We start from the raw sequence: 56,047 nt of genomic DNA, 5'->3' as shown, positions 1-56,047 counted from the left end.
ATCTCGGAGAGGTCGTGAAGCCATTGGAATTGGATTCGAAGGACCCGACGAAACCATTTTCGATTGCGAGGAGTGCAAGGACGATTTTATACACGGAGCCTGGAGGATAAAGCCCTTGCGTCGCCCGATTGAGAAACGGAGTCGTTGTATCCCTGCCTGCGAATAATGCTGGTTCGAGTCGATTTGGGTCAAAGGATGGTGTACTCACGAGCGCCCGAATGGCACCGTGCGTGGGCTCGATGGCAATCACCGCGCCGCGCTCGTGTTGAAGCAGGCGAAACGCCTCGCGTTGCAGGCCGGCATCGAGCGTCAGGGTTAAATCACGACCGCTCGGCCGCTTGTCACCTGTCAGCAGTTCCCGACCTCGTTGACCCCATTCGAAGAGATCGGCCGGAGCACCACCATTCAATGGTGCCGTCGCGACCGCTTCCATGCCGGTCGATCCATACCAGGGATGGTTATAGCCGACGACATGGGCAAAGGCTTCGCCCATCGGGTAGATCCGAAACACGTGCCCAAGCCGTTCATCACTATAGGCGAGGACCGCGCCATGATGGTCGAGGATGCGGCCACGTTGAATGCGGTGTGCCGGATTGTAGAGTCGCCGATCGTGCAGTTGCATGAAGGCGATGAATTTCGGCCGTGATGCGCCGAAGAGTTGCCAACTTGCTTGGTGGATCAAGATGCCACCAAACACGATCATGAGTAGCCAGACGGCAACTTGAGGCGACCGTTTGGATCGGGTCGATTGACGAAACGGGATCGCGCTGGAGAGCGTGAACAGCGACTTGACGATGAAGACCGTCACGAGCAGGAAACCCGCCTGCAGCGAGACGGTCAGGAGCGGCCATAGGTTTGCTCCGAGGGGTCCAACAAACGATCCGATCGAAGTCACCCCAATGGCGTCCGATCAGACGATTTGGCTCAAGGCGAGTCCAAGCAGGAACAGGACCGTCAGGACAAGTTGGTAAAGGGCGGTTTGTGCCAAGAGTGCATTGAGCGCCACGCCTTGCGTACCGCGAAACAACCGCCTCCCGAGCACCACCGCGGCGGGGATCGGAATGAGGAGAAGCCAAGGGAGTGAGAGCGCTGGCAAACTCATCAGGATCGGGATTGGGGCCACCAACATGAAGAGGTACAGCCAACGCGCGTTGGGTCGGCCGAGGTAGTGACACAGCGTTCGACGACCCGCGGCGCGGTCTGTTTCCAGGTCCCGATAATTGTTCAGGAGCAGGACCGCCGCCGCCGGTAAGCCCAAAGCAATCCCGGCCATGATGGGAGACCATCGGAAGGACAGCGTTTGCAGATAATAGCTTCCCCAAACGGCGATGACCCCGAAGAATACCAGTACATAGGCCTCGCCTAGGGGGCCATAGGCAATCGGCCGGCGCCCCCCAGTATAGGCGTAGCCGGCGAAGAGGGAGGCTAAACCAACCGCGAGGATGGGCCAGCCACCTCGCAAGACCAATGCAATGCCCATCGCAAAGGTGATCCCAAACATGAGATGCGCAGCACCTTTGACCTGCGCGGGACTGAACCAGCCCTGCGCCGTGGCTCGCTGGGGTCCGAGTCGCTCGGCTGTGTCGGTCCCGCGCTCGAAATCGACCGCATCATTGTAGAGATTCGTCCCGATTTGAAGGGAGAGGGCAGCGAGGAGTGTCAAGATCGCTGTCACGATCGCCACCCCCTGTGTCTCGATCATCGCCATACCGATTCCGGCGATGACGGGACTCGCGGCTAGAAACAAGGTTTTAGGTCGTGCCGCGGCAATCCAGCGGGCCGCGTTGGACGCTCGCTCAGTCATGCTAGGGTCGCCGTGGGAAACGGGCGAAATCAGGTGGGCGTTTCTCGAGGAATGCATCCCGACCTTCCTGCCCTTCCGCGGTCGTGTAGAAGAGCGCGGTGGCGTTGCCTGCTAATTCTTGAATGCCCGCCAAGCCATCCGTGTCCGCATTAAAGGCCGCTTTTAAAATGCGCAATGCGGTTGGGGAAAGCTGATTCATTTGTCGACACCAATCAAGGGTCACCGCCTCAAGCTGTCCCAGGGGGACGACACAATTGACCAGTCCCATGGCCAGTGCCTCCTGCGCATCGTACTGACGACACAGAAACCAGATCTCCTTTGCTTTTTTCAAACCAATGGTCCGGGCCATCAATCCGGCACCAAAACCACCATCAAAGCTGCCCACACGAGGGCCGGTCTGCCCAAACCGTGCGTTCTCTGCCGCGATCGTGAGATCACAGATCAGGTGTAAGACATGACCACCGCCGATGGCATAGCCGGCCACCATGGCGACGACCGGTTTCGGGAGGGTGCGAATCTGTCGTTGCAGTTCCAGAACATTGAGGTGCTCAACGCCAGCCTGATCCCGGTAGCCCTCCTCCCCCCGAATCCGTTGGTCCCCGCCCGAGCAGAACGCGAGATCCCCTGCCCCGGTGAGGATGATGACACCGATGTTCGGATCCATGTGCGCCCGGTGGAAGGCGTCGATCAGCTCTTGAACGGTCTGGGGGCGAAAGGCGTTGCGAACCTCGGGGCGGTTGATGGTGATCTTCGCGATCCGTTCGCTGTGTTGGTAAAGGATGTCTCCATACTGGGCAGCGGCGGGAGTCTCCCAATGAATCGCTGCCTGAGATGTGCTCTCTTCAGCCACCGTGATGAACCTCACTGAACATGGAAAGGCGTTGATTCTGACATGCCGTGCCAGAAGGCGCGGTGCAATTTTAGGCTGCGTTCGGCATCGATTCGCACTTCGATGAGGCCCGAGGCTCCGCCCGCTGGCCCGAGCGCCAAGCATTCATCAAGGGCTTGCGAGAAGCCAGGGGCATCCTCCACGACGCGATGCGGGAGTGCGAAGGCTTGCGCTAAGGGAGCAAGCGTCACACGGGAAGGCGTCCGCCACAAGCGTTCAAAATCCGGCAGCCCATGCTGCGGGAGATAATCGAAGATGCGCCCTCCGCCATTGTTCAGGACGATACAAGGGCGTTTGACTGCGTCAAGCAGTGTGAGTCCACCGACATCATGCATGAAGGAGAGGTCGCCGAGCAGGCCGATGACACCTCCACCAGTCTCGCTCCCGCCGGCGTTCAACCCCGCGAAGGTCGACAGCTGTCCATCGATCCCGCTGGCACCGCGATGACCAAAGCATGCCAAAGGCGTGTCGCGTTGGCCAGACCAGCAGTCGAGTTGGCGGATTGGGAGCGAGTTCGCACAGAACAGCCCTTCGCCGGGTGGGATCCGCGCGAGCAGGTGCGTGATCAACTGACCCTCGAACCACCGCGAGGTCGCCAGAAAGTCCCTCGCCAGGGCGTCGACGGTCTGTTCAGCCTGCGCCCAGTCAGCTAACCAACCCTGTCCCGCGGAGTCATTCGTGTGGTCCTCTGCAGTGAGCCGAGTCAGGATGTTCAGCAGGGTCTCGGGGTGTGCGCCGAGGCGGATCCGCACATCATGATCTGGATCGAACCAGTGTTCACTTGGATCGACGAGCAGGCTGGGGACACCACGCAGCCAGTTCTGGAGTGTTTTGGAAACCGGTGTGCGTCCGATTTTCAGAACCCAACGCGGACGCAGTCGTTGCGCCGTCGCAGGATTGCGTAAGAGGCTGTCATAACGGGCCACGCGATTGCATGCTCGGGGGGTGAAACGCAGACCGCAGAGTGGGTCGGTCAGGACCGGTGCTCCGAGCAACCGGGCACAGTCCCAAATGGCCTGCATCGCGCTCTGCCCGATCCGCATCGGACCGCAGCAGATCACTCCAGGTCCAGTGAGAAGCGACCGGATGGCAGCGATCTGATCCGGTTCGAGCACAACGTTGTCGAAGAACCAAGGGGCCTGAATGCGGATTGTCTCGCCCGGTGCCTGGGGCGCGTTCTCCACTGGCCCGCCCGGCGGTCTGGGCCGATCGGCTATCGGCTGGTCCGGATGAGGCTCCCACGGCTCGGGAGGACAGGGACCTTTCGGGACGAGCGGTTCGCGAAATGGCAGATTCAGATGGACGGGGCCGGGCCGGGGACCACGACTGACCCATGCCGCCCGGACCCCCAAGGCGCGGATCGCGCGGCGCGCCTCCGTCCCGACGCGGGCGGGGCCGGGATCATGGAACTCGATCACGAACCGGCCAAAGAGACGCTGTTGATCCACCGTCTGATTCGCTCCCCAGGCCCGCAGTTCCGGCGGGCGATCGGCCGTGAGCAGGAGGAGCGGAACAGCCGATTCGAAGGCCTCCATCACCGCCGGAAACCAATGAGCAGGTGCGCTTCCGGATGTGCAGAGAAGCGCAACGGGACGCTGTGTTGCCGCGGCCAGTCCAAGTGCATAGAAGGCCGCGCTGCGCTCATCGAGAATGGGTCTGAGGCGGAGTTCGGGGCAGTTCAGGGCGCCAAGAACAAGGGGGGTCGAACGCGATCCAGGTGACAGCACCAGGTCCCGCACACCGCCGTGAATCAGTCCCTCGAAAAGGGACTGTGACCATTGCCGGTTCAAACAGCCTTGGTCGCCGTGGAGGTGCGCCGTCATGCGAATTGCAGCGCGCTGGACATGGCGGCCAGCTTGTGGGCGGTTTCCTGCCATTCCAGCTCGGCATCGGAACCGGCGACGATTCCGGCCCCGGCGAAAAGATCCGCGGTGCGATCATGGATGCTGGCACAACGCAGCAGAACCCAAAGTTCGCCAGTGAGATCCGGCTCAAGGATGCCGGCCGCGCCCGTATACCAGCCGCGTTGGAAGGGTTCGACTTGCCGCAGCCATGCCCGGGCACGCGCACAGGGTTGACCGTTGGTCGCCGGGGTCGGATGCAGCAGTTCGGCGAGTTGGAAGACGTCCATGCCTGGGATCAGCTCAGCGCGAATCATGGTCCAGAGGTGCTGGGCGTTGTTCAGTTGCATCACCTGGGGCGTTTCCGGCCGCTCGATCCGTCGACTACATTGACGGAGTGCGTCCACCACGGCATCGACCACAACATTGTGCTCTCGCAGATTCTTTGGGCTCGTCTGCAATTCGGTTGTGAGTTGCGCATCACGCGCGGCACTCGGTGCGCGACAGGCGGTTCCAGCGATCGCATCGACCTCAACGATCCCGCGCTGTTGCGTCAACAGCCGTTCTGGCGTCGCCGCGACAAAGCTTGCGAGATGGCGCCTGATCGTCACCACCTGGCAGGATGGGAAGAGGTAGGCCAAGGCGGCTTGCAAGCGGGTTAGATCGAAGCGGCGGTGACCGTGCAATCTGAGACGTCGACAGATCACGACCTTCTCAAGGCGTGCCTGATCGATCTGTTGCAAGGCTGTCGCAACGAGTGTCTTCCAATGCCGAAAGTCCGGGATGGTCGCGCCATGATCGAGGTGGGCGGGCGTGAGTGGGGCTAGCGCTGGCTGGTTCAGATGCGGGATCGTGCGCTTAAGCTGTTCCTTCCAGCGACTGAATGCCCGTTCCCGGCTCACGGGCAGCGCCGTGGTCAGAATCACCGCTGACTGGCCCGTGCGTGATGAGAGCGCCAGTTCAGGAATCCAGAGAAGGGCATTCGGCAAGGAGTGGCCATCGACCATCGAAGCCTCTGGTCGCTCATCGGGCGAAGCGGCAAACCCAAGCATCGCGAACCCCTTGAATCCGGTCTCATCTGGATCCTGGTGTTGCCATGCCCGTGAGATACCCTTGGCTATGACTTGCAATTGCCGCAGTCGTAGGTCGCCCTGCGCAACCCATTCACCAGCGACCCCGTAGCCAGCCCGCACCTCGCCGCGATGATTGTGCGCGAACTGAAACTGTGGTCCCGGTAGGTCCGGCGCACGACTGAGTCCGTGTGGTAACTCAAGCACCAGCGAGGCGAAGCCATCCGTTCGGGAGAGTTCGAGGCTGTCGATCGTTTCGCCGAGGCGAGCGATGATTTGCTCGAGAGTCTTGAGCGGTGCAAGCATGGATCAATGTGAAAACGGATCGGTCTGGTCACGGAGATGCGTGCGCGTCAGCACGACGCGCCCGCATCTCCTTGTTCACGGCCTAGGCATCACGCAGCCTTGGACATCGTCCAAAACCGGTCGATGGCGGCGGCCGTCTGCGCGGGCTGCTCCCATTGCAGCAATCCCCGCGTTGGAGTGATCCGCTCGGCACGCCAGTTCGGATGATGACCTAGAAAATCAGGCAGTTCATGGAAATCAATGTTCGGGTCTCGGTCATAGAGCACAAGCACGGGCTGCGTGAGTTGTGCATAGAGGACTTCTCGCGCATTTTGGGTGAACAGTTGACCCGACAGAAAGTAGAGGGGGGCATATTTCGCGCCGGGTTGATGCGACGTGGCGTAGGCGTAGTCGATCATCTCGGGCGGAATCGAGCCATGGAACGCCTGATTGTAGAAAAAACGGATGCTGGGACGCGATGTCAAGAGCCGAAACAAACCATCATTGACGACTGGGACGCTCAACACCTTGTGCGCCCGTTCGGCCGCTTGGCCGCTCGGCAGGCGGCGCGCACTGAATCCCGTTGGCGAGATCAGGACCAGCGAACTGACCTCGCCTGGCCGCAGGGTCGCTGCTTGGGCGGCAAATTCACATCCGAGCGAAAAGGCAACAACATCGCAAGGTTTGCCCACGACGTGATCGATGAATTCGACAATGGCGTTGGCGTAGAGGGTTGGTGAGTAACGGCGATTGTCTCGCTCGGAATGGCCGAAGCCAGGGAGGTCGAGGGCATAGACGGGTCGTTGGCCTCGATAGTGGTCGAACAGTGGCTTCATCTCGAAGGCGCTTGGCGCGGCGTTGACACTGTGGATCAAGACCAGCGGGTGGCCATCCGCGGAGACATCGGCGTAATAGTGGATTCGCCCCGCCTGCTCACTGACGAGATCGTGCCGCGCGGCATCCAATGCCGCGGGTAGTGGAACCCGACCTGGCTTCGTCGCGCCTTGCGGCTGAGAGAGAGCCGAATCCTGATGTGTTGCCATGCTTGTCATACCTCGTTGCTATGCTGACTCGCAGCCAGAACCCGGGAGACGTCGATCACGCTCGGCGCGGCGACAAATCTCACGGGTCAGACCTTTGAAGACGAACCGATGGATGGGTTCCAGACCGTACCAGTAGAGCAGGCCCCAAACGCCCGCGGGATGCCAATAGGCGGTGGCCGTCAGGCGGGTACCACCGTTCTCCAATTCACTGAGGTCGAACTCCATGACGCCAGCTCCGGGCGCGCGCAACCCGAACGCGAGGGTGAGACGCTTCTCGTGCTCGGCACCCAGAACCGTCCAGTGATCGATGCGATCCCCGGTGCGAACGGTCTGACCGTCGCGCCGCGTGCGGGTCCGTCCCGGACCGCCGATCGCCCAATCCATCCATTCACGGATCGACCAGAGGCTATTCAAATAATAATAACGATTGTCACCGCCGATTGCGGCCACCACTCGCCACACCGCCGAAGGGTCGGCACGCGTCTCGCTCGCGCCTGATGCACGTTTGGCGTAGTAGGCGTAATCGATGCGTTGGTTGCGCATGGTAAAGGCTCCTTCGGTCCACCGCGTTGAGGCCGCGCTTTGCCGTTCCAACGCAAATGCGGCATCGACCGATTCCCTGAACCCGAGCAACCGCTGTGGAACCAGGCGACGCAACTCCGCATCATCGGCGAAGAAGTCGTGGCGTAATCCTTCGATCAGGGCACGTGCCACATTGGTCGGGACGGCCGTGATAAACCTCAACCAATAAGCCGAAAGTCCTGGCGTCAGCACGGGCACCGGAATGATCCAGGGCTGCCGCTTGCCGGCGGCGTCCGCCAGGATCCGCATCATCTGCGTGTAGGTCAGGGTCTCGGGTCCGGCCGCATCGAGACAACGCCCAGCGCTGTCATCGACCCACGGGATCTGCGCGAGATAGACCAGCAAATTCTCCAGGGCGATCGGTGGTGATTGTGCACGGACCCAGCGTGGGGTGATCATGAGCGGTAAATGATAAACAAGGTCGCGCATGACCTCGAACGCCGCCGAACCTGGGCCCACAATGATGCCGGCCCGAAGCTCCGTGACCGGGACACTCCCCTGTCGCAAGACCTCGCCCGTATCCCGTCGCGAGACGATATGCTCACTGACCGCATCCTCAGGCACGAGCCCACCGAGATAGACGATGCGGCGCACGCCGGCGTTGGATGCCGCGGTGGCGAAGTGACGCGCGGCCTCCAGGTCGAGCCGACCGAAATCACGTCCCGCCGCCATCGAATGCACCAGATAGTATGCGACCTCGATATCCTGTAGGGCGGCGGTCAGGGTGTGTGGAGCCAGCGCGTCTGCGGCGACGATCTCGACACCTGGCCAATCGCGAGCCGCCAGGACCGCCGGGTTGCGCGCGCTCGCCCGCACCAACCGCCCTTCCTTCAGCAAGTGCGGGACAAGATGCCCACCAACGTATCCGCTCGCTCCGAACACGAGACACCGGCCATGTCGGCTTGTCATGCGAGTGCCCTCATCGGTGTCAGCGGATCTTTGCGCACCGACGGTGTTCTCGGCTGTGGTTGCGGCCATGCGGATCCCTCACCATGATTCGTTCTGACGCGTCTCGGGTTTGTTCTGAGCACCCCAAGCCCTACAGTCATCCATCAGGTCGACAGCGTTGCTGTGCTGATTCACCGTGGTCTGCAACCTCGTCCACCCTGATTCGCCATCGTGAAGTCCGGATGACCGCCGGGTGATCCGATTGTCAACTCAATCTGACATTGGCCTGTCAAGTGAAGTTTACAGCGATCCTTGCTTTTTGTCTGGTGCTCACAGGATGTCTTCATCTGAGTGCAACGCGCGACCTGCACCAGACCACCGGCACTCACTCGGATAATGAAGATCGCGTCTCGCGGCACGCGAGCCCGTTCGTTTCAGAGCGCGGCGGGCATTGGACACTCGAGTCCGGAGTTGTCGATTCACCAACCGGGTGTGCCTTGCATTACCGCATCCATCGGCCACGGCATCCTCGCAGCTCTGATATGGTGCTACTTGCTCACGGTTTCTTGCGCAATCAAGCGCGCATGGCTGATTTAGCAACGGCGCTCGCGGCGGAGGGCATGACAACGGTGACGCTCGATTTCTGCAATACACGACTCTGGGATGGCCGGCATCTGCGCAATGGCCTGGATCTGATCCGCGTTGCCGATGCGCTGAACGCCGAGCGCGTGGTCTATGTGGGTTTCTCTGCTGGCGGTCTGGCCGCGGTCATCGCGGGGCGCAATGATCAACGCACCCTCGGCGTGGTGACGCTGGATCTGGTCGACACGCAGCAAATCGGCGAAAGTGCCGCGGCGGCGTTCGCGCCGCCACTGATCGGACTGGTCGGCGATCCATCGCCCTGTAATGCGCAAAACAACGGATTAGCTGTCTTCGCGGCTGCCCCAGATGCCACAGTCACCTGGGTCGATGGGGCGGAGCATTGCGATTTCGAATCGCCGACCGATTGGCTCTGTCGACTGCTGTGTCAGCGCAATGATTCGATTGAGCACGCCCCGCGCCCCGACATCATCGCCGCCGCGGTCCACTCCGTGATGGGGCTTGTGGGCCTCGAGTCCGAGATCATTGATGCGGCGGCCAACCCCTCAGGCCGAGCCCAGGATGCGTGCCCCGCCATCGACGACCAGTGTCTGCCCAACCATGCCGGATGAGGCATCACAGACGAGAAATTGCGCGGCGCATGCAATCTCATCCAGCGTGACCAGACGACCGATCGGCGAACGCTCCGCGGCAGCAGTGAGTCGGTGTTCGGCATCGGGTAAGGCCTTCCAAGCATCGGTCCTCACTGTTCCCGGCGCCAAGACATTGACGCGGATGCCCTGGTCGGACAATTCCACGGCCAATTGCCGACAGAGTGCCTCAAGGGCGGCCTTGGATGCGCCGATCAGCCCGTATTGAGGGGTTGCGCGCTCCGCACCCTCCGAGGACAGGGCAATGATGGAGGAGCCGGGTTGCATGCTGGGTGCGAACCGTTTCACCAGGGCCAGGAAGGCTTTGACGTTCAACGCGAAGGTGAAGTCGAAGTGCTTGGAACTCGTTTGCTCGAGCGGGCGGTGAATGCCGGTCGCGGCGGCGAAGACGAGTGCCGAGAGATCCTGGAAGCGCTCATTGACCCCGGTCGTGAGTTCATCGAGGGCCTTTTCCGAGGTCACATCAGCGCGCAGTGCCTGAATGTTCAAACCACCTGAGGCCGCCTCCGCGAGCAGTGCGTCCGCCGCCGCGCGCTCGCGCACGTAATTGACCAGGACCTCGGCCCCGGCCTGGGCCAATCGGAGTGCGATCGCCCGACCGATCCCACGTGTTCCGCCGATCACGAGGACGCGTTTTCCGCTCACCGAAAACGGATCGAGCAACACCGAGGGATGTTCAACCAGTTGCTCAGGATTCATGATGTCCACCTTGCTGCAGCAGATAGTCCTCGAGAACCGCGTCGCGATACTCCGGCGCCAGTTGCTCCGGCGGCATGAAGACGAACAACAACTCGGCGGATCCGACCTTGCGCCCCGCCACCTCTGCCTGACATTTCGCGATCGCGAAATCGTCCTGGTTGCGCTCGATGGTCGCGCTTAACCGAATGACCTCATCCGGCTTGACCCAGTGTCGAAAGCGCGCGGAGCGGACCTCGCCGAGCATGGCCTGGCCCCGTGAGAGACGTTGTGCATTGAGGGCTTTGGCGGCCGTCTGCCCCATCATCTCGATCAAGAGAACACCCGGAACCACCGGGAATCCGGGGAAATGATCCAGGAACAATTCCTCCGTGGCCGGAAGGCTCTTCTCCGCGACCGCCATATGGCCAGGTTCCAGCTCGAGAATTCGGTCGACCAGCAAAAAGCGCATGCGTATGGACCCTGTTTAAGTGCAATCGAAGTCGGTGTTCGCATCGGTCAGACACCAGGCCGCCCCATCGAGGAGTGCGGGCCACGGGATCGGATCCGCGCAGCGGACCCCCACAGTCGCGAACTCATTGCTGGGCAGCGTGACGAAGCCCAACCGCCAGAGTGAGTGTTCGATGCGGGCGTGCAGCGGGCTCAGATTGACCAGGTCGGCGCGCACGGCCAGACCATGACGCACGATCTCCTGAACGAGCAGTCGAAATCCATCGAACCCCCAACGGTCATCCACCAGCCAGTCGACCAATCGAACCACCTTGACATCCCCACCGCTGCCATCGATCTGGTACGCCATGTAGCCAACCATGTTCTCGCCCTCAAAGGCGCCGAGGACGGAATAGCGTGCGCGCGGGTTCTCGAACAGCCGCCAGTTGAGATAGTCTCGGGTGCGCTGGAAGGTGATCTCCTGCGCGGCCCAGCGGCGGTCGAACAGATGCTCGACGGCTGTGTCGAAGTGGGTCAGCTCTCGCAGCGACCAGGATGCGGGGCGCTTGCGGAATGTCGCCGTGCGCCAGAGATTCAACAAGGCGTCAGTCGGGACCGCCAAGGCCGCTGCCACGGCCGGCGAGCGCAGGCGCTTCGCGAGGTAACGCCGCATGCTCAGCGGAGTGACATATTGCTTGCGGTTGGGCAAGCGGTGGAAGAGGCGCGTAATTAAGCCGAGTGAGTTGGGATTTGCTCCAATCTCGAAGACCACCGGATGACTGGCGAAAATGGCGAGATTCAGCCACACCCCCAACCCTGTGCCATCGAGTTGGGGATCGACCATGATGTCCATCAGCGAGAGCGCGTCCAACGTCTCCTGGCCCTTCGCCAGCCGCACGCTCTCGGTACCGATCATGCCGAGGACTTGGTCACCCCGCGCGACCACCATCAGGTTGCCGTGGCCGTCCCCGCGTCCCTCGAAATCGTAACGCCACTGGAGATAACCCGCATCGTCTCGTGGCTGATGGCTCCCGATGACTTGATGCCGCAGCGCCGTGATGCTCGCCAGGTGGTGCAGACGCGCGGGCTGGAAGCTTGCTCGCAGCACCTCCGGAGTCATATCGAGGGCACGCGCGACCAAGGTCGTGACTTTTGCAAACGATGGAGCGCTGGTCTTCAATGATGACGTGATCCGCTAGAGATGCCGCGCCAGAGGACCGGTCGCGCTCCGAACTCGCGTTCAGTCGGTGAGACAGTCATGGCGCCGGAGGAGTTGGAGGACATCGTCGATACGCGTCATTTCGCGTGATTCCTCAGCGGTCAGGATGATCCCGAAGCGATCATCGAGTTCGGCCATGAGTGACAGGGCACCGAGGGAGTCCCAGCCATCAACCTCATCGCGCAGCACCTCCGGGGTGAGCTTCTCGAGTGGTTCTTCAAGGATCTCGGACAGCATTTTGAGGGCGTCTGAAGTCGTTATCTTGGCCATCTGAAAGACTCTGATGCGGGTCGTGCGGAACGGATCACTGAAGGATGTAACCGCCATCGACGACGAGGTCGGCTCCGGTTATCCAGGTGTTTGCGGGATCCAGCATAAACAGTGCCGCACGAGCCACGTCGCCCGCTTCCCCGGTTCCGAGTGGATGGCGCGCAGCGATCTGATCCCATTGCTCCTGGCTCATGCGTGAGCCCGATGCGTCCGTCATTTCGGTACGGACCATCCCGGGGGAAAGACAGTTGACGCGCACGTGACGTCCTGCGAGCTCGAGCGCCATGGCGCGGGCAGCGGCACCAATTGCCCCTTTGCTCGCACAGTAGCCGATTTGCCCGGGTGCTCCAACATGCGCATAGACCGAGCTGATCCACAGGATACTCCCACCTGTCTCAGGCAGCACATCGCGGCGAGTGATCGCCCGCGCGAGTTCGAGGCCCGCCATGAAGTTGAGTTCGATCATTGCTCGCACGCGATCGGGTTTGCTGGCCGACAAGGGCAGTGTCTGCACCACGCCGGCACAGTGGCAAAGGCCATAGATCCGACCGAGGCGGCTGGCCAATTCGGTGATCGTAGGCACGATTCGATCGAGATCGCTGAGATCCAGGATCTGCAGATGGGTGCGCTCGGCCGCGCCCGTGAGCCGCGCGGTCTCCTCCAATTGCGCTTGACGCCGACCGACAAGGATGACCTCTGCCCCATGTTGCACCAGCGCGATCGCGATCTCTCTGCCGATACCAGACGAGGCACCAGAGACGAGCAGGCGCTGGCCATCGAAATGATGGTGCGAATGATTCATGAGCGCTTCAGGGTCCCAGTGTAGTCGAGGTGAATCAGCGGCGCGGCGCCGGGAAGATCGACGATCGCCGCCCCCCAAGACAAGCCCACACCATATCCAAGTGCCATGACACGGCAGTCGCGACGATCGGTATCCGGAATGCCCTGTGTGAAGGCGAGGGCGACCGAGGCTCCGCCACTGTTGCCAAATTGTTCCAACACGAACGGAACCCGCTCCGCTGGCAGGGCACACTTTTTCGCGAGATGTTTCATGATGAAACGATTGGATTGATGGAACAGATACCAGTCGATCTCCGAGCTGGACAGTCCGGCGAACGCCAGCGTGTCCTCGATCATTCGCGGTACGCGCTTGATCGTGAAATTGAAGACCGCGGCCCCGTCCATGAAGAGATAGGTATCGCGCGCATTCGCGGGTGCGCGATCCCGAAATCCGCCGCCCGGGAGGATCAAGGCATCATAGCCGGAACCGTCCGTCTGCAGACAGAAGGAGGCCGGCCGACATCCGGAATCGACGCGTTCGAGCGCGGTGGCCGAGCCGGCGTCGCCAAACAGCAAGGTGGTTGCGTGATCATCGGGGCTCGTGAAGCGACTGGGTGTCTCTCCATGGAGCATGAGGATCCGCTCTTGCCCACCGGCCTTGAGCATGGTCGCGGCGAGATACAGCCCGTATGGGTATCCGGAGCATCCGAGACCGACATCAAAGGTCGCGCACTGATCGGACAGTCCGAGCCACTTATGAACCATGCAGCTCGACGAGGGTAGGAAATAATCCGGGGACTGGGTGACCAGGATCAATCCCGTCACCGACTCGGGTGTCCAGCCCAATTGTGCCAACAGGGCGGTTGCCGCCTCGAAGCAGAGATCCGCGGACGTGACGTTGGGTTCGACGACGCGGCGAGAACGAACGCCGGCCATCGCCATGACCTTACGGACCTCCTCCGCGCCATAGTCTTTACCACAATCCGTGTTATCGATGGCGTGGGGTGGGACGCAACTGCTCACCCCAGCGATGCGAAATCCGTCGACGTGCGTGAAGCTCATGGAGGAAGCGACTCAATTCAGCATGGTGACTTGGTTCTCGGAGCCACCGGTGGCTCGTGCTGGGTGCGATCGATGTGAAATTTGGTGTCACGAGCGCGCTGCGGGAGGTTTTCGACCTTGGGGCTGTGACGTCGCCCTCTGCGCAACCCCGACCGAGCTCGAACAAGACCCAGCATGACTTCGGCGACATCTGTATCGGCGACACCTATAGGGACCTGGTCGGTCAACCGCCCGCCGCTCAGAGGATCGGTGCGATCGAAAGCACATCCGCCCGAGTCAGCACGCCGGCAAGGTCAGCGCGCCGGTGTCAACCCGGCGCATAGCGCATGAAACTAACATCGACCGCAGCCGCAAGCAAGGATCTTCACGCGTGTCGCGCCGACCTTCCTCGCTTCGGCACCGCGCTCGACTGGCGCACAGCGTCATCCACCTTCCGCGCGCGCGCCTGCGGCGGGGGGCTGTGTCCGGCTCAAGGGGCGAGAGAAAGCCTGAGTGTAGAGCGGCGCATAGGGCTGCAAGGCTTCGTACACGTGATCAGGCACAACCCGTTCCTCGAACGATGGGAATTTACTCCGGATGTAGTTGAGGTTGCGGAACAGTTTCATCTCGATCACGGCGCGGGCAAACTCCAATCCCTTCGGGCCGCGTGTCCGTTGCAGCCAGGCAACGAGTTTGCGAATCGGCCAGGGTGGGCGTGACTGCCCTGGCGGAAGGCTTAGACGCTCCAAATAGCGTGGCATACCGCGCGTGCGATCACCGGACTCAGTGAGTTCGCCGATCTCTAAATCAGGTCGCAAGAGCTCGAACAGTTCCTCGCCCGCCTGGGTGCGCACCATGACCCATTGCCAACCCAACTCAGCGCCCATGTAACCAATCGTGAGATCACTCAAGCTTGTGGGGTAGTCGAAGCAGGACAGGCAGGATGAAGGGAAGATCCCGTGCAGTCGATCCATCGGAAAATCGATGAAATTCAGGTGCTCGACGTGGCCGTCTTCATGCCGCATCCAGAGCCTGAAGTCCTGCATGAACTCGTGGTGAACGATGGTTTGCGGCGAACGTGACACCTGGGTGAGGAAGTACTCGAGATCCGGGTAAGAGACATTGTCGCTACAGGGGATGCCAATGACGTCGAGTCGTTCCAGGCCGAGCTGCGCCTCCGCGGCACGTAACTGATGGACTTGGCAACCTGTTCCGATGACCGCGAGACGTTTGATGCCTTGCTCGCGCACCGCATCGATCAGGTTCAAGCTGGGCGAGAGGCAGGGTTTGTTGCCCGCGGTCGCGAGCACCTCGCGCGGGGTTCGGGCCAGGATGGGCTGGGCCTTGAAGCGGGTGCCCGGGGCGGCGCCCGTGGTGATCACCGCCTCGACGCGCTGATGCTCGAGCAGGCGGGCACCTAGGGCCGTGACCATCCCGGTCCATTGCGCCTGCGGATTCGGACGAGCCATGCGCGCCGCATACATCGCGCGATGGATCCCGAATAACAATTCCTCGCGGCCAACCCGTGTCCGACCGTGGAGCCGCTGCTCGATCACAGGCGTCTGGTTGCGCACGAAGGTACAGGTCTGCGACATTAGGTGCTTGAGGCTGCTGTCGCAGAAGCCGCAGTCACTACAGAGTCGCGGACGCCCCTTGAGCCGCTCATCGCTGCTCAGCAGTGAGATCTGGTCGAGCCCTTTCGATGGCCCCTCTTCCAGTGGCGCGTGCTCGCTACTCGTCATGTACTTGCCCCGGGCCGCGCGCGCTGGGTTCGTCGTGTGATGAACCGGGCGCCGCTCGTTGTTGAAGGAACGAACATGCTTCGAATTCTCCTCAGGGTGTTGGTCGTCCTGGTTGGGCTCATCCTAGTGATGATCCTCGCCGGACCTTTTTTGATCTCGGGTCATCCGAGCGCGGGGCTCGCCTCACCTCGCGCGGCGGCGACATCGGAGAGTCGCTTCATCGAGATCCCGTTCGCGGGGACCGATGGGCTCGCCATTCATTATGTCGAGCGCGCCGCGACCACGGGACCGAGCGCGACCGCGTTCGTGCTGCTCCATGGATTCACCTTCAACGCCTGGACGTGGCAGCCGGTGCTCGAGTCATTCGCCGCGCGCGGTCAGGTGGTTGCCTATGATCAAGTGCCCTATGGCTTGAGTGACAAACCCCTGCGCACCGCTTGGGCAGGCCCGAACCCCTATTCCAAAGAGGCCGCCATCACGCAACTCATCGCGGTGCTGGACACCTTGGGCATCGAGCGGGCGATCCTGGTTGGCAACTCATCCGGCGGGACGCTCGCACTCGAGGCAGCCCTGGCGTATCCCGAGCGGGTCGCCGGCCTCATCCTGGTCGCGCCGTGGGTCTATGCGACGCGCCCGACCCTTCCCGAGTGGGTGGCCAGTCTGCCGCAATTGCGTCGCTTGAGTCTATTGATCGCGCGCAAGTTGGGTGAAGGTGCTCCGCTACTCGATCTCTCCTATGCCGATCCAGAGCGGATTAGTGCCGAGCGCCTGGAGCAATTCGAAAACCATCGCCGTGTGGCCGGTTGGGATCTGGCATGGGGTGAGCTGCTCACCGTGTCATTGTCCACGCCCGTCACCGTGAGCGCGCAGCTGGCCGAGGTCCGGGTGCCGGTGCTCATGATCAGTGGTGATCAGGACCAGTTGGTTCCGATCGAGGACAGCCGCCGGGTCGCGGCGGAATTACCGCAGGCCCGCTTCGTTGAGTTGGCCGACTGCGGGCATGCCCCCCAGGAGGAGTGTCCGGAGGCCTTTCGCGCCGCCGTGAACGCCTGGCTCGATGCCTATGCGCTGTGATCCCGGACCGGTGCGATCTGTTGGCGAGACACTGATCGCACCGGTCGGAATGGATCACGCCCCGCCGCAAACTCGGAATCAATTGACCCGCGTGGCTTGACCTGGGTCGAGCCGTGGCGCTAGGGTCGCCTCCCGTACTCGGTTCCCACAACCATAGCCACCAGGTTCGCCACCTATGCCCATCCCGTTCCCGTTTTCCGCTGTCGTCGCCCAGGAGGAGATGAAGCGCTCCCTGTTGATCGCGGCCATCGATCCATCGATCGGTGGCGTCCTCGTTTTCGGCGACCGGGGAACCGGCAAGTCGACAGCGATTCGCGGCCTGGCGGCCCTGCTGCCGAAGATGCGCGCGGTCGACTGCGTCTATAACTGTGATCCAGAGGCCGGAGACGAGGCGCTCTGTGAAGTGTGCCGCGGGAAACGTCAGCGGGGTCCGTTGAAGAGCCGCATGGTGCCGGTGCCGGTGGTCGATCTGCCACTGGGCGCGACCGAGGATCGGGTCATTGGCGCACTGGATCTCGAGCGGGCCTTGACCAAAGGGGAGAAGGCCTTCGAGCCCGGACTGCTGGCGCGTGCCCATCGTGGTTTCCTCTATATCGACGAGGTCAACCTCCTCGAGGACCACCTGGTCGACTCACTCCTAGACGTGGCCGCTTCCGGGGAGAACCTGGTCGAGCGCGAAGGCTTGAGTGTGCGCCATCCCGCCCGTTTCGTGCTGGTTGGCTCCGGTAACCCGGAAGAAGGCGAGTTGCGCCCACAATTACAAGATCGCTTCGGGCTTTCGGTCGAGGTGAAGACGCCGCAGGATCTGCCGACGCGCATGAAGGTCGTGCGCCTGCGTGATGAGTTCGAGCGGGATCCGCCCGCCTTCGTGCAACGATGGAAACGTCAGGACGGCAAGGTGCGGTCGCAGATCCAGAAGGCACGGGCCTTTCTGCCCACGGTGGAGGTTCCGGATGCGACCCTCGAACAGGCCGGTCGCCTCTGTATCAAACTGGGGACCGACGGGTTGCGCGGCGAACTGACCCTGATCCGTGCCGCGCGCGCCCTCGCGGCCTTGCAGGGGGATGAGACGGTACAGGATGCCCATCTCGTCGAGGTCGCGGCCTCGGCGCTGCGACATCGTCTGCGCCGTGATCCACTCGATGAGTCCGGCTCGACCAGTCGGGTCCAGCGTGCCGTTGGGGAGCTGTTTGGCCAATGAGTCATCCGGCCGCCCAGCGCAGTGATTCCTCCGGCCTCGCCGCGGCAGCGGGACCGGCCGAGCACGCCGCGGACGGGGCCCCCGCACCAGGCGCATCCGGCGTCTCGCGCTGGGAGGATGCGGTCCTGGCGGCCGCGCTCATGTCCGTGGATCCCACAGGAACCGGTGGCATCGCCCTGCGGGCGCTCGCCGGCCCCGTGCGTGATCAATGGTTGCAGATCATGCATGATCTGCAACCGCCGGGGACCCCGCTGCGGCGGATTCCCCTGCATATTTCGGATGGGCGTCTGCTCGGCGGACTGGATCTCGCAGCCACCCTGAGCGCGGGGCGTCCGATCGCCGAGCGGGGGCTCCTAGCCGAGTCGCATGGCGGCATCGTGGAACTGGCAATGGCTGAACGCATCGCGGCGGGGACGGCGGCCCGGCTCACGATGGCGTTCGATGCCGGTGAGGTGGTTCTCGAACGGGACGGCCTTGCGATGCGGTCTCCGTCGCGTTTCGCCATCGTTGCCCTAGACGAGGGCGTCGGTGAGGATGAGGGGCTCTTGAATGCCCTGCTCGACCGGCTCGCCTTCCATGTGGATCTAACCGCCATCCGTGTGCACGATGCGGTCGGCTGTGACGTCGGGGTCGAGGAGATCCTGGCCGCGCGCGCGCGGCTGCCCGACATTCAGCTGAACGATGATCAGATCGAGGCCCTCTGTGGCACGGCACTGGCCCTGGGGATTCCCTCGTTGCGAGCCGCGATCTTCGCCGCGCGTGCGGCCTGCGCGGCCGCGGCCTTGGAGGATCGCACCGAGGTGACGGATGAGGATCTCGCGGTGGCGGGCCGCCTGGTGCTGGCACCGCGCGCGACCATGTTGCCGCCGCAGGAGCCGCCACCGGATGAGCCGCCCCCCCCGGAACCCGAGGAACCTGAGGACCAGGAACCCGACCAGGGCGAGGATCAACAGGAGCCGAAGGAACTTGAGGATCGGGTCTTGGAGGCCACCAAGGCCGCGATCCCGGCCGACCTCTTGGCGCAATTACAGCTCGGACGACTACAACGCTCACGTGCGCGCGCAACCGGGAAAGCCGGAGCGGTCCAGAATGCCCCCCTGCGAGGACGTCCCGCGGGGGTGTTGCGTGGCGAACCACGTGCCGGGTTGCGGCTGAACGTCGTCGAGACGCTCCGCGCCGCGGCGCCGTGGCAGCGCCTGCGCCGGGAAGAGATCGCGCGTCTCGGTGGCACCTCGACCCGCATTGAGATCCGTCAGGATGATTTTCGGATCACCCGCTTCAAACATCGCTCCGAGACTACCACGGTCTTCGTGGTCGATGCCTCCGGCTCCTCGGCCTTGCATCGTCTCGCCGAGGCGAAGGGCGCCGTCGAGTTGCTCCTGGCCGATTGCTATGTGCGTCGTGATCGCGTGGCCTTGGTTGCCTTCCGCGGCCAGTTCGCCGAGGTGCTGTTGCCCCCGACTCGATCACTGGTACGCGCCAAACGCTCGCTGGCCAGCCTGCCTGGCGGCGGCGGCACCCCCCTGGCCTCCGGGATCGATCTGGGCATGATGCTCGCTGACTCGGTCAAGCGGCGCGGCGGGACACCAATCCTGATTCTCATGACGGACGGACGCGCCAACGTTGCGCGTGACGGCACCGGAGGCCGCGCCCGCGCGAACGAGGATGCCCTCTCCGCCGCGCGCTTGGTGCGCGCAAGCGAGATCTCTGCGCTCGTGATCGATACTTCACCGCGTCCGCAACAACAGGGACGTGATCTTGCCACTGAGATGGGTGCGCGCTATCTCCCGCTTCCGCACGCCGATGCAACCTCCCTGTCCCATGCCGTGCGCGCCGTCGGCTGACGGCGCAATGCGCGGGCGCGTTGCTGGGATCGCGCCCGCCCGCCGGCACAGTCGCGCGTCTGGAGTGGTCTGATGACGGATCAGCCGTGTTGGGAGATCGAGGGCCGGGATTGGCCGAATCGCGCGGCGAGCGATTTCATTGACGCCGCTGGGCTGCGCTGGCATGTCCAACGCATGGGGTCGGGACCGCAACTCCTGCTGCTTCATGGCACCGGGGCCGCGACGCATTCCTGGCGCGCCTTTGCACCAGCCCTTGCGGAACAGTTCGACATCATCGCACCGGACCTTCCGGGTCACGGCTTCACCAGTGCCTTGCCTCCGAACCACATGTCCCTGCCCGGGATGGCGGCGGCGGTGGCCGCGCTGCTGCGGGCGCTGGGCGCCGCGCCCGTGATGGTCATCGGGCATTCGGCTGGCGCGGCGATCCTGATCCGCATGGCGCTCGATGGCGCCATTCAACCGCGGGCACTCGTGAGCCTGAACGGCGCACTCATGCCCTGGCGCGGACTCCCGGCCCATCTGTTCTCGCCAGCCGCAAAGTTGATGGCGGCCAACGCCTTGGTCGCCCGTCTCTTCGCCGGGCGTGCGCGGGATCGCCGCGTTGTTGAACGGTTAGTTCGCGGCACGGGCTCAACCCTGGAGCCTGCTGGAGTCGATCTCTACCAACGTCTGGTATGCCGCCCAGCGCATGTGCGGGCGAGTCTCGCGATGATGGCGAACTGGGATCTGGCCGCGCTGGCGCGCGACCTGCCGCGGCTCGCTCCACCACTCTTCCTGCTCGTCGGTGAGCACGACCTGACGGTCGCGCCTTCGGAGGCGCGGCGCGTGCGCGAACGCCTGCCGTCGGCAACCGTTGTCAGCCTGCCCGGACTCGGGCATCTCGCTCACGAGGAGCGTCCGCAGGAGGTCGCCCAGGTGGTGATCAACATCGCCGAGCGGTTTCGCATCGGCGGTGACGCCCTGGGATCCAGACCCGATCGGTGAGTGTCCGCCGACACCCCGATGCCGACCCAGAGCAGCACGCGGCCTCACGCCGGGACATCAAGCCGATGTTTTGATGTCGCGGGGGCTGACAAATCGCGAATCCTGCTATACTGTCAACTGGCATTGACAAACTATCGGGTAACGCAAACTTGACACTCGTGGCATCGCAGGTCACCGAGCCGCATTCCGGTCGCACCAAACCGCATGCAGTCGTCATTGGCAGCGGCTTCGGCGGACTGGCTGCCGCCATTCGCTTGGGGGCTCGGGGCTATCAGGTCACCGTGCTCGAGCGTCTCGACGCGCCTGGCGGGCGTGCCTACGTCCACAAGATCGATGGATTCACCTTTGATGCCGGGCCGACCATCATCACCGCGCCCTTCCTGCTCGACGAGCTGTGGGGGCTGTGCGGACGTCGCTTCTCCGAGGAGATCGACATCCGCTTGATGGATCCCTTCTACCGGATCCGTTTCGACGACGGCAAGGTGTTCAACTACAACGGCGACGCGGATGCCGTGAAGGCGCAGATCGCGACTTTCTCGCCGCGCGACGTCGCCGGCTACGATCGTTTCATGGAACACAGCGAGGCGATCTTCAAGATCGGTTTCGAGCAGTTGGGGCACGTGCCCTTCAACTCCTGGACCGACATGCTCAAGATCGTGCCGGACATGATCACGCTCGGCAGCCATCGCAGCGTTTATGCGATGGTCTCGAAGTACATCAAAGACCCCTACATCCGCCAGGTCCTGTCCTTCCATCCGCTGCTGATCGGCGGCAATCCCTTCTCCGTCACCTCCATCTACACGCTCATCTCTTTCCTGGAGCGTAAATGGGGCGTGCACTCGGCCATCGGCGGCACGGGGGCGCTGGTCAACGGGATGGTCAGCCTCATCGAAGGCCAAGGCGGGACGATTCGCTACCGTGAAGAGGTCGAGCAGATCCTGGTGAAGGATGGCACGGCGACCGGTGTGCGCCTGAAGTCCGGCGAGACGATCGACGCCCCGGTCGTGGTGTCCAACGCCGACGCCGCCTGGACCTATCGCTATCTCGTTCCCGCCGAGCATCGCCGTCATTGGACGGATCAAAAGATCGATCGCGCCCAATACTCCAATGGGCTCTTCGTGTGGTATTTCGGCACCAAGCGTCAATATCCGGACGTCGCCCACCATACGATCTTGCTCGGCCCACGCTACAAAGGCCTGCTGGACGACATCTTCAAGAACAAGCGTCTCGCCGATGATTTCAGTCTCTATCTCCATCGCCCAACGGCGACGGATCCGGGTTTGGCACCGGAGGGTTGCGATACCTTCTACGTCCTAGCCCCGGTTCCGCACCTACAGGGTGACATTGACTGGGAGCAGGAAGCCGAGCCGTTTCGGGCACGGATTGCCCGTTATTTAAGCGAAACCGTCCTGCCGGGGTTGGAAGACGAGGTCGTCGCCTCGCTCATCACGACGCCGCGGGATTTCCAGGACAGGCTCCTGTCCTACAACGGGGCCGGGTTCAGTCTCGAACCCATCCTCTTGCAGAGTGCGTGGTTTCGACCGCACAACGCGAGTGAAGAGGTGAATGGCCTTTACTTGGTCGGTGCGGGGACGCATCCAGGCGCTGGTGTGCCTGGTGTCCTATCGTCGGCCCGTGTCCTCGATACGGTGGTACCCGATGCCTCAACCTATGCTTAACTCCACGCTAGCGCGCGAGGCTGATCTCGCCGCGTGCCGCAAACTGCTACGAACCGGTTCGCGCTCATTCTACGCAGCCTCCTTTCTGTTGCCCCAGCGCATTCGCGATCCCGCTGTCGCCCTCTATGCCTTCTGTCGTGTTGCCGACGACGCCATCGATTGCGCCGCGGACGTTCCAGGCGCACAGGAGGCGGCTCTTGCGGAATTGCGTGAGCGCTTGGATCGCGTCTATGACGGGCAGCCGATCGAGGTCTATACCGACCGCGCCCTCGCCGACGTCGTCGAACGCTTCGGGGTGCCGAAGGCGTTGCTGTCAGCCTTACTCGAGGGATTTGAGTGGGACGCGAAGGGGCGTCGATTCGAGGATCTCTCTGGCGTCTACGACTACTCGGCCCGTGTCGCGGGGACTGTCGGGGCCATGATGGCGGTCTTGATGGGCGCGCGCTCGTCTCAGCTGGTGGCGCGGGCCTGTGATCTCGGCGTCGCCATGCAGTTGACCAACATCGCGCGTGATGTGGGTGAGGATGCCCGCAATGGACGACTCTATCTACCGATGGACTGGATGCGGGAAGCCGGCATCGACCCCGAGGCTTGGCTCGCAAATCCGGTCTTCGACGAGGCGCTCGCGAGTGTCATCGAACGGTTGCTCCGCACCGCGGATACCCTCTACAACCGCTCCGACGCCGGCATCGCAGGGCTCCCCATGGGGTGTCGCGCTGGCATCAATGCCGCACGCTATCTCTATGCCGAGATCGGACGCCAGGTTGAGCGCCAGGGGCTGAACTCGGTTGCCCAACGCGCTGTCGTGCCTGGGCGCCGTAAGGTGCAACTGCTGGTGCCGATTCTCAGCACCGCGGTCCTGTCACCACGATTCGAGGCGGCGCCGCCGTTGGAGGAAACACGCTTCCTGGTCGAAGCAGTAGCCTACTCGAACCATCGCACACAAGAAGAGCGTCGCGCGAGCGGTCAGAAGATCGGTGAGCGTGTCGTTTGGGTCTTGGAGTTGTTCGAGCAGCTGGAAGAACGCGAGCGCGCGTTGAGCAACGGCTGACCCTGCCCGGAGCAGTGAGACGCTGTGTCGCGTAAGCAGGACGCGGCACAGCGCGATTGCCGAGGTGGCAACCACAGGGCTCCAGGAGCGCCAGCAGCTCTGCATGCGGAAGCCTCTCGGCATCGCCGCTGGTGCTGTGAAATGCTGAATCGCACTGACAACACCAGGACCGCGGTTGCTCTGATCCGCGAATCAGGGATGTGCGCCGCTGGCAGTGGGCATCCCCATCATGCCCATCTCGCGCGCGCTGTAGGCGTCCGGGACGCGAAAGATCTCAGCCGGGATCGACTCCCAACGGATCACCTGAACCTCGGTTTCGGTCGTCATCTGTGTTCCCATCATGTCGAGCTGAGTTTCGGTGAGAATTGGGTAGCCTTTGATTTTGCTCATCTCTTCACGCTGCGCAATGCCAGCGGGCGAGCTGGCAAGAACGCCACCCGGGCCGGACAGACTCATCATGTCGGTGTAGCGGGTGACATCGATGTCCACATCCGCGGCGGCCCAGATATTCTGCTCGATCCCCATCATGCCGCTCTTGTTCACGCGATAGAGACGAGTCTCCCACTCCCCGATGCGCCGCTGCTGATCGGTCTCCTCGACCGTGACGGTCATATCGCCGATCATGGCACGCATTTGTTCACCCGCGGGTCCTGAAAGACTTTCCATCACCGCGTTGACGTCGATTTCCAAATACTCTTTCTCGGCATGGTTAATGAAGGTGATGATGCCGGCGTTGGGGTCCATGATCATGTCGGTGGCGTCAGGCCCCGAGTTGATGACCGCCATTTTATCCCCCGCGAGGTAGGTCTTGGTCAGATCCTCGCTGGTTCCCTCATCCTGGATCCCGGAGGTCCGGTTGAGGGTCTCGATGTAATAGCCCTCAAGCTCGGCGAAGGCCACCGTGATCGGCAAGAGAGTGGCGAGAACGACGGCTGCCGCGGTGCGGTCGATGCGGATGCGTCGCGCTGTGGTCTTCAAGTCTGCAGGATTCGTCATGCCTGATCCTCTTCATTTCATTGGCTGGGGTGTGCTGATGGGCAAACAGGCGTGTCGCTCCCCCGGCGTTGAGTGACCGCTTGAGTCCACGGGAAGAAATCGTGCGGCGAACGCCTCCGCGCCGATCGCCCGCTCGTAGAGATAGCCTTGCGCCTCTTCACAGCCTTCGTCGATCAGCAGCTTGGCTTGCTCAAGCGTCTCGACCCCCTCGGCCATCACGGCGAGTCCGAGACTATGGGCCAGACCAATGATCGCCCTGACCACGGCGGCATCGTCCCCGCTGTGGGTCGAGCGCTCGACAAAGGACTGGTCGATCTTGAGGCGCCGAATCGGCAGTCGTTTGATACAGATGAGTGACGAGCATCCCGTGCCGAAATCGTCGACCGCGAGTCCGATCCCCAGGTCACAGAGCTGTTGCAGATTCGCCAGCGTGGTCGGCGCGTGCTTCATGATCGAGGTCTCGCTCAATTCAAACTCGAGTCGGTTCGAAGCGAGCCCGGTCTGTGCGAGGATCCGGGTGATCTGCTCAAAGGCGTCCTGATCCTTCAGTTGGCGGAGCGAGAGGTTGACCGCGAGCCGAGGCAGGCGGAGACCAAGGCGATCCCAGTCCAATAGCTGCCGACTGGCATGCTCAAGAACCCAGCAGTCGAGCTGATCGATCAGGCCAATCTCCTCGGCAATGGGGAGGAACTGCGCCGGCGCCAGTCGTCCGAGTCGCGGATGTTGCCAGCGACACAGCACCTCCACCCCACAGAGTTGCCCAGTGTGCAGGTTGACCTGTGGCTGATAGACGAGGAGCAGTTCATGATTGGTGAGTGCCTTGCGCAGCTCGTGCTCGAGGCGAAGCCGCTCGATGGCCCTCTCGGACATGGCTCGCTCAAAAAAACTGAATCCGTTGCGGCCATTTTCCTTGGCCCGATACATGGCGATGTCCGCATGACGCAGCAGGGTTTCGGCATCGATGCCATCACTCGGATAGAGACTGATCCCAATGCTGAGATTCAGGAAGAGCTCGCGCCCTTCGATGACGAAGGCAGGGCGAAACAGGTCGAGCAGACGTTGCGCGAGCTTCGTGACATGGCGTGCGCCATCGACGTCCTCGAACACGATGACGAACTCGTCGCCGCCGAGACGTGCGAGGGTATCGGTCGCGCGGACCGCCTCGGCGAGGCGCTCGGCCACCTGTTTGAGGATCTGATCACCGATCAGGTGTCCTAAGGTGTCGTTGACGAGCTTGAACCGGTCGAGATCGAGAAAGAGCAAGGCGACCTGGGACAGATGCCGGGCTGCCCTGAGGATGGCCAGCTGAAGCCGCTCCTGGAACAGATTGCGATTCGGTAACCCCGTCAAGGTATCGTGCTGAGCGAGAAAATGCAGTTGTTCGCGAGAGCGCCGCAGCTCGGTGATGTCACGATTCACGCCCCGGCGACCTAAATAGTCTCCCGTGTCGCTGAACACCGCTGAACAGGTGTGCTCGATCCAAAATTCCTGTCCGTCCTGATGGTGAACACGGAATTCGATGTGCTCTGGTTCGAGCGATTGCCCGGGGATCCACGAAACATGGGCTGCCAGATGGCTTGTCCACAGTGGGCGATCGTCCGGATGGATCAGCCGTTCGAATAAATCCGGATCGGCGATGAAGGCGGCGGGCGGATAGCCGGACAAGCGCTCGCATGCCGGTGAGATAAATCGATAGTGGCCATCCGGCCCCATCCAATATTCCCAATCCGCACTGAATTCGGCAACGATCCGATAGCGTTCGCGACTCTCTTGCAGGGCCTTGCGTTGCTGGACGGCCGCGGTTCGATCGACGATGGCGCAGAGCACACTGAGATGGTGTTCCGCCTCGAGCTTCATGCCCGTGAGATGCAGATCGCCGATGAAAGGCTCCTCATGCAGGGTTCGAAATCGCAACTCACGCAGTTGGATCGAGGCGTCGACACGAATCTTGGACAGGGCGCTGATGACGACACCTCGGTGTTCCTCAGCGATCATGCGAATGAAGAAGTGACGGTGATAGCCGGTGTCGCGCAGTCCAAACAGATGGCGCGCCTCGCTGTTGGCTTCCTTCACGATGCCCTGGGTGTCGAGGATCAACTCGGGCATCGGCAGGCTGTCGAAGAAGGTCATGAACCGAGCCAGCGCGTACTGGGCGCGTTCGTAGCTGTGCTGGAGTTCCTCGTTCTGGATCTCGAGTTCGGCCTGGTAGATGCGCAAGCTCTCGACCAATGCGGCCTGACTCAGATCGTCGCTGCCCAGCAAGCGCTCAGCGAGATCGAAATGCCCCTGTTGCAGTGCCAGGAGCGCACGCGCACGCACCTCCTGGTCCGGGACAGCAGCGGTCTCCGGATCCGACGCGAGGCGGCTGCCATGTGGGCAGTCACTCGCCACGGCACCCGGATCAGGTGTCATTGCCGGCATCGGACCATTGGCTGATATTGATGTGGCTCACGATGGCGCCACCGCCAGGGTGGCGAATCGGAGCCACATGCATGGCGAACCAGCGCTTTTCGGTTGCGGAATGACAGGGGTACTCCATGGAGAAGGTCTCCTGGCGCCCGTCAAGGATGGAGCGAATCCCGTCAAGCGCGGTCGTTGCGCCTGGGCTGTCGCAGCCGGGGCCAAGGTTGCAGACGGTGAGATAATTGGTGCCCACTCCGGTGGAGCGGAGTTCGGGATCGCCGTTGGCGATGGCAAACTCACGCCAGGCTCGGTTGACCAAGCTGATCACCCCATTGGAGTCGAGGACGGCGACATGTTCGGGCAGGGAGTCCAGTACCGCTTGCATTCGTTCGATATCGTAGAGCGTGGTGATGTCGATGAAGGTGGCCACCGCGCCTCGCGGATCACCGGGACGCACGGCATAGGGTAGGACACGCACCAGATAGACCCGCCCATTGGCCGCTTGGATCTCGCGCTGCAGCATCTCGCCGCTGTCAACGGTGTGGTGCAACTCCTCGATGAAGTTCGGATACTGGAGCAAATTGGCAAAATCATCGATCGGCCGACCCAGATCGCTGTTGCGGATCTTGAACAGGCTGGTTGCCTCCGGGGTGAAGCGTGTCAAGCGCAGATCGGAATCGACGAAGACGGTTGCGATCGCGGCCGCCTTCGCCATGCTGTCCAGATCGGCATTGAGCCGATTCAGGATCTCGATCTTCTCCTGATTCTCGGCATTGACGGTATAGAGTTCTTCGTTGACGGATTGCAGCTCCTCGTTCGAGCTCTGCAGCTCCTCGTTCGATGCCATCATCTCTTCGTTGGTGGCCTGGAGTTCCTCGTTCGCCGTTTCAAGCTCCTCGATCGTGGCCTGGAGGCTCTCGCGCGTGGCATTGAGCTCGCGCTCCAGGGTCTCGACGCGCTGCGCCGTTTCGCGATCGAGGTTGATCGTCTCGATCCCAAGTGGATCGTCGCCTCTCGTGCCGGACAGGGGTTGTTCGGGCTCGGGCTCGAACGACAACATCAGGTGCGTTTCACCCTGGATGACGGTCAGCGGGCGCACGACGAGGCGCAACCGAGTGGAGTCGCCATTCGGTCGTTCGAGTGTCAGGACGTCGGAGCGCAGCGGTGGGCCGCCGCGAACCCCCTTGTGCAGGAGTGCTTGTGCAACGGCTGAAAGGGGCGCTGCAAGAAGCTTCGAGACCTCCAGCGTGGCATTCCCCTCGCCGATGCGCAGGTAATCTCCGACTTCACCGAAGACATGCAGTAACTCGAAGCGGCTACTCAACAGCAGGCTGGCCGGGGCATAGCTGCGCAGGAGGATGGACTGACCCGCGTCGATCACGGCCGCATCGCTGGCCAGCTGATGGTTGCGCCGTCCGAGACGACGGCTGGCCCCTGCCGTGGACTGCGGTGCCAAGGGGGTTCCGCTCAAATCCAACGGCAAGGAGACATGGCGCAGGATGCGGTAGATCTTGTGCTTCGAGCTGACGGCGGTGAAGTCCGACTGGAGATCCGCGAGTGTCTCGCTCGGGCCGAGAAAGAGGAAGCCGCCGGGGGCGAGTGCATACTGAATTCGCCGCAGTGCGCGTTCTTGGGCTTGCGTTCTGAAGTAAATCAACAAATTGCGGCATGAGACCAGATCCATCCGCGTAAACGGAGGGTCTTCAAGGAGATTGTGACGAGCGAAGACGATGCTTTGTCGGATCTCATTCTTGATGACGAAATGGTTGCCGCGTTTGTAGAAGAATCGTTCGAGACGCTCGGGGGAGAGCTCCGCGGTGATGGCCTCGGAGAAGACCCCGGCACCACCCACCTCAACGTTCTGCTGTTCGACATCGGTGGCGAAGAGTTTGAAGTTCGGCCACCGTTTGGCCTGATCGAAGGCCTCGGCGAAGAGAATAGCGAGGGAATAGGCCTCCTCACCGGTGGAGACGCCCGCGACCCAGACGCGGATGGGCTGACTCTCGGAGCGCTCGGAGACGATGGTCTTCACGACGGTCTGGGAGAGGATCTCGAACGCCTCGGGATCACGAAAGAAGCTGGTGACCGGAATCAAGAGCTCGCGCCGTAACACCGCGAGTTCACTGCGATCGTTGTCGATCAGGCGGACATAATTAGCGAGATCCGGGGTGTGACGCACTTGCATGCGACGCTCGATCCGCCGCATCACCGTGGCCGGCTTGTATTCGCGGAAGTTGATGCCGCCCTGATGCTGAAGCAGGTGCATCGCTTCCTCGAAGGCATCATCCCGATCCATGCCGGAGGTGCGCCCGTCGGGAGGGGTGCGATGACGGGGAACCTGATGGATGTGCTCGACGATCCGGGGTCCGAGTTCGTCCGGTGGGAGGATGGCGTCGACGAGTCCGGTGGCAATGGCGCTGCGCGGCATGCCGTCGAACTTGGCCGATTCCGGCTCCTGAACGAGCAGCAGGCCTCCGGCATCGTTGATCGCAACCGCGCCACGGGTGCCGTCGGAACCGGTCCCGGAGAGGATCACACCGATCGCATGCTTGCCGAATTCCTTCGCTAGCGAGACGAAGAAGAGGTCGATCGGGAGCGTGAGGCCGCGCGGGTTCTTCGGCGTCAGGCGCAGGGCGTCACCGGCGACGCTCATCATGCTGGCCGGTGGGATCAGATGAACGCGGTTGGGCACGATCCGCATGTCGTGCTCCACGGTCACGACCGGCATCTCGGTGTGGCGGCTCAGCAGATTCGCCATCATGCTCTTATGATCCGGCGAGAGATGCTGGATCACGACATAGGCCGCGCCAAGGTCGGTCGGCAATGACTGGAAGAACCGCTCGAGGGCATCGAGGCCGCCCGCGGAGGCGCCAATTGCGACCACGTAGCCGCTGAATTGGCCTGGGTGAGTCTGTTCGCCGAGTGGTTGCTCGGTTTCGGTCACCTGAGACATGATGCGAGTCCTGAAAACAGCGGTGCAACCAACCCATTTGACCGAAGATAGTCGCGTCTTGACAATGATGGAGAACAGGTCGGCGAGCGGTTGCGCGGGGGTTGTCCGAACCAACCAACATCGGAATTCGGTTCCAGTCCGCATTCCATTATAGCCCGATCGCGCTTCATTTTCTTTGACATTCCTTCACGGCGGCGCCGTGCTTCGCCCATCAGCGCCCTGGTGAGAACCGCGTAAAAAGGGCACGGTTAGCCCTCGAGCGAGCGTGTGTCGCATCGAACCTTCTTCGCGGTGGTCATTGAGAAGCGCGTGCTGCGCAGTCGCGGGGTCGATCGGATGCAAGTCCAGGCATTCGCCCCTCATCCCCGCCCATTTCGGTGGCGATGGGGGGCAAGTCGACTGACCGAAGATGGGGCCCGACCATCCAAGACGGGTCACGCCGCGCACGTCGCCGCTCACTCGAGCGACTGGCGCGAATCCGCTCGCGCGCGGCTGTTCGGTCGAACCGGTGGAGAACCTCAGCGCTCAGATGAACGCGTCTCGCGATCCGCGATGCGTAACATCTCTTTCAACCGCTCCAGCTCCTCGCGGGCTTGCACCTGATCGGTGACGTCGTACTGCACCCCGAGGAAGTAGATGAGTTTGCCTTGCCGGTCATAGAGTGGCCGGATCGACAAGCGGTTGTAGAAGAGGGTGCCGTCCTTGCGATAGTTGCGCAGCGTCACCGTGGTGTCGCGATGCTCGCGGATCGCTTCACGGATCTTGGTCAGGCCCACTTGATCACGGTCCTCGCCATGGAGAAAGCGACAGTTGTGACCGATGATGTCTTCGCGTTCGTAACCGGTAATCAACTCGAACGCCGCGTTCGCGTAGACAATCGGATTATCTTCCTGGTCTGGATCCGAGAGCGTGATGCCGTTGATCGAGGTGTCGAGGATCTGCGACAACACGAAGGGGATCAGATCCGCATCTTTGTCGGCGACGAAATCCATGGTGTGCTCTTTGCGGTTGTGTCGTTCTGGAGAGGGTAGAACCTTTCGTCAAGGGCGGCAAGCATGGTTCGGGCTCGTGCGCTGTATCCCCTGTTCAATGACTGAGTGCGAGCCAGGCGATCCCGAGACCGAGCAGCACGAGGATGGTCAAGATCGCGTCCCACTGTGTCAGACGGGCCTCGATGAAGGCCAACCGGGTCCGCCAGCTGCGTTGGGCCACCAGGCGGTGGACGCCGTGCCAGGCCGCGTCGCGCCAAGCCGGGAGTGTGGCGCGCGCAAGGTGGTCGAGACGATGCCCGAGGAGGCGCAAACCGGTTGCGGCAGTACCTTCGGTGCGAGACCAGGAGCGCGCCTGGGGCCGCGTGGGCCGGCGTGCGCGCCTCCCGCCGCTGGCCCAACCGCCAATGAAGGCCGTGGCCAAGCTGATGAGGGCGACGAGGGTGAGCGGATCGAGGACTGTGTGAGACCAGTGTGACGCGGGGACGAGCCGCCAGGCCAGACCGACAGCGTTTGGTGCGATCCCCAGCGCCGCCGCCCCGGCAACGGCCGCCGCGCCGGCGGCCAGGCCGATCCCGGCGAGGGTCTGCTGTCGCGAGTGACCGGACCTGCGGGTGAGTGAGCGCTCTTGGTCTTGCGCGGCACGCGGTTGCATCACTGAGCGCCCGGCGAGGAGCGCGACCCCCAGCGATGGCCACCACAATGCCCAGCCCAGTTTGATCTCGACGTCCAGTCCCAGACGTAGGAATGGCAATGCCGCAAGGGCCACCAGAAGCGCCATCAGTGCGGTCAGCGTCATGCGCCAGCCCTTGCACTGGCGTTGCTCCGCGCGGCTGCGCAGCAGCAACAGCGCCGCGAAGGCAAGTGTGATGTGCAGCAGGAACAGGGGAAGGTCCGCGGTGAGACGTGGTGCTGATTGCGGGTCGTGGATCGCGAGACCGATCGCGCACAACCACAGGGCGGATAGCGCCATGATGAGGCTGCTCGCGGCGTCGCCCGGGTCCGTTCGCAGCATGGCACGCAAGACGGCATAGGAGAGGGTGGCCAGGGCGAGCCCGATCAGCACCAGTCCTTGGTTGGGCCAATGCATGGAACCGAGAGGCAAGAGCGCGAGCCAGCCGAAAAGCCCCGCGGCAGCGACGTAGGTGATGAGGATGAGTTGGACGGCGTCGGACGCGGATCTGAACGCTGGGACGAGCCAGAGATGTGCGCCGAGGACACCGGCCTTGACCCCGAATCCAACCAGCAAGAGACCGAAGAGGACGTTGGCGCTCGCGCTCGCCCTGATCGCGTCCTGCAGTGCCGCGAGCGCCGTGCTACCCACTGCGTGCGCCAAGATCAACAGCAGCTCGAACACGAGCAGATCGCTCAGCACGAGCAGAATCACGAGTCGCCGGCCCGCTGCCCGTGCGCAGCGATCGGTGCCCTGTTGGAGCAATCCGTAGAGTGCATAGCCGGCCAGGGTGCCAGCGGCAAAGAGGACGATCCCATCGTTGGCCAAGGCCAAACCGAAGGTGCCACCCATTGCCAGCAGCGCGAGTACGGCCACGCGCCGGTGATGGTCATGGTGGCTGAGCGGCTGGTGACGCCGCTGCAGCAGGACCGTCGAGACCAACCACAGCGATGCCGTCAGGATCAGCAACGGTCGGGAGGTGGGGTCCAATCGCAACCCGGCACCCAGTAACACCGTGGGCAGGTCCAGGGAGGTTGGTGGCAGGGTCACGGCGACGATCAAGGCCGGCACGGCCGCCGTGGGTAGCCAGCGTTGGATGCGCGATCCGGACCCGGCAACCGCGATTAGCAACGCGAGCAGCAGGGGCCAGAGCAGCGGAAGGAGGAGCACGTCATGCCACAACTGCGGGTTCAAAGTGGGCGGAACTCCCGTTCCGCGATGAACCGCGCCCACTCCAGCGGACTGAAAGGCAGGGACGCCAAGAGTCCAGCGAGCAAGGCCGCCACGGCCGTGATGATGGGGGGCCAGAGTAACGCGCGCGACGTTTCGCCACGCCCCAGTGATCGTTCGGCGGGCCATTGGGCCGGTGGCTCACGGAACCAGGCAGCATGGAGGATCGGGAGAAAATAAGCGGCGTTGAGGAGACTGCTGGTTGCCAGCACAAGCAGCACCCAGTGCTGGCCAGCATCCAACGCCCCGAGCCCGAGATACCATTTGGTGATGAAGCCGGCCACTGGGGGAGCGCCGATCATGCCAAAGGCGCCAACGGTAAAGGCCACCATGGTCCAGGGCATGCGCTGCCCCGCCCCGTTCATCTCGCTGACCTTGTGGACCCCGAGGGTCTCGGCGAGGTTACCGGCGCAGAAAAAGAGGGTGATCTTCATCAGACCCTGGTGGATCAGATGCACCAAGCCGCCAACGGTTGCGATGGGACTGGCGATGGCGACGCCGAGGACGATGTAGGACACCTGACTGACGGTCGAGAAGGCGAGACGGCGTTTGAGATCATCCTGGAAGAGCGCGCGCAGCGAGCCGTAGAGGATGGTGATCGAGGCCAAGACCGCCAACGGTAGTGTGACCCCGAGACCAGCCGAGAACTCGACCCCGAAGACTTCATAGACGACCCGCACGATGCCAAAGGCGCCGGCCTTCACGACCGCCACGGCATGCAGCAAGGCGCTCACCGGGGCGGGTGCGACCATGGCCATCGGGAGCCACACGTGTAAGGGGACGAGCGCAGCCTTCACGCCAAGACCGGTGATCAGAAAGATAAAGATGAGAATCAACGCCGGATGCGTTGTTGGGTCCAATTCCGAGACGAAACCGAGCGGCGTGAACTCCAGGGTTCCGGTGAGGGTGTAGAGCCAGACGATGCCAAACAGCATGAGTGCCCCGCCGCCAATCGTGTAGGCCAGATAGACCTGGCCGGCGCGGCGGGCGACCTCGGTCCCGCGATGCACGACCAGCGGGTAGGTGGCGAGCGTTAAGAGTTCGTAGAAGAGGAGGAAGGTCAGCAGGTCGGCGGCCATGGCAACACCGACCGTGGCCGTGACGCAGAGACTGAAGAAACCGAAGAAACGGCTGCGGTGCGGTGAGCCTTCGAGATAGCCGATGGCATAGATGGTCGTGACCAGCCAGAGCAGGCTCGACAGAACCAGGAACAGCAACGCAAGCGGTCCAGCGCGCAGTGCTAAGTCGAGCCCGGGCAGAAAGGAGATGCGGACCTCATACTCGATCCCTTGCGAGACACCCCAGAACATCACGCCGACCAGGGCCAGCTTGGTCAGGGCGCCGCCGAGATTCAGCGTGGTGCGCAGGCGCACCCGAGACTCATCCAGACCGAAGATCATCAGGCCGGGCAGCAGCGAACTGCAGAGGACCAAGAGCGGAATCCAGGCCTCGAGACTCATGGTCCCATGCCTCCAACGTGGGCAGCGAATGGATCACCGATCTCGAGCAGCATCAGGGGTTGCGCCACCAAAAACCCAAGCAGGACGGCCGCCACCGCCAGCGCGAAGGCGACCCACTCCATCGTGGCCGGGACGCGCTGCGCCTGATGGGGATGCTCGGCTTGGGTAAAGGCGAAGCCGACCACCTTGAAGACATAGGTCGCGGCCAGCACGCCTCCCAACATGATCACGATGCCCCACCCCCAGCGTCCCGTGGATAAGGCCGCCTCCAGCAACAGCCATTTCCCGATGAAGCCACCACTCGGTGGCAGCCCAATAATGCTCACGCCCGCGAGCGCAAACGCGGCCATGCTCAGGGGGAGGCGTTGCACCACGCGGTCGAGATCGGCGATGCGATCGTGTCCCCCGAAACGCAGCAGATTGCCGGCGGCTAGGAACATGGCTGCCTTGGCCAGGGCATGGGAGAGCGCCAAGTAGAGCGCCCCGCTCCAAGCCAATCCTCCGGTCCCGGCCGCCAATGGAAAGGCGAGAAAGAGATAGCCGATCTGGGCCACGGTCGAGTAGGCGATCAGCAGCTTCAGTCGGGTCTGAACCAGGGCTTGGATGGAGCCCCAGAGCACCGCGCCGGCACCGAGCAGGCCCAGGAAGGTTGCGACGCCGTCGGACTGGACCTGGACGAGTTCCAACCAGATGCGGACCAGCAAGTAGTATGACCCTTTGATGACCAGGGCCGAGAGTGCGGCACTGACTGGAGCCGCGGCGCTGGCATGGGCGGGTGGCAGCCAGAAATGCAAGGGAAAGAGCGCGGTCTTGAGGATGAGGCCGGCGCTCATGAGGGCGAGCGCCGCCCAAGTTGCGGGTGCCGCATCAATCCGCGCGGCGAGGAGTGCGAGATCAACCGTCGCATAGGCATGATAGAGAAGGGCGATCCCCAAGAGATAGGCGAGCGATCCGAGCAGACTCACGAGGAGGTAGCGCATGGCGCCAACCAGCGCCTTCGCCCCGCCCGCGAGGGCCGTGAGCGCGACCGCTGAGAGTCCCAGGATCTCCAAGGTGACATAGAGGTTGAAGAGGTCACGAGAGAGGAAGAGCGCGTTCAGTGCGGTGAGCAACAGCAACCACAATGGCCAGAAGGCCTGTTCGCGAATCGGGTCCGCGCGAAAATAGCTGTGCGCGTAGAGGCTGATGCCCAATCCAACCACGGCGGTCATCAACAACATGGCGAGACTGAGCCCGTCGGCGTAGAGGTCGACCCCGAGCGGGGCCCCCCAACCGCCGACCGCCAATCCCTGCGCCCCGGCGCCCAGGAGCCAGGGGATCAGCAGCAGCACGGTAGCGAGAAGTGCGAGCAGGGTCACAAGCCCAATCGCGGCCGCCCAGCGGCGCATCACGAAGGCGAACAAGGCCCCAAGCAGCGGCACCAGAACGGGCAGAGCCAAAACGCTGGCCATCAAGCCAGCCGCATCAGCATGAGCCCAGGCGAAGAGCTCGCGGACCAGTGCGCTCGGTTCCATCTATTCAGTCGTGGTGAGGATCGGGAAGACGCGCACGCCCGGTCGCCGCGACCACCCGCAGCATCAGGCTGAGCGCCAGCGCGGTCGCGGCGACCGCCACGACGATACCGGTGATCACCATCGCTTGGGGCACCGGATCAGGTCCCCCCATGGGGGTCCGCTGTCCCAGCCCGGCCAGCACCAGGAAGACCCCGCTGCCCATCACGTTGAACCCCAGGATCTTGCGCAGCAAGTGGGCTCGCATGATCAAGGCATAGAGACCGAGCACAAAGAGCCCAAGTCCTGTGAGGGCATAGATGATCGCTGGGGTCATGGCGTTTGTTCCGGGTGTCCGCCGAGGAATAGGGCGGCCAGGGTCACCCCGATTGCCACACTGGCGACGGTCTCGATGAGCAGGATCAAGGCCCCGGACCAGGGCGGCGGATAGTCCAGCCAGACCCGGTCGAAGCCGAGCCCGACCAGCCCGGCAGCGATGAAAACGAGGACCCCCGAGACCAGCAGCAGTCGCAGTGGCCAACCCGCGAGACGGCGCGGGAGTCGCCACCCAGTCAAGGTCAGCACCACCCCCGCGGCACCGAGCACGGCGCCGGCCTGGAAGGCTCCGCCCGGCGCCGTGCTCCCAACCCAGAGCAGGTATCCCGCGATCATCAACATCAAGGGCGCGTAGAGACGGGTCAGCCGGTCCAGCATGACCCCGGGGCGGTGATCCGTTCGTGGCGACCCTTCGGCCAAGGACCAGACCCCGGCCAGTGCGAGCAGGAGCACGACCATCTCGAGCAGGGTGTCATAGCCGCGGAAATCGAGCAGTACGGCGGTGACCGGGTGGGTGACACCGGTGTCCACGAGCGCCGCGTCGACCTGATCGGCCAGCCCGGGCGCCTCGGTGGGCAGCGCTAGGATGACCAGCGCGAGTCCCACGAAGACCACGGCGAGGAGGCTTGCGACGACCAGCCGTGTCAACCCCTGAACGCTCCTCTCCTGACGGGCATCCAGGTCTTCTTCACCGGCCGTGCGCAGGTCTCGTTTAGTCTTGTCCATGAGGTGTCCGACTGGGCTTCTCAGCGTGTATCCGACCCTGGCGTGCTGTCGACAGCGGCTCGCGCGGGTCCGCCGCGTTCGCGCCACCTTGGTCGGCGGTTCGCGACGATGGGTCCAGCTGCCGCAAGCGGGCGATGGCATTCAGCAATAAGGCTCCCGTCAAGCCCGCGCCGATCGCCGCCTCGGCCAAGGCAATATCCGGGGCCTCGAGCCGCACCCAGACCAGTGCGAGGGTGAGACCGAAGCCGACGAACAAGACGGCAGACTCCAGCAATCCCGCGCTCGCCAAGGCGCGCCCGGCGAGCCACAGCAGCAGGAGGGCCAAGAGGGCGTCGATGGCCCACTGCATGGGTGCGATCAGATCCATGGGGAGATTCCACGCCGCAATGCCGCGCGTGCCACCAGATGACAGGCGAAGGTGGAGGCAACCAGGACCAGGAGCCAGATCAGGACCAGCTTGCCCACCCCAGCCCAGGTCTCGGCCTGGATTGCCAGCCCGGCGATGACCAGGCCCAAGCCGAGGTTGTCCGCCTTGGTCAGGGCATGGAGGCGCGTATAGACATCAGGGAAACGCAACAACCCAACGGTCCCGGCAAGGAAGAACAGCCCCCCAAGCAACAAAAGTGCGATCGTGATGGCATCAGGGATCCCCATAGGGCTCGTCCTCCGGATCTTGGGTCCAACTGCGGCGCACGAAGGCAACCATGGTCACGGCCGCGAGGAGGGCGAAGACGAGGGCGACATCACGAACCGCGCCTTGACCCGATGCCTCGGCAAGCAACAGCAACACCGCAACGGCGGTGGTCCCGAACAATTGCGCCGCTAACATCCGATCGGCGGGTGTCGGGCCGCGCAGGATGCGCCATAGACCTGCCGCAAGGGTGAGGATCAGGAGCACCGCGAGGCCAAGATACAACAGGTTCATGATGTCATCCGATGCGTCTGCGATGGAGGATGCAAGGCCAGGCGGAACAGGGCGGCGACGCGCGACTCCAATGCCGCGAGATCGGCGGTGTTCGCGGCATGCCGATCCAGTACGTGGACGATCAGGTTGTTGCGTACGATCTCGGCACTGAGGGTTCCGGGTAACAAACTCACGACGGCGGTCATGAAGATCCGCGATCGCCCCGGCGGGAGTCGCAAGCGATAGTCCATGATTCCGGGTGCGATTGGTAGCCGCGGCACGCAGGCGCGCCAGGCCACATCGAGACCGCCCCGCCAGGATCGCCAGAGGAAGAAGGGAACGAACCGTGCGAAGCCCAGTAGCGACCAGGGCACCGGCCGCGAGAGTGACAGACTCAAGCCAGTCGCCAAGAGGACGAAGACGCCCCCCAGGGGCCAACTCTCGGGTTGTCCATCAGTCAAACTCCACCAGAGCAGGATGAAGAGCGTGAGGCGCAACAGGACCGTCCGCACCATCGGCAGTGGACCCGGCAGCCGCATCAGTCGACTCCCGGCGCGTTGAGCGCATCGTCAGGCCAAAAGCGCGTGCCAAACAAGGTGGCCTCGACCCGCAGTCCCGCGGAGGTGATGCGATAGATGGAAACCCCTCGACTCAAGGGTTTGGTGGCGTCCGCCTGCTCGCTCCCAAGTGCTCCACGCGTCTCGGCGGATACCTCGAAACCTTGCGTGATGAACCGATCGAACGCCGCGTCGTCCTCCAGCAGCACCACCACATCGGCCGAGAAGCCACCAAGACCATAGCTCCAACCGATCCCGCCGGTTGCCGCCTTCATGTAGATGGGGTGGGTTGCGTCTCGCTGCATGGCCAGGCCATACCCATAACCAGCGGTGGCGCCGAGCGCAATCTGGCGCACATGAAATACGGCCCAGCCAGCGCTCTGATCGAACGAACGTCGTGCCTCGGGATGCGTTGCGAAGAGCTGATCGAGTGCCGTGTATGCCAGGTCTTCGACGACGGCACGTTGCTCCGCGACGGTGCCCTCGCGGATGAAAAAAGCCGCGGTGTCCTCGCCCACGCGCAGCGTTTTGTCGATCCCCCGGGCCGCCAGATCAGCGCCGGTCGCCAGGGCATCGAGCGAGACGGAGCGACCGCGTTCGTAGGCGCTGTGCACTCCCTCCTTCACGCCCCGCCACCAGGTTTCAGCCGCAGCCTGTAACGGGCTGAGGGCCAGACCAACCGCGCAACCGAGCGCGATGGCATGCCCGCAGTAGGGCCGGAATCCATGACTCGCACGACGTCTGAACTGCATCCAATACCTCTATTTTGGACAAGCATGATCCTGATCGAGTCAGAACACGCCTCCACGGTCGATCCGCCATGAAGCGAACGAATCCGAGCGGGTCCCGCTCGAAACCACCATTACCCGGAACCACTCACCCGCCACCGCCGACCTTCGGATCCGCCCGGGGCTGATGTACCTATTATGAGCCCAGCTCCTGACCGGCGAGGGGTCGGAGTTCGTCGCGGCCTGTTCGGCCAATCGCCGCTCGCAGCGCTGATAGCGCGTCGGGTTCTTGCGTTGCATGATGCGGGCACCCTGTGCTGATGTGTTGGGCAACGTCCGCTGGGAATCATGAGATCGCCCCCTTGGTATCAGCGGTCAGTCGATGTCCAGCGTCTTGTCCGGATGCCACCAGATCAAAAGGGAATGAGTTAATCGTGCCGCGCCGGGGCCAGGCAGGGGTCACCGCGCAAGGGTTGCCGACCCAGGGGTGCGCGTCAAGCCACGGCAGAACAGGTTGGCGAGGTTCCAATTGTGTTCTGAGTCTACACATGAAAGGATGAACTCATTAGGCTCGTTGCGCATGTTGTGGAATAGGTGGGCCATGATCACGCTGTTTCTATTGTTGCTATTGCCTGTATCCTTCTTGATTCTATGGCGTTTTTTCAAAGGGCCAGATGCGGTGAACCGGGTCTTGGCCGTGGATGCGCTCACCATTCTCGGGATCGCACTCTTGACGCTGGTCGCGCTGCGCGATGGCCGTGTGATCTACCTCGACGTCGCCCTGGTCTTCGCCTTGGTCGGGTTCGCCGGCGTGATCCTGTTCGGTCGTTTTTTGGACAAGGGGGTCTGAGTGAATCTTCTCGGTTATGCCTTCATCGGCGCTGGTTTGTTCTTTTTCTGGATCAGTGCATTGGGTTTGATCAGAATGCCTGATTTCCTCACCCGCATGCACGCGGGGACGAAGGCAACCACGCTCGGATCCTTGTTGATCCTGGTTGGTGCGGGGTTCATTCAGCCGGAATGGGCGTTGAAATTGGCGCTGTTGGCCGTGTTTCTGCTGCTCACCAATCCGTTGAGTTCATCCGTGTTGGCCCGTGCGGCCATGCAGTCGGGAACCGATACCGTCCCGATGAAGTACAACGCCTACGCCGATCAGATCGGCACCCCCGCCGCGCAGGCCACCACGCGGGTCGGCGCGCACGGAGGTGTCGAACCAGGGTCCGCGTCCGTTGGCGTCGAGGTCTCGCGATGACTGCCTTGATCGCCCTCACCCTGTTCGTCTGGATGATCGGTGGCGCACTCTTCGCGGTCCGTCAAACCGACCTGCTACAGGCCATCATTGGCCTGTCGTTGTTGAGTCTGGGCGCCGTTGGACAATTTTTTTTACTCCAGGCGCCGGATGTCGCTCTCACCGAGGCCGCGATCGGTGTTGCCGCGGGCACCTTCGTGTTGCTCATGGCGCTGCGGCAGATGGGCCGTGATGAATCAGCGGACCCATCCCACGATCAGCGCGATCAGCGCGATCAGCGGGGAGAGTCGCACCCGTGAGCCGAGCGGCCCCCCATCCCGTGCGCATCAGTGCGCGCCTCATGTTGGTCGTGTGTGGTTGGTTGTTCCTGCTCCAGGTCGCGGTCATCCTCTTGACCCTCGGGCAGACAGCCACCGAGACGGTCGGTGATGGTCTGCTTGCGCGCACCATGGAGACCGGCGCGGCGAACGCCGTGACCGCCGTCGTGGTGAGCTTTCGCGGCTTCGACACCCTCGGTGAGGTCACCGTGCTGTTTCTGGCTGCGACGGGCATTGGTCTCTTGTTCTCAGCGCGACCCGAACGGACTGGCACCAACACGGGGCCTGGCTCGCTCGATGAAGGGCTCGCTGAGGGGAACCCCCCTGTCCCTACCATGGCGGCCCCACCGCCCGAGCGTGTGCTGTCACAGCCGAATGAGATTCTGGCCAACGGCATCCGTCTGATCTATCCGGTGCTCTTATTGTTCGGCGTGTATGTGGTCGTGCATGGCCACTTGTCACCGGGTGGTGGATTTCAGGGAGGTGTGATCATCGCCACCGCGTTCATGCTGCGCATGCTTGCTGATCCCTCATTCGTGTTGCCGCCGATCGTGATCGCCGTGCTGGAATCCTTCTCCGGAAGCGGCTTCGTGTTGTTCGGGCTGATTGGGCTGGTGCTCGCGGGGACATTTCTCGGCAATGTGCTGCCCCACTCTGCCGCGAGCACCGGGTTGCTGGTGAGCGCGGGGGTCATCCCCCTGATCTACATCCTGGTCGGGATCAAGGTCGGTGCCGAGGTCGGTGCCATCTTCCAGGACATGTTGGAACACCACCCGCATCAGGAGCACTGACACGATGTTGGACGCACTCGATACGCCCGGGGTGCATCATGCGCTCTACGCGGTGGGCAGCATGGCGCTCTTCTCGATCGGCCTCTACGGCCTCTTGACCCGTCGCCACCTCCTGAAGATCTTCATGAGCTTGGCCATCATGGAGATGGCGGTCTATCTGCTATTCATCGGACTCACCACGCAACCGGGCCGAACCGCGCCCATTCTCTCCGACGGGCTCGTTGAGTTCGCCGGGACGGCTGATCCCGTCCCCCAGGCGTTGACGCTCACCGCGCTGGTGATCGCGTTGGCCGTCCTTGCGCTCGGGGTGAGTATGAGTATCCGTTATCACCAGCTCACTGGCACGACGGATGTCGAGACCATGAGTGCGCTGAAGGATCCATGATGGACCAGATCCTCCTACAATCCCCCTTGCTCACACCGACTCCGATCTGGCTGATTGCGCTGCCACTGCTGGTGGCTTTTTTGTCGCCACTCTGGGGGCGGGCACGATGGCCGCTCTTGTTCGGCGTGCATCTCGGTCTGTTCGCACTCGCGCTCTGGCTCCTGGCAGGGGTCCAGGATGGGCCACTGATCGAGACGCTGGTCATCGCTCCCCCCCTAGGCATCCATCTGCACGCGGACGCCGTCTCTCTATTACTGGTCGCACTCTTGACCTTTGCCGTGGCACTGGTCGCCGCTTTTCTCTGGCAGGGCGCACGCGCCCCGCACTGGCAGAGTCGCCAGGCCTTTGTCCTGATCATGTTGCTGAGCGCGGGCTGCAACGGGATGCTCTTAACCGGCGACCTCTTCAATCTCTATGTCTTCATCGAGATTGCCGGGGTGAGCGCCTACCTGCTCAGTGCGCTGCGCCGTGATGCAGCGGCGTTGGAGGCCGGCCTCAAATATCTCATCATCGGCGCGGTGTCCGCCGTGTTCATCCTCTTTGCAACGGTCCTGACCTACATCACCACGGGAACGCTGAATCTGGCGGCCATCGGCATGGCCTTCGCGGACATCCCGGCCGCCATGCAGATCCTGATCGGCCTACTGCTCTTGGTTGGTCTCGGAATCAAGGCCGAACTCTTCCCATTCAACGTTTGGGTTCCCGAGATCTATCGCGGCAGCGATCCAGAGGCCAGTGCGCTGTTCTCGGGGGTGGTGGTCAAGGCCTTTCTGTTCGTGCTGTTCAACCTGGTCTTCCTGATCTTGGCGGATCCCGCCGTCGTGGGCCGCTGGCTGATGATCCTTGGGGGCGTGACCATGGTGATCGCCGAACTCACGGCGCTGCGCCAGCGAGATCTCCGGCGGATGCTCGCCTACTCCTCGCTCGGACAAGTCGGTCTGATCACGCTGGCACTGGGTTTCGCCGAGACCACGGTGGTGGCTGGTGGGCTCTTCCATTTGGTCAACCACACCCTCGCCAAACTCCTGCTGTTCATGGTCGCCGCACTCATGTTGAGCCGAGCGTCGTCAGGTCATCTCGACGCCCTGACGGGGATCGCCCGGCGCCTGCCGCTCGCGGCTGGACTGTTCGTGCTCGGCAGCTTGTCGATGCTGGGTCTCCCCCCCTTGGCTGGGTTCATGAGCAAACTCTGGATCATGGCCGGCTTTGCCGAGGCTGGGGTGTTTTGGCCGATCGCACTCATCCTGCTTGGCGCCTTGCTCGAGGCCGCCTATTTCTTCCGCTGGATCGCGCTCTTCTACCGTCCCGTGCCGGCTCCTCGGCTCGCCAGCGACCCCGTGGGATTGCCAACCGCCTCAAGCGCGGTTACATGGCCCCTGTTGGTGCTGGCGGTGCTGCTGATTGGGTTCGGCCTGGCCCCCGTGCTCCTCGAGCCGGCACTCAATCTGGCCGCCGAGGTCTTACTCGATCGATCGGGTGCGATTGAGGCTGTGATGGGAGTCCGTCCATGAGGTTGTTCCTGCGCGTTCTGTCGTTGATGGTCGTCGTGACTCCCGCCGTGACCTGGTTCGCCTGGGACGGCGCCCTGGTTTGGCCCTTGTTCGGCGGCGCGACCCTATCGTTCGATGTGACCCCTTTGGCGAGTTTCTTTCTCTTGTTGCTTGCGATGGGCGCACCCTTGGCGGCCTTGCCCATGCTGCGCAAAGAGGAACCCGACTGGCAACTCGCGCTCTTCGCCTTGCTGGTCTTGGGAATGCAAGGCTTGTTGCTCGCACAGGACCTGGTGGGATTTTTTATCGGCTGGGAGATCATGACCTGGAGCAGTTGGCTGCTCATCGTGCGCTCACCCCGCACTGATGCGGGAACCGCTGCCTCCTACATCCTCTTCAATCTCTCTGCCGCCTTCCTCCTCTTGGCTGGTCTGCTGGGGGTGTATAGCCTCACCGGCAGCTTCGCGATTCAGGCCCTGGTGGATCTGACCTTGGCCCAGGGGCTGGTCTTGGTGTTGCTCTTCGGGGCGGCATTTCTGATCAAGATCGGAACGCTCCCGCTCCATCTGTGGATCCCGCGCAGCTACGATCAGGCTCCCGAGCCGGTCACGGTGGTGTTGTCCGCCTTGGTCAGCAAGATGGGTGTGTACGGATTGTTGCTCATGTTGATCCTATTTCCGGAGATGCCGGGGCGCTGGTTTGGGGACTGGTTGAATGGACCCTTAAGTGGTTATGGCCTAGCCTGGATTGGCGTCATCACCTCGATCGTCGCGACCTTCAAGGCGATCGCTCAGGATGACATGAAGCGCCTGCTGGCCTACTCCTCGATCGGGCAACTCGGTTATGTCACCACCGCCATCGGCGTCGGCGGTGCCCTCGGGATCAGTGGAGCCCTCTATCACGCCCTGGTGCACACCCTTGTCTCCTTGCTCTTGTTCATCAGTTTCGCGGGCATCATCGCGCAAACCGGACAGCGCCGGTTCAACGACTTGGGTGAACTCATCTATCGGATGCCGATCTCCTTCTTTGGGGTGCTGATCGGCATCATCGCCCTCGCGGGGATGCCCCCGCTGCCCGGCTTCGCGTCGAAATTTCTGATCTTTGTCGCCTTGATCGAGGCCCAATGGATACTGCTGTTCGCCGCCGTGATCCTGTCGAGCGCAGCGGCCTTCCTCTATTGCTACAAGCTGATCTACGCGCCGTTCCTCGGCCAGGCCAACTCCCCCGAGGCACGGGTGGCACGCGAGGCGCCCTGGCCATACCTGATACCACAGATCATCCTGATGGGGATGCTCGTCGGGCTGGGGATGTTCCCCGGGATGGGGACCGCCTTGGCCGATCCCGTCTTGGCGGCGCTCGGACTCGCCCCCCTCGACGGACCGTCCCTGGGAACACTGGCGACACCCTACGGGGGCTATGACGGCGTGACCCTGATGCTGGTGTTTGGAATTGCCTTTGCGCTCGTGACCGCCTTGTTCTATATGCTGCGTGGTCAATTGCGTCGGGCCGGCAGCCGCCAAGATCTCAGCTTCGCGGGCGAGGTGCCAACACCAGACCAGCCCCTTCACTATGGCGCGGGGATGGGGCGTGAACTGCGTCGGATTCCCTTGATCGGCTGGATCTTGGCGCGCTCCAGCAGCGGGTTTTTCAGTGGTCTGGCCGAGCGGGTGGAGCGGCTCGCCGAGCACTCCAGCAGGCTCTATCCCAGTCAGCCTTGGCGCTGGGTGCAAAGCTTCGTGGTGGTCTTCGCGGTGCTGCTGACATGGGGCCTCGTGCGCGGAGGAGGGTTGTGATGCGGGCCTTGATCGATGTGCCCTTGATGCTCCTGGTCACCTACACCATGGGCTTTTTCATGTACGGGTTCTACCGGCAGTTCATGGCGCGCATCCAAAACCGTCGTGGACCGCCGATCTGGCAAAATCTCTACGATAACCTCAAGTTTTTCAGCAAGAGCGAAACCTTGAGTCATGGCCCCATGTTCTTCCTTGGGCCCATGATCATGATGGCCGGGGCCGTGACGACCGTTCTGTTCATCCCCATGTTAAAGGATACCGCCTGGTTGCAAGGATTCTCGGCGTCGGGAAACCTGATCCTGGTGATGTTTCTGATGGTGGTGGGGCCGCTTGGGAATGCGCTCGCGGTTGGGGCAAGTGGCAATCCATTCGGGGTGATGGGCGTCACGCGGGGTCTGACGCGGTTGATGGGACTCGAGGTCCCCTTCTTCCTCGGCTTGGCCCTCATCATGGTGCAGTACGAGACGGTGTCGATCTCCGCCATCATGGCGGCCCAGCCCACCCTGGCGGAGTGGACTCTGGTGACCAATCCGTTGATCTTCTTGGTGGTCCTGCTGCCGTTCATCGCGAGCCTCAATGCCTCCCCATTCGATGTGGTCGGGGCGCCAGTGGAGGTCTACTCGGGACCACGAGTGGAATTCGGCGGGCGGTTGCTCGGCATCCTCATGACCCAGAACATGATGTTGTCGATGGCGAAATATGTGCTGGTGGTCGCTCTCTTCATGGGTGGGGCAAGCAACCTGCTGGAACTCTTCGTCAAGGTCTTCGTGTTATTCATGCTCACGGCATCCATCAGCGCGGTCTTCCCTCGGCTCAGGACCGAACAGGCCGTGGATTTCTTCTGGCGCATCCCGCTCGGCTTGGGCGTCGTGGCGGTGATTCTGACCCTTTGGATCTAATCGGAGGTGGCCGTGTATCACAAGACCGGATGTGAAGGTTTTCAGTGCGAGGACCAGACCCTCGGGGCCGACCTCGCGGGGGTGCGAGACGAACAGACTGTCGTCGACCGTCTGGTGGCCTGGCTGCGACAGCGCAGTCTTTTCGTCCTCGCCTATGGCACTGGCTGTGGAGCGATCGAGATTCGTCCCCTGATGACCAGTCGCTACGATGCCGAGCGCTTTGGCATCATCGGCGCCGCGACGCCGCGCCAGGCCGACGTCCTCGTCATCAGTGGTTATCTCGCGATCAAAACACTCAAGCGGGTGATCCGTAGCTACGAGCAGATGCAGGAGCCGAAATACGTCATCGCGCTTGGCAGTTGCACCATCAACGGGGGCATGTACTGGGATTCCTACAATACCGTGAAGCAGGTCGATCACTACCTCCCCGTTGATCTCTTTGTTAATGGTTGCATGCCGCGCCCCGAGGCGTTGATCGAGGGCTTCGTGGCGTTGCAAAAACGTATTGCCGATGGCGAGAAAGGTGGCTGGTTGCGTTATCGGGAGAATCTCGATTGGTATAAGGCCAACCAGCGTCGCGTGCTCGGCGCGAACATGTTGCCCGACGACACCAGTGCCTGGCTGCAGGTCGGAGGACAGGCTTAAGATGTTGGAGGCTCTCGGACCCTGTTTGAGCCACTTCACGATCCTGCAGCAGCAGGCGCCACGGGACAACCTCGCCTTCGTCCGCGTTCCCAAGGCCGAACTCCATGCCCTGCTGGAGACCCTGGACCGAGATGAAGGCTTCATGACCCTGACGGGCATCACCTGTGTCGACTGGATCGAGGAGGAGCGTTTTACCCTGACCTATCTGCTCGAGAACTCGGCGCGTGATCGCTGCTTGGGTGTGCAGACCGACGTCAAGCGCGACGGTGAGAGTCTGCCGACCTGTCTCGGTCGCTGGCCGCAAGCCGAGATCTACGAGCGGGAACTGCATGAGATGTACGGAATTCCGTTCGATGGGCATCCGTCCTTGATTGATTTCATGCTGGAGGGTTGGACCAACACCCCCCCGCTGCGGCGAGAGTTCGACACCCTGAAATTCGTTCAGGAAACCTTCGAGATGCGCGGCGGGCGGGAGGACAATCTCGACGTGCGCAGCGAGATCCGCAAACGTAAAGAGGCCAAACGAGCAGAGAAGGCCGCGCAGGCAGCGAAACCGACGCAGGATGCCACGACACCAGCGTCAGCCCGAACGTCCGCGTCGCGGGCACCGCGGATGGCGGCGTCACGGGGGGAGCCTGGCCCAGGCGACGAGGATGGCGCGGGGGGCGCAACGTGAGCGATACGATCCGCATCTTTCAGGGTCCCCAGCATCCTGGCGTGACCGGCAACATGAGCCTGGAGTTGGAACTCGACGGCGAGACCATCGTCACGGCCATCACGCACGTCGGTTATTTGCACCGTGGCTTTGAAAAACTGATCGAACGGCGCACCGTGCTGCAGGCCTTCACCATCGTCTGTCGCATCTGTGTGCCTGAGCCAGACCCTTATGAAGACACCTTCGCGCGCGGTGTCGAGGCCCTTGCCGGTCTCGAGATCAGTGAACGCGCGGCGCAATTACGGGTCTTGACCCTCGAGTTGGCCCGTTTGCAGGCACACCTGCTCTGGATGGCGGGTCAGGGTGCATCCATTGGGCTTGAGATCGTACCCCAATGGGCGATTGGTGATCGCGATTACATCTTGGAGTTGTTCGAACAAATCAGCGGTGCCCGGGTCTACCATATGTACATCTACCCGGGCGGGGTGCGACGTGATCTCCCCGCGGGTCTGCCCGAACGGCTCCTCGAAGTTCTTGAGATGATCGAGCAGCGACTGCCGGCCTATGACCGGGTCTTCTTCGGGAACGCCGCGGTGCGCAAGCGGCTTCAAGGGGTCGGGATCGTGGATGCGGCAGAGGCGTTGCGCCACGGGTACGCGGGTCCGGTGTTGCGGGGCTGCGGGATCCCCCGGGATGTGCGGCGGGATGCTCCCTATCTGATCTATGACCAGTTGGCGTTCGACATCCCGACGGCCTCGGGTGGGGATGCCTGGGCGCGCGCGCAGGTGCGTCGGGCCGAGATGGTTCAGAGTATTCGAATCATGAGGCAGGTCATCGATCGGCTGGTCCCGGGAGAGATACAATGTCGACTGCCCAAACACCGCAAATTCAAGATCCCACGTGGCGAAACCTATGTGCAATCGGAGTCGGCGCGTGGTGCTTTCGGTTTCTACATGGTGGGAGACGAGAGCGAATACCTGCGTCGCATGCAGGTGCGTGGACCCTCGACCGTACATGCCTTCACCCTATTGGAGCGCATGCTGGTCGGTGCACAACTGTCCGATGTCGCGCTGATCATGAATTCATTGGGGATCTGTCCCCCAGAAATCGAGCGGTGACGGAACACGGCTCGCATCAAGAGGAGGCATCATGGCCTGGACCCTTGACATCAAAGGCTTGACCCAACCCTTCAGCGCATTGGGGCATAGTGCCCGCAAACCGCACACGCTGGATTATCCACGCCGTCCCACTCCGCCCGCGAAGGGCTATCGCGGGTTCCACGTCAACAACCTCGACACCTGCGCGGGTTGTGGCAACTGCCAAGACATTTGCATGAATGAAGCCATTGACATGATTCAGGTTGATGATGACATCAACCCAAAAAATGCCAGTGGGCTAATCCCGCGCATCGACTACGGACGTTGCTGCTGGTGTGGCCTCTGTATCGATGTCTGTGGTCCAGATTCACTTGCCTTCGAAACCGACTACATCTACGTCAGTCCAGACCCGAATAGCTTCCTCTATCTGCCCAAGAAGCGGGCTGACGAGGCTGGGGCCGATGGCGAGGCGCCGCAACAGCCTTGAAGCCACCGTTCGGGGACCGGTGTCTTCCCTCCGATCCTGAGCGACCTGGTTGGCGGAACCGCACTGGAGGCGATCGATGAGGCAACGTTTGCAATGGGGTGCGGTACTCTTCGTGGTCTGGCTGGGTCTCACCCTGTCGCTGCATCCGCAGGAATTGATCGCCGGCCTATTGATCTGCGGCGCGATCGTTTGGCTGGCCGTGCCTGCCGCTCAGGGCCACCGGCCTTGGAATCTATGGGGGCTCATACGCTATTTGCCCGTCTTTCTCAAGAATCTGATCCTGGCCAACATGGATGTGGCGCGACGGGTTCTCGATCCAACACTACCAATCAATCCGGGGATCATTCGCATCCAGACCGATCTGCGAGAACCGCATCAGCGTCTCCTACTGGCCAACAGCATCACCCTGACCCCGGGAACCGTAACACTCGACCTGGATGGTGACGATCTCTACGTGCACTGGATCGATGTTGCAAGTCGCGATCCCGTGAGGGCGGGCGAGGTCATCAAGGGTGAACTAGAGCGGGCGATCAAACGAATCTGAGAAGTCTGGCCCGTGCAGGCTCCTCTCAATAGAGCGCATTCATCATCTTCGCGCGATAGCGTGCGACCAGGTCGCCGGTGCCGAGAAGATCGAAGATGGCGAGCATTCCCTTGCGGGCCGCATCGTCTTGAAACGCCCGATCGCGGCGCATCAAGGTGAGGAGGTTCTCGAGGGCCGCCTCATAATCACCTCGGAACACCTGGTATGCGCTGAGCTGATAGCGCGCTAGGCTGTTGGCTGGATCGCGCGCCAAATCCGCGGTCACATCCGCTTCACTGGGGGCATCCGTAAGCGCGGCGGCAAACCGCAGTTGGCCACGCAGAGCCAGCACCTCCGGTTCATTGGCGAGTTCAAGCGGGAGTCGCTCGATCGCATGCGTTGCCTCGCCGAGCTCGCCGCGGGCCGTCATCAGCTGGATCTCAGCCAGTGCCACGCGGCTGTTCTCTGGGTCCTCGGCACGAATCCGCTCGACCAGTCTCTCGGCCCCAGCGATGTCGCCATTGGCTAGGCACTCCTCGGCCTGTTCAAGCAGCCGGTCCGAGGGTCGTGGGATATGGCGGTCGATGAAGTCGCGAATCTGTCCTTCTGGAAGTGCCCCCATGAATTGGTCAATGGGTTGTCCCGCCTTGAAGAGCTGAACCGTGGGCAGACTGCGAATCCCAAATTCAGCGGCCAGCGCCTGCTGTTCCTCGGTGTTCACCTTGGCCAACAGGAACCGGCCATGATATTCCTCGGCCAGCTTGGCGAGGATCGGCATCAACATCCGACAGGGTGCGCACCAATCCGCCCAGAAGTCCACGAGAACAGGACGCTCGAACGAGCCGTCCAAAACAATCGACTGAAACGTCTCAGCCGTGACGGTGACGATATCGGGTGAGTCGGCCATACAGAGGAACTCCAATCGGGTCGCTTCAGTGCGCGAGAAAATCGTTCGAGAAACCACTACGGGGCCTGATGGCCCGCGCGCATGGGACGAACTGCTTGTCCCAACATAACTGTCGAGCGGAGTCGATTCAACTGGAGACAGGGGACGGATCGCCGCCGCCCGCCGATGGCGGTTCAGACGACTCGCCACGGTTGCGGATGGGATCCGGCATCCTTCGTCTCGTGACCATTCGGAGTCCAACAACCAGACGTATTCTTGCGAGGAGTGATCATCATGTCTGAATCCCTGCACGTTGTTTGTCCCGCATGTGATGCCGTCAATCGCATCCCCCGTGCTCGTCTCAGTGATGCGCCGAATTGTGGGAAGTGTCACCGACCACTCTTTTCGGGTGCGCCGCTCGCACTCGACGAGTCGCGCTTCGCGCATGTTCTCTCCCGGAGCGATCTGCCGTTGCTGGTCGATTTTTGGGCGCCTTGGTGTGGGCCCTGTCGGATGATGGCACCAGCCTTCGAGGCCGCTGCGGGGCGGCTCGAGCCCAATATGCGGTTAATCAAGGTCAACACCGAGGAGGCGCAGGGTCTCGCCGCGCGCCTCGGCATCCGCAGTATCCCAACCCTGGCACTGTTTCAGACTGGTGCGGAGGTTGCTCGAACGGCGGGGGCGATGGATACGGCGGGGATTGTGCGCTGGGTCCAGCAGCATCTGCGGCGAGCCTGAGGTCTTCCTCGATAGGATGAACCTCAGGGTGTCCGGATGGGTCCGATCCGAGTTGTTGGGACGGGAGGGTGGTCGCGCAAGAGAATCGGATCACCGAGTCGTACACCCAACTCAGCAATGCGTCCGGCCCGTAACTCCAGGACATGATCGATCGCCTGATCACCCGGGCCATAGACTGGGCAAGGTTTTTTAGCACAGGGTGGTGCCCGCTCGACCAGCGCAACAATGCGTTCGCGGTAGATGAAGACGATGTCGAGTGGCACCAGGGTGTTCTTCATCCACATCCGTAAGGGACGCGCATCGGGCGATGGGAACAACATCCCCTGGTGAGCCGGCAGCGCGGGTCGTCGCATCAGTCCGCGGGCACGCTGCTCGGGTGTGCGTGCGACCTCCAGTAGGATGCGTGTTCCACCGATTTCGGCTTGAGCCGAGATCGGCAAATACTGGGGTAAGACCGTGCGGTCATCGCCACTGACCAGCGGTTCTGCCCAGGATAAAACCAGTGCGACAGTGAGGGTGACGGCAAGCCCATGCCCAGGCGTCAGGGCACGGGTGCGTGTGGGGTGACGGCAAGGATCGATCCAAGACTGAGGCATGTCGTCAATTCGAGCAGATAGGCGGTCCAATTGATCGGTGCACGGGATGCGTGCGAATGGAGACTGGATGACTATGTCGAGAACAGTGTTTTTGCGACGTCCGCCTCGCGGTGTTCGTCTGTGGTCTAAGCTTAACTTGGGGGCGCTACTGATGCTCGGCATCGTTGAGACTACAACAGCGGCAACAACCGGACTGATCGACGACTTCACGCGATCGGATGGGCTCTCCGCGCTCGGGACGCCATGGCGGGCCGTAACCGATCAGGTGATGGGCGGGCGTTCGCAGGCGAGCATCTCCCGCGAGACCCAGGAGGGGCGCCCGGCGCTCTGTCTGAATGGTGATGTGCGTCTCGAGAACAATGGTGGGTTCGTGCAGGCGATCCTGGAACTGCCCCCGAGCGATGATCGTGTCGAGGGGTTCGACGCCAGCGGCTATGCCGGAATCCAACTGTGGGTCCGTGGCAATGGCGAGCTCTATAACCTGCACCTGAAGAGCACCACAACCCGGCTGCCCTGGCAATCGTATCGCGCCAGCTTCGTCGCCGAGCCGGAGTGGCGCGAGGTGCGTCTGCCGTTCTCGGCATTCGAGCCGCATCGGCTGGTTCAGCGCCTCGATCCACGGCGGCTCACCAAGCTCGGAGTGCTCGGTATCGGACGTGCCTATCAAGCACAGGTGTGCATTGCCGAGGTGCGGTTTTATCGATGATCCGTTTCGTACGTGGTGTGGCAACACCAACGCGTGATCGAATGGGAGGATCCTGACATGCAGCGCAGACACCGCATTTGGCTCGTCGTGTTGGGTGTGACGATGTTGATCCCGATCGTCACGATCGGCGGTTGGACCCTGACTGAAACGGCGATCCAGGCAACCTCGGATCACGCCTTTTGCACCAGTTGTCACGTCATGGAGCCCTTCGCGTTGGCTTATGACGCGGATGTGCATGGCGGGCAGAATGCCGGTGGCCTGGTCGCGCACTGCGTTGATTGTCATCTGCCCCACGAGACCCCGGGCGGCTATCTGCTCGCAAAGATTCAGACCGGCGTCCATGACCTCATGTCCCAGATGCTCTTGGTCTTCCGCGAGCCGGATTGGATCGGCAATCTGGAGCGTCGCGCCGAGTATGTCTTCGATTCGGGCTGCCTGAACTGCCATGCAAACCTTCGTGAGGCACCGAATCCCAACCCGGCCGTGGTCTTTGCACACCGGGCCTATTTTCAAGAAGGATCCAATCTCGTGTGTGTGACCTGCCATGCCCATGTTGGTCACAAGGATTTACTGGCACATCTGACGGGCACAGTGACTCGAGACGGCATCAGGATTGATGACGATCGCCAAGGCGATGGCGAACAAGCCAATCTCGAGCCAGGGAGAATGGTCCAATGAAAGCCAAGCTGCTTGCCTCCGTTCTGCTCGGCTGTATCGCGAGCCTCAGTGCCGCCGATCGCGGTGCCCAAGAGGGTGATCCGGAAATCGGTCAGGCCCTCTTCCAGGCCAAGATGTGCAACCTCTGCCACACCCTTGCTGGAGAGTCTGGCCCGATGGCCAATCTTGGGGGATCACTCGATGCCGTCGGCCAGCGGCGCGACGCGGCCTGGCTCCGGGTCTATTTCACGGACCCCAAGGCGGTGATTCCAACCGCCACCATGCCCCCCGCGGAGCTGAGCGCGACCGAGCTGCGGGACATGATCGCCTACCTACTCTCGTTGCGTTGACCGGGCCTGATTGTGGCGAGCAGTCGATGCCCAGAGGCTTGGACATGACCCGCTGACATGCGCTCACCAAGCATCGGCAGGCAGGGGTTCAGGCCGAGGCGGAATCCGCATCACGGGTGACTCATGACGCGCGATCAGAAAGAGGACGAGGAGTGCGGGCATCACAAAGGAGAGCAGTCGGATCAGGGATCCCTCGGATGCATCAAGGAGCAGCAGCGCTGGTCCGAGGAGGAAGAGTCCGATGACCAGCAGGAGTCCGATCGCCTCTCTCAGGAAGGCGAACCAACGCTCACGCCGCCAGGTTGTGTGGAAATGGGCCGGCGGATGCGCGAAGGTGTCGATCAGGTGCTCGGTGGTGCGGGCCAGCTTCGCTTCGAGATCCGGTGTGCGGGCCGGCTCGTTGCTGGCGATGCGCAATGGGGCACGCCAACCATGAGCGGTCCGACGCAGTGGACGCCAGGCACGACCGAGAACCGCGAACAGATCCGGGGGGAGATCTAGGGAGCGCTCGGGGTCGGGCGCGAGATCAATCTCCGCAGGCATGCCGTGTCCAACCTGTGCATCGAACGTCATGACGAGGCCGTCAAGCGTGGTTGTGGCCTGTAGGAAGACGAGATGCGGAGTGTCGGATGGCTCCGCGGGTGCGTTTGAGTCGGATTCGATCCGATAATTGATGACCAGGGTCGCGCCACCGATACGCTGAACATGGCGCGCGACCGGAACGCGGTCAATCTGAACGAGCAGACGTCCGGGCTCTGGACCATCGCCGCGCAGAGTCGCCTGCTGTCCTGCTGCGTTCGTGAGGATGCGGGTCAAGCGAAAATGCCGTCGTCCCAGATGCTCGAGCACCAAGTGCTCGGTCAGGAGGGTGGCGCCGTCCGTTTCGGCACGATGATGCGTCGGTTTGAACTGGATCCGTCGCGCTAGACGGTCGCTCGCGGCGAGGTCGACTTGGCGACCGCTGCGCGTGAAGGGTTCGGCGAGCGCGATGATGTCATGGTGGCTTAAGGGGATGCGCGACTGACGACGCGAATCCTGCTCGGCCTGGACATGCGCGCGCGTACGGATGACGCGAATGTCCCGCTTGAAGAGGGGAGGCCAGAGGGGACGCATGGGTTTTGGCGGTCGCATCAGAAACCTGCCCTTGCGCGGCGGTTGATTCAGCCAACAGGCGTGGAGTGAACCCGCGATCTCACGCTGTTCGGTGCGAGGTGATCGCTCGGGCGGCGAGCGGTGATCTCATCACAGCGGGGCGCCCGATCCCACAGTCAGTCATCGGCAGGTCGTCGCCCAGGCGGTCGTGATCGGCCGCTGTCGGGCGTCGCGCCGGTGCTGCTCAACCTTTCATCGACGAGAAGAACTCGTCGTTGGTCTTGGTTGCCTTCAGTTTATCGTGCAGGAACTCCATTGCCGCAAGCTCGTCCATGGGATGCAGGATCTTGCGCAGAATCCACATCTTCTGCAACTCCGCCGGGTTCATCAGCAGTTCTTCGCGACGCGTGCCGGAGCGGTTGATGTTGATGGCCGGAAAGATCCGTCGCTCGGCGATGCGGCGGTCCATGTGGATCTCCATGTTCCCGGTCCCCTTGAATTCCTCATAGATGACATCGTCCATGCGCGAACCGGTATCGACTAGGGCCGTCGCCAGGATGGTTAGGCTCCCTCCCTCCTCCACATTGCGCGCGGCGCCAAAGAAACGTTTCGGACGCTGTAGCGCGTTGGCGTCAACACCGCCGGTCAATACCTTGCCAGAGGAGGGAACCACCGTGTTGTAGGCGCGCGCAAGCCGGGTGATGGAATCGAGGAGGATGACGACATCACGCTTGTGTTCGACGAGTCGCTTGGCCTTCTCGATGACCATCTCGGCGACTTGGACATGCCGAGTCGCGGGCTCGTCGAAGGTCGAGGAGATCACCTCGCCCCGGACCGAGCGGGCCATTTCAGTGACCTCCTCCGGACGCTCATCGATCAGCAACACGATCAGGTAACAGTCTGGGTGGTTGTGACCGATCGACTGTGCGATGTTCTGCAGCATCATGGTCTTACCAGCTTTTGGTGGTGAGACGATGAGCCCACGCTGCCCCTTGCCGATGGGGGCGACCAGATCGATGGTGCGCGCCGTGAGATCCTCGGTGCTGCCGTTGCCGACCTCGAGCGTCAGTCGTTTCTGGGCAAACAGAGGGGTGAAGTTTTCAAAGAGGATCTTCGACTTGGCATTCTCGGGCCGGTCGAAATTGATGTCGTTGACCTTGAGCAGCGCGAAGTAGCGCTCACCATCCTTGGGCGGTCGAATCTTACCGGAGATCGTATCCCCCGTGCGCAGCGCGAAGCGGCGAATCTGGCTCGGCGAGACATAGATGTCATCGGGCCCGGCGAGGTAGGACGCATCGGCGGAGCGGAGGAAGCCGAAACCATCGGAGAGGATCTCAAGAACGCCATCACCGTAAATGTCCTCGCCGCGTTTGGCCTGGGCCTTGAGGATGGCAAAGATCAAGTCTTGCTTGCGTGACCGCCCGACGCCTTCGATCTCCATGGACTGGGCAAGTGCGACCAGTTCGGGCACCGGCGTCTTCTTTAGTTCGGTTAGGTTCATCACATTTTTATCGTCGGCGGAGGTGAGGAGTGGTCGTCCACGCCTGATTTCAGGATGTGGAGCGCGGGGTTTGGGGTTGGGGG

The 56,047-nt window shown here is 62.5% G+C and carries 57 protein-coding genes (1 of these 57 cut by a window edge); 25 read left to right on the top strand and 32 right to left on the bottom strand.

Going from position 1 to position 56,047, the window contains the following annotated elements; translation table 11 throughout:
* Positions 1–565, bottom strand: the start of a protein-coding gene (locus CKO25_RS17050; RefSeq protein ID WP_371829725.1) for a peptidoglycan D,D-transpeptidase FtsI family protein. 704 nt of this gene lie to the left of the window's left edge; only the first 565 of its 1,269 coding nucleotides appear in the window; its start codon is at positions 563–565; its stop codon lies beyond the left edge, outside the window.
* Between CKO25_RS17050 and CKO25_RS21660 the strand changes: the two genes are divergently transcribed.
* Positions 512–646: a hypothetical protein gene (locus tag CKO25_RS21660; RefSeq protein ID WP_276569044.1), complete on the top strand. Its 135-nt coding sequence runs from the start codon at positions 512–514 to the stop codon at positions 644–646. The two genes, CKO25_RS17050 and CKO25_RS21660, sit on opposite strands and share 54 nt — an antisense overlap.
* A gap of 264 nt (positions 647–910) precedes the next feature.
* Here the strand turns inward: CKO25_RS21660 and CKO25_RS17045 are convergent, their stop codons facing one another.
* The 6 genes from CKO25_RS17045 to CKO25_RS17020 form a co-directional block, all read right to left on the bottom strand.
* On the bottom strand, positions 911–1,804 hold the full coding sequence (locus CKO25_RS17045; protein WP_242467689.1) for a 1,4-dihydroxy-2-naphthoate polyprenyltransferase: 894 nt from the start codon (positions 1,802–1,804) through the stop codon (positions 911–913).
* 1 nt (position 1,805) lies between these two features.
* The gene (menB, locus tag CKO25_RS17040) at positions 1,806–2,654 is read right to left on the bottom strand and encodes a 1,4-dihydroxy-2-naphthoyl-CoA synthase (RefSeq protein WP_200389151.1); all 849 of its coding nucleotides are present in this window, start codon (positions 2,652–2,654) and stop codon (positions 1,806–1,808) included.
* A gap of 11 nt (positions 2,655–2,665) precedes the next feature.
* Complete coding sequence (menD, locus tag CKO25_RS17035) at positions 2,666–4,516, bottom strand: 2-succinyl-5-enolpyruvyl-6-hydroxy-3-cyclohexene-1-carboxylic-acid synthase (protein ID WP_200389150.1); 1,851 nt, start codon at positions 4,514–4,516, stop codon at positions 2,666–2,668.
* Entirely contained in the window at positions 4,513–5,910 is a 1,398-nt protein-coding gene (locus CKO25_RS17030) for an isochorismate synthase (protein ID WP_200389149.1), read from the bottom strand. The genes menD and CKO25_RS17030 overlap by 4 nt, the downstream gene beginning before the upstream one ends.
* 89 nt (positions 5,911–5,999) lie before the next feature.
* Complete coding sequence (locus tag CKO25_RS17025; protein ID WP_200389148.1) at positions 6,000–6,932, bottom strand: alpha/beta fold hydrolase; 933 nt, start codon at positions 6,930–6,932, stop codon at positions 6,000–6,002.
* 18 nt (positions 6,933–6,950) lie between these two features.
* The gene (locus tag CKO25_RS17020) at positions 6,951–8,423 is read right to left on the bottom strand and encodes a DUF2867 domain-containing protein (RefSeq protein WP_200389147.1); all 1,473 of its coding nucleotides are present in this window, start codon (positions 8,421–8,423) and stop codon (positions 6,951–6,953) included.
* A gap of 563 nt (positions 8,424–8,986) precedes the next feature.
* Here CKO25_RS17020 and CKO25_RS17015 point away from each other — a divergent pair.
* Positions 8,987–9,613 carry a dienelactone hydrolase family protein gene (locus CKO25_RS17015; RefSeq protein WP_200389146.1) on the top strand — a complete coding sequence of 209 codons (627 nt, stop codon included), beginning with the start codon at positions 8,987–8,989 and terminating at the stop codon, positions 9,611–9,613.
* Here the strand turns inward: CKO25_RS17015 and CKO25_RS17010 are convergent.
* The 7 genes from CKO25_RS17010 to CKO25_RS16980 all read right to left on the bottom strand — a co-directional run bounded on the left by CKO25_RS17010 (position 9,548) and on the right by CKO25_RS16980 (position 15,829).
* Positions 9,548–10,351 (bottom strand): SDR family oxidoreductase, encoded by an 804-nt coding sequence (locus CKO25_RS17010; RefSeq protein WP_200389145.1) that lies wholly within the window; start codon positions 10,349–10,351, stop codon positions 9,548–9,550. The two genes, CKO25_RS17015 and CKO25_RS17010, sit on opposite strands and share 66 nt — an antisense overlap.
* On the bottom strand, positions 10,341–10,799 hold the full coding sequence (locus tag CKO25_RS17005; protein ID WP_200389144.1) for a 3-hydroxyacyl-ACP dehydratase FabZ family protein: 459 nt from the start codon (positions 10,797–10,799) through the stop codon (positions 10,341–10,343). Before CKO25_RS17005 ends, CKO25_RS17010 begins: the two co-directional genes overlap by 11 nt.
* A 15-nt stretch (positions 10,800–10,814) precedes the next feature.
* Positions 10,815–11,957 carry a hypothetical protein gene (locus tag CKO25_RS17000; protein ID WP_200389143.1) on the bottom strand — a complete coding sequence of 381 codons (1,143 nt, stop codon included), beginning with the start codon at positions 11,955–11,957 and terminating at the stop codon, positions 10,815–10,817.
* 60 nt (positions 11,958–12,017) lie between these two features.
* Entirely contained in the window at positions 12,018–12,266 is a 249-nt protein-coding gene (locus CKO25_RS16995) for an acyl carrier protein (protein ID WP_200389142.1), read from the bottom strand.
* Between the two features lie 34 nt (positions 12,267–12,300).
* A complete protein-coding gene (locus CKO25_RS16990) occupies positions 12,301–13,068 on the bottom strand; it encodes an SDR family NAD(P)-dependent oxidoreductase (RefSeq protein ID WP_200389141.1) in 768 nt (255 codons plus the stop codon).
* Positions 13,065–14,108: a ketoacyl-ACP synthase III gene (locus CKO25_RS16985; protein WP_200389140.1), complete on the bottom strand. Its 1,044-nt coding sequence runs from the start codon at positions 14,106–14,108 to the stop codon at positions 13,065–13,067. The genes CKO25_RS16990 and CKO25_RS16985 overlap by 4 nt, the downstream gene beginning before the upstream one ends.
* 422 nt (positions 14,109–14,530) lie before the next feature.
* On the bottom strand, positions 14,531–15,829 hold the full coding sequence (locus CKO25_RS16980) for a Coenzyme F420 hydrogenase/dehydrogenase, beta subunit C-terminal domain (RefSeq protein WP_200389139.1): 1,299 nt from the start codon (positions 15,827–15,829) through the stop codon (positions 14,531–14,533).
* Positions 15,830–15,904: 75 nt separating this feature from the next.
* Here CKO25_RS16980 and CKO25_RS16975 point away from each other — a divergent pair, with 75 nt between their 5' ends.
* The 6 genes from CKO25_RS16975 (at position 15,905) to CKO25_RS16950 (ending at position 23,662) form a co-directional block, all read left to right on the top strand.
* Positions 15,905–16,903: an alpha/beta fold hydrolase gene (locus CKO25_RS16975; protein WP_200389138.1), complete on the top strand. Its 999-nt coding sequence runs from the start codon at positions 15,905–15,907 to the stop codon at positions 16,901–16,903.
* A gap of 175 nt (positions 16,904–17,078) precedes the next feature.
* On the top strand, positions 17,079–18,104 hold the full coding sequence (gene bchI, locus CKO25_RS16970; RefSeq protein WP_200389137.1) for a magnesium chelatase ATPase subunit I: 1,026 nt from the start codon (positions 17,079–17,081) through the stop codon (positions 18,102–18,104).
* Between the two features lie 140 nt (positions 18,105–18,244).
* On the top strand, positions 18,245–19,948 hold the full coding sequence (locus tag CKO25_RS16965; protein WP_242467693.1) for a magnesium chelatase subunit D: 1,704 nt from the start codon (positions 18,245–18,247) through the stop codon (positions 19,946–19,948).
* A gap of 72 nt (positions 19,949–20,020) precedes the next feature.
* On the top strand, positions 20,021–20,932 hold the full coding sequence (gene bchO, locus CKO25_RS16960; RefSeq protein ID WP_200389136.1) for an alpha/beta fold hydrolase BchO: 912 nt from the start codon (positions 20,021–20,023) through the stop codon (positions 20,930–20,932).
* 149 nt (positions 20,933–21,081) lie between these two features.
* Entirely contained in the window at positions 21,082–22,611 is a 1,530-nt protein-coding gene (locus tag CKO25_RS16955) for a phytoene desaturase (protein ID WP_200389135.1), read from the top strand.
* Positions 22,592–23,662, top strand: a complete 1,071-nt coding sequence (locus tag CKO25_RS16950; protein ID WP_200389134.1) for a phytoene/squalene synthase family protein — start codon at positions 22,592–22,594, stop codon at positions 23,660–23,662. Before CKO25_RS16955 ends, CKO25_RS16950 begins: the two co-directional genes overlap by 20 nt.
* A 192-nt stretch (positions 23,663–23,854) precedes the next feature.
* Here CKO25_RS16950 and CKO25_RS16945 read toward each other — a convergent pair whose 3' ends face one another.
* The 14 genes from CKO25_RS16945 to CKO25_RS16880 all read right to left on the bottom strand — a co-directional run bounded on the left by CKO25_RS16945 (position 23,855) and on the right by CKO25_RS16880 (position 39,131).
* Complete coding sequence (locus CKO25_RS16945; protein WP_200389133.1) at positions 23,855–24,658, bottom strand: hypothetical protein; 804 nt, start codon at positions 24,656–24,658, stop codon at positions 23,855–23,857.
* A gap of 12 nt (positions 24,659–24,670) precedes the next feature.
* Positions 24,671–27,070 (bottom strand): putative bifunctional diguanylate cyclase/phosphodiesterase, encoded by a 2,400-nt coding sequence (locus CKO25_RS16940; RefSeq protein WP_200389132.1) that lies wholly within the window; start codon positions 27,068–27,070, stop codon positions 24,671–24,673.
* The gene (locus CKO25_RS16935; RefSeq protein ID WP_200389131.1) at positions 27,060–30,014 is read right to left on the bottom strand and encodes a chemotaxis protein CheB; all 2,955 of its coding nucleotides are present in this window, start codon (positions 30,012–30,014) and stop codon (positions 27,060–27,062) included. The genes CKO25_RS16940 and CKO25_RS16935 overlap by 11 nt, the downstream gene beginning before the upstream one ends.
* Before the next feature lie 518 nt (positions 30,015–30,532).
* Positions 30,533–31,006, bottom strand: coding sequence for a PAS domain-containing protein (locus CKO25_RS16930; RefSeq protein WP_200389130.1), 474 nt, complete (start codon positions 31,004–31,006; stop codon positions 30,533–30,535).
* A 94-nt stretch (positions 31,007–31,100) separates the two neighbouring features.
* Positions 31,101–32,870, bottom strand: coding sequence for a proton-conducting transporter transmembrane domain-containing protein (locus tag CKO25_RS16925; protein ID WP_200389129.1), 1,770 nt, complete (start codon positions 32,868–32,870; stop codon positions 31,101–31,103).
* On the bottom strand, positions 32,867–34,366 hold the full coding sequence (locus CKO25_RS16920; RefSeq protein ID WP_200389128.1) for a complex I subunit 5 family protein: 1,500 nt from the start codon (positions 34,364–34,366) through the stop codon (positions 32,867–32,869). Before CKO25_RS16920 ends, CKO25_RS16925 begins: the two co-directional genes overlap by 4 nt.
* A complete protein-coding gene (locus CKO25_RS16915; RefSeq protein ID WP_242467688.1) occupies positions 34,363–35,880 on the bottom strand; it encodes a complex I subunit 5 family protein in 1,518 nt (505 codons plus the stop codon). The genes CKO25_RS16920 and CKO25_RS16915 overlap by 4 nt, the downstream gene beginning before the upstream one ends.
* A 4-nt stretch (positions 35,881–35,884) precedes the next feature.
* Positions 35,885–36,193 carry an NADH-quinone oxidoreductase subunit K gene (locus CKO25_RS16910; protein ID WP_200389127.1) on the bottom strand — a complete coding sequence of 103 codons (309 nt, stop codon included), beginning with the start codon at positions 36,191–36,193 and terminating at the stop codon, positions 35,885–35,887.
* On the bottom strand, positions 36,190–36,918 hold the full coding sequence (locus CKO25_RS16905) for an MnhB domain-containing protein (RefSeq protein WP_200389126.1): 729 nt from the start codon (positions 36,916–36,918) through the stop codon (positions 36,190–36,192). Before CKO25_RS16905 ends, CKO25_RS16910 begins: the two co-directional genes overlap by 4 nt.
* Complete coding sequence (locus CKO25_RS21995) at positions 36,905–37,285, bottom strand: Na(+)/H(+) antiporter subunit B (protein ID WP_371829723.1); 381 nt, start codon at positions 37,283–37,285, stop codon at positions 36,905–36,907. Before CKO25_RS21995 ends, CKO25_RS16905 begins: the two co-directional genes overlap by 14 nt.
* Positions 37,276–37,572 (bottom strand): monovalent cation/H(+) antiporter subunit G, encoded by a 297-nt coding sequence (gene mnhG, locus CKO25_RS16895; RefSeq protein ID WP_200389125.1) that lies wholly within the window; start codon positions 37,570–37,572, stop codon positions 37,276–37,278. The genes CKO25_RS21995 and mnhG (CKO25_RS16895) overlap by 10 nt, the downstream gene beginning before the upstream one ends.
* Positions 37,559–37,843: an MrpF/PhaF family protein gene (locus tag CKO25_RS16890; RefSeq protein WP_200389124.1), complete on the bottom strand. Its 285-nt coding sequence runs from the start codon at positions 37,841–37,843 to the stop codon at positions 37,559–37,561. The genes mnhG (CKO25_RS16895) and CKO25_RS16890 overlap by 14 nt, the downstream gene beginning before the upstream one ends.
* Positions 37,840–38,361 carry a Na+/H+ antiporter subunit E gene (locus tag CKO25_RS16885; RefSeq protein ID WP_200389123.1) on the bottom strand — a complete coding sequence of 174 codons (522 nt, stop codon included), beginning with the start codon at positions 38,359–38,361 and terminating at the stop codon, positions 37,840–37,842. Before CKO25_RS16885 ends, CKO25_RS16890 begins: the two co-directional genes overlap by 4 nt.
* Complete coding sequence (locus CKO25_RS16880; protein WP_200389122.1) at positions 38,361–39,131, bottom strand: lipid-binding SYLF domain-containing protein; 771 nt, start codon at positions 39,129–39,131, stop codon at positions 38,361–38,363. The genes CKO25_RS16885 and CKO25_RS16880 overlap by 1 nt, the downstream gene beginning before the upstream one ends.
* A 577-nt stretch (positions 39,132–39,708) precedes the next feature.
* Between CKO25_RS16880 and CKO25_RS16875 the strand changes: the two genes are divergently transcribed.
* From CKO25_RS16875 to CKO25_RS16815, 13 genes are all read left to right on the top strand, one after another.
* Positions 39,709–39,957, top strand: a complete 249-nt coding sequence (locus CKO25_RS16875; RefSeq protein WP_200389121.1) for an MrpF/PhaF family protein — start codon at positions 39,709–39,711, stop codon at positions 39,955–39,957.
* The gene (gene mnhG / locus CKO25_RS16870; RefSeq protein ID WP_200389120.1) at positions 39,958–40,359 is read left to right on the top strand and encodes a monovalent cation/H(+) antiporter subunit G; all 402 of its coding nucleotides are present in this window, start codon (positions 39,958–39,960) and stop codon (positions 40,357–40,359) included.
* The gene (locus CKO25_RS16865; protein ID WP_200389119.1) at positions 40,356–40,655 is read left to right on the top strand and encodes a Na(+)/H(+) antiporter subunit B; all 300 of its coding nucleotides are present in this window, start codon (positions 40,356–40,358) and stop codon (positions 40,653–40,655) included. Before mnhG (CKO25_RS16870) ends, CKO25_RS16865 begins: the two co-directional genes overlap by 4 nt.
* On the top strand, positions 40,652–41,464 hold the full coding sequence (mbhE, locus tag CKO25_RS16860) for a hydrogen gas-evolving membrane-bound hydrogenase subunit E (RefSeq protein ID WP_338115159.1): 813 nt from the start codon (positions 40,652–40,654) through the stop codon (positions 41,462–41,464). Before CKO25_RS16865 ends, mbhE begins: the two co-directional genes overlap by 4 nt.
* A gap of 4 nt (positions 41,465–41,468) precedes the next feature.
* Positions 41,469–41,849 (top strand): sodium:proton antiporter, encoded by a 381-nt coding sequence (locus CKO25_RS16855; protein ID WP_200389118.1) that lies wholly within the window; start codon positions 41,469–41,471, stop codon positions 41,847–41,849.
* A complete protein-coding gene (locus tag CKO25_RS16850) occupies positions 41,846–43,360 on the top strand; it encodes a complex I subunit 5 family protein (protein ID WP_242467687.1) in 1,515 nt (504 codons plus the stop codon). The genes CKO25_RS16855 and CKO25_RS16850 overlap by 4 nt, the downstream gene beginning before the upstream one ends.
* A complete protein-coding gene (locus CKO25_RS16845; RefSeq protein WP_200389117.1) occupies positions 43,357–45,132 on the top strand; it encodes a proton-conducting transporter transmembrane domain-containing protein in 1,776 nt (591 codons plus the stop codon). Before CKO25_RS16850 ends, CKO25_RS16845 begins: the two co-directional genes overlap by 4 nt.
* Positions 45,132–46,031 carry a respiratory chain complex I subunit 1 family protein gene (locus CKO25_RS16840; RefSeq protein ID WP_200389116.1) on the top strand — a complete coding sequence of 300 codons (900 nt, stop codon included), beginning with the start codon at positions 45,132–45,134 and terminating at the stop codon, positions 46,029–46,031. Before CKO25_RS16845 ends, CKO25_RS16840 begins: the two co-directional genes overlap by 1 nt.
* A 12-nt stretch (positions 46,032–46,043) precedes the next feature.
* Positions 46,044–46,676, top strand: coding sequence for an NADH-quinone oxidoreductase subunit NuoB (locus CKO25_RS16835; protein ID WP_200389115.1), 633 nt, complete (start codon positions 46,044–46,046; stop codon positions 46,674–46,676).
* Position 46,677: 1 nt separating this feature from the next.
* The gene (locus CKO25_RS16830; RefSeq protein ID WP_200389114.1) at positions 46,678–47,352 is read left to right on the top strand and encodes an NADH-quinone oxidoreductase subunit C; all 675 of its coding nucleotides are present in this window, start codon (positions 46,678–46,680) and stop codon (positions 47,350–47,352) included.
* Positions 47,349–48,449, top strand: a complete 1,101-nt coding sequence (locus tag CKO25_RS16825) for an NADH-quinone oxidoreductase subunit D-related protein (protein WP_200389113.1) — start codon at positions 47,349–47,351, stop codon at positions 48,447–48,449. The genes CKO25_RS16830 and CKO25_RS16825 overlap by 4 nt, the downstream gene beginning before the upstream one ends.
* 31 nt (positions 48,450–48,480) lie before the next feature.
* Positions 48,481–48,915, top strand: coding sequence for a 4Fe-4S dicluster domain-containing protein (locus tag CKO25_RS16820; RefSeq protein WP_200389112.1), 435 nt, complete (start codon positions 48,481–48,483; stop codon positions 48,913–48,915).
* A gap of 76 nt (positions 48,916–48,991) precedes the next feature.
* The gene (locus tag CKO25_RS16815) at positions 48,992–49,459 is read left to right on the top strand and encodes a Na+/H+ antiporter subunit E (protein WP_200389111.1); all 468 of its coding nucleotides are present in this window, start codon (positions 48,992–48,994) and stop codon (positions 49,457–49,459) included.
* 25 nt (positions 49,460–49,484) lie between these two features.
* Here the strand turns inward: CKO25_RS16815 and trxA are convergent, their stop codons facing one another.
* Positions 49,485–50,345 carry a thioredoxin gene (gene trxA, locus CKO25_RS16810; protein ID WP_200389110.1) on the bottom strand — a complete coding sequence of 287 codons (861 nt, stop codon included), beginning with the start codon at positions 50,343–50,345 and terminating at the stop codon, positions 49,485–49,487.
* A 273-nt stretch (positions 50,346–50,618) separates the two neighbouring features.
* Here trxA and trxC point away from each other — a divergent pair, with 273 nt between their 5' ends.
* On the top strand, positions 50,619–51,062 hold the full coding sequence (gene trxC / locus CKO25_RS16805) for a thioredoxin TrxC (protein WP_200389109.1): 444 nt from the start codon (positions 50,619–50,621) through the stop codon (positions 51,060–51,062).
* 23 nt (positions 51,063–51,085) lie between these two features.
* Here trxC and CKO25_RS16800 read toward each other — a convergent pair whose 3' ends face one another.
* Positions 51,086–51,658, bottom strand: a complete 573-nt coding sequence (locus CKO25_RS16800; protein ID WP_200389108.1) for a DUF192 domain-containing protein — start codon at positions 51,656–51,658, stop codon at positions 51,086–51,088.
* Positions 51,659–51,809: 151 nt separating this feature from the next.
* On the opposite strand from CKO25_RS16800, the gene CKO25_RS16795 reads away from it, so the two are divergent.
* The 3 genes from CKO25_RS16795 to CKO25_RS16785 are packed head-to-tail and all read left to right on the top strand — an operon-like array spanning position 51,810 to position 53,371.
* Positions 51,810–52,364, top strand: a complete 555-nt coding sequence (locus CKO25_RS16795) for a CIA30 family protein (protein WP_200389107.1) — start codon at positions 51,810–51,812, stop codon at positions 52,362–52,364.
* Between the two features lie 57 nt (positions 52,365–52,421).
* Positions 52,422–53,042, top strand: a complete 621-nt coding sequence (locus tag CKO25_RS16790) for a cytochrome c3 family protein (RefSeq protein ID WP_200389106.1) — start codon at positions 52,422–52,424, stop codon at positions 53,040–53,042.
* Positions 53,039–53,371, top strand: a complete 333-nt coding sequence (locus tag CKO25_RS16785) for a c-type cytochrome (protein WP_200389105.1) — start codon at positions 53,039–53,041, stop codon at positions 53,369–53,371. The genes CKO25_RS16790 and CKO25_RS16785 overlap by 4 nt, the downstream gene beginning before the upstream one ends.
* Positions 53,372–53,434: 63 nt before the next feature.
* Here CKO25_RS16785 and CKO25_RS16780 read toward each other — a convergent pair whose 3' ends face one another.
* Together CKO25_RS16780 and rho are read right to left on the bottom strand one after the other, a co-directional pair.
* Positions 53,435–54,502, bottom strand: a complete 1,068-nt coding sequence (locus CKO25_RS16780) for a hypothetical protein (protein ID WP_200389104.1) — start codon at positions 54,500–54,502, stop codon at positions 53,435–53,437.
* Between the two features lie 205 nt (positions 54,503–54,707).
* A complete protein-coding gene (gene rho / locus CKO25_RS16775) occupies positions 54,708–55,964 on the bottom strand; it encodes a transcription termination factor Rho (protein ID WP_200389103.1) in 1,257 nt (418 codons plus the stop codon).
* Positions 55,965–56,047: the final 83 nt, after the last annotated feature.

Origin of the sequence: Thiocapsa imhoffii, from assembly GCF_016583985.1 — a bacterium.
GTDB lineage: Bacteria > Pseudomonadota > Gammaproteobacteria > Chromatiales > Chromatiaceae > Thiocapsa > Thiocapsa imhoffii.
The sequence above is the reverse complement of the archived record's forward strand: the minus strand, read 5'-3'. Positions and strand labels throughout refer to the sequence as shown.

Excerpts from the sequence above, each read along its gene's own strand:
- CKO25_RS17045 (WP_242467689.1), bottom strand. The coding sequence starts at position 1,804 with ATGACTGAGCGAGCGTCCAACGCGGCCCGCTGGATTGCCGCGGCACGA.
- menD (WP_200389150.1), bottom strand. The coding sequence starts at position 4,516 with ATGACGGCGCACCTCCACGGCGACCAAGGCTGTTTGAACCGGCAATGG.
- CKO25_RS17030 (WP_200389149.1), bottom strand. The coding sequence starts at position 5,910 with ATGCTTGCACCGCTCAAGACTCTCGAGCAAATCATCGCTCGCCTCGGC.
- CKO25_RS17025 (WP_200389148.1), bottom strand. The coding sequence starts at position 6,932 with ATGGCAACACATCAGGATTCGGCTCTCTCTCAGCCGCAAGGCGCGACG.
- CKO25_RS17020 (WP_200389147.1), bottom strand. The coding sequence starts at position 8,423 with ATGACAAGCCGACATGGCCGGTGTCTCGTGTTCGGAGCGAGCGGATAC.
- CKO25_RS17015 (WP_200389146.1), top strand. The coding sequence starts at position 8,987 with ATGGCTGATTTAGCAACGGCGCTCGCGGCGGAGGGCATGACAACGGTG.
- CKO25_RS17010 (WP_200389145.1), bottom strand. The coding sequence starts at position 10,351 with ATGAATCCTGAGCAACTGGTTGAACATCCCTCGGTGTTGCTCGATCCG.
- CKO25_RS17005 (WP_200389144.1), bottom strand. The coding sequence starts at position 10,799 with ATGCGCTTTTTGCTGGTCGACCGAATTCTCGAGCTGGAACCTGGCCAT.
- CKO25_RS16995 (WP_200389142.1), bottom strand. The coding sequence starts at position 12,266 with ATGGCCAAGATAACGACTTCAGACGCCCTCAAAATGCTGTCCGAGATC.
- CKO25_RS16990 (WP_200389141.1), bottom strand. The coding sequence starts at position 13,068 with ATGAATCATTCGCACCATCATTTCGATGGCCAGCGCCTGCTCGTCTCT.
- CKO25_RS16985 (WP_200389140.1), bottom strand. The coding sequence starts at position 14,108 with ATGAGCTTCACGCACGTCGACGGATTTCGCATCGCTGGGGTGAGCAGT.
- CKO25_RS16980 (WP_200389139.1), bottom strand. The coding sequence starts at position 15,829 with ATGACGAGTAGCGAGCACGCGCCACTGGAAGAGGGGCCATCGAAAGGG.
- CKO25_RS16975 (WP_200389138.1), top strand. The coding sequence starts at position 15,905 with ATGCTTCGAATTCTCCTCAGGGTGTTGGTCGTCCTGGTTGGGCTCATC.
- bchI (WP_200389137.1), top strand. The coding sequence starts at position 17,079 with ATGCCCATCCCGTTCCCGTTTTCCGCTGTCGTCGCCCAGGAGGAGATG.
- CKO25_RS16965 (WP_242467693.1), top strand. The coding sequence starts at position 18,245 with ATGTCCGTGGATCCCACAGGAACCGGTGGCATCGCCCTGCGGGCGCTC.
- bchO (WP_200389136.1), top strand. The coding sequence starts at position 20,021 with ATGACGGATCAGCCGTGTTGGGAGATCGAGGGCCGGGATTGGCCGAAT.
- CKO25_RS16950 (WP_200389134.1), top strand. The coding sequence starts at position 22,592 with ATGCCTCAACCTATGCTTAACTCCACGCTAGCGCGCGAGGCTGATCTC.
- CKO25_RS16945 (WP_200389133.1), bottom strand. The coding sequence starts at position 24,658 with ATGACGAATCCTGCAGACTTGAAGACCACAGCGCGACGCATCCGCATC.
- CKO25_RS16940 (WP_200389132.1), bottom strand. The coding sequence starts at position 27,070 with ATGACACCTGATCCGGGTGCCGTGGCGAGTGACTGCCCACATGGCAGC.
- CKO25_RS16935 (WP_200389131.1), bottom strand. The coding sequence starts at position 30,014 with ATGTCTCAGGTGACCGAAACCGAGCAACCACTCGGCGAACAGACTCAC.
- CKO25_RS16930 (WP_200389130.1), bottom strand. The coding sequence starts at position 31,006 with ATGGATTTCGTCGCCGACAAAGATGCGGATCTGATCCCCTTCGTGTTG.
- CKO25_RS16920 (WP_200389128.1), bottom strand. The coding sequence starts at position 34,366 with ATGAGTCTCGAGGCCTGGATTCCGCTCTTGGTCCTCTGCAGTTCGCTG.
- CKO25_RS16915 (WP_242467688.1), bottom strand. The coding sequence starts at position 35,880 with ATGGAACCGAGCGCACTGGTCCGCGAGCTCTTCGCCTGGGCTCATGCT.
- CKO25_RS16910 (WP_200389127.1), bottom strand. The coding sequence starts at position 36,193 with ATGACCCCAGCGATCATCTATGCCCTCACAGGACTTGGGCTCTTTGTG.
- CKO25_RS16905 (WP_200389126.1), bottom strand. The coding sequence starts at position 36,918 with ATGGACAAGACTAAACGAGACCTGCGCACGGCCGGTGAAGAAGACCTG.
- CKO25_RS21995 (WP_371829723.1), bottom strand. The coding sequence starts at position 37,285 with ATGGATCTGATCGCACCCATGCAGTGGGCCATCGACGCCCTCTTGGCC.
- mnhG (WP_200389125.1), bottom strand. The coding sequence starts at position 37,572 with ATGGGGATCCCTGATGCCATCACGATCGCACTTTTGTTGCTTGGGGGG.
- CKO25_RS16890 (WP_200389124.1), bottom strand. The coding sequence starts at position 37,843 with ATGAACCTGTTGTATCTTGGCCTCGCGGTGCTCCTGATCCTCACCCTT.
- CKO25_RS16885 (WP_200389123.1), bottom strand. The coding sequence starts at position 38,361 with ATGCGGCTGCCGGGTCCACTGCCGATGGTGCGGACGGTCCTGTTGCGC.
- CKO25_RS16880 (WP_200389122.1), bottom strand. The coding sequence starts at position 39,131 with ATGCAGTTCAGACGTCGTGCGAGTCATGGATTCCGGCCCTACTGCGGG.
- CKO25_RS16875 (WP_200389121.1), top strand. The coding sequence starts at position 39,709 with ATGATCACGCTGTTTCTATTGTTGCTATTGCCTGTATCCTTCTTGATT.
- CKO25_RS16865 (WP_200389119.1), top strand. The coding sequence starts at position 40,356 with ATGACTGCCTTGATCGCCCTCACCCTGTTCGTCTGGATGATCGGTGGC.
- CKO25_RS16855 (WP_200389118.1), top strand. The coding sequence starts at position 41,469 with ATGTTGGACGCACTCGATACGCCCGGGGTGCATCATGCGCTCTACGCG.
- CKO25_RS16850 (WP_242467687.1), top strand. The coding sequence starts at position 41,846 with ATGATGGACCAGATCCTCCTACAATCCCCCTTGCTCACACCGACTCCG.
- CKO25_RS16845 (WP_200389117.1), top strand. The coding sequence starts at position 43,357 with ATGAGGTTGTTCCTGCGCGTTCTGTCGTTGATGGTCGTCGTGACTCCC.
- CKO25_RS16840 (WP_200389116.1), top strand. The coding sequence starts at position 45,132 with ATGCGGGCCTTGATCGATGTGCCCTTGATGCTCCTGGTCACCTACACC.
- CKO25_RS16830 (WP_200389114.1), top strand. The coding sequence starts at position 46,678 with ATGTTGGAGGCTCTCGGACCCTGTTTGAGCCACTTCACGATCCTGCAG.
- CKO25_RS16820 (WP_200389112.1), top strand. The coding sequence starts at position 48,481 with ATGGCCTGGACCCTTGACATCAAAGGCTTGACCCAACCCTTCAGCGCA.
- CKO25_RS16815 (WP_200389111.1), top strand. The coding sequence starts at position 48,992 with ATGAGGCAACGTTTGCAATGGGGTGCGGTACTCTTCGTGGTCTGGCTG.
- trxA (WP_200389110.1), bottom strand. The coding sequence starts at position 50,345 with ATGGCCGACTCACCCGATATCGTCACCGTCACGGCTGAGACGTTTCAG.
- trxC (WP_200389109.1), top strand. The coding sequence starts at position 50,619 with ATGTCTGAATCCCTGCACGTTGTTTGTCCCGCATGTGATGCCGTCAAT.
- CKO25_RS16800 (WP_200389108.1), bottom strand. The coding sequence starts at position 51,658 with ATGCCTCAGTCTTGGATCGATCCTTGCCGTCACCCCACACGCACCCGT.
- CKO25_RS16795 (WP_200389107.1), top strand. The coding sequence starts at position 51,810 with ATGCTCGGCATCGTTGAGACTACAACAGCGGCAACAACCGGACTGATC.
- CKO25_RS16790 (WP_200389106.1), top strand. The coding sequence starts at position 52,422 with ATGCAGCGCAGACACCGCATTTGGCTCGTCGTGTTGGGTGTGACGATG.
- CKO25_RS16785 (WP_200389105.1), top strand. The coding sequence starts at position 53,039 with ATGAAAGCCAAGCTGCTTGCCTCCGTTCTGCTCGGCTGTATCGCGAGC.
- CKO25_RS16780 (WP_200389104.1), bottom strand. The coding sequence starts at position 54,502 with ATGCGACCGCCAAAACCCATGCGTCCCCTCTGGCCTCCCCTCTTCAAG.
- rho (WP_200389103.1), bottom strand. The coding sequence starts at position 55,964 with ATGAACCTAACCGAACTAAAGAAGACGCCGGTGCCCGAACTGGTCGCA.